This window comes from Pseudoalteromonas sp. CST2 (assembly GCF_028599385.1).
GTDB lineage: Bacteria > Pseudomonadota > Gammaproteobacteria > Enterobacterales > Alteromonadaceae > Pseudoalteromonas > Pseudoalteromonas atlantica.
Map to the genome: position 1 here is coordinate 1 of NZ_JAQREO010000018.1, position 57,671 is coordinate 57,671.

Here is a 57,671-nt window from a genome sequence, read left to right on the forward strand (position 1 = left end):
ACAAGGCACCGCAGCTGCATCTCATTTATGGTTAATTTAATGGCTGGATTAATTGCCTATACTTTTCAGACTAAAAAGCCGAGTATAAAAGTGACTCGACTTTAATTCTTATGCAGATCTGAGGTTAGATAATAAAAAGTATTCATTAAAAGTTACAAAAATGCCGCTAAATTTAGCGGCATTTTTATTTGCTTATACTAATTTATGTACGAGGAATAAACCCTAGTGCATCGTAAACCGATTTAAGTGTTTTTTCTGCACGTACACTGGCTTTTTCTGCGCCTGATTTCATGATGCTATCAAGTAAGTTTTGATCTTCTCTGATCTCTTTAAAACGGGCTTGGATTGGCTCAATCATGCTAACAACTGCATCGGCTGTGTCTTTTTTCAGGTGACCATACATTTTATCTTCATACTCTGGCACTAAGTCTTCAATTGAGCGCTTAGTGGCTACGCTTAATAAAGTAAGTAAATTAGAAACGCCTGGCTTTTCAGTACGGTCAAAGTAAATACGCGCTTGCTCGTCTGAATCGGTTACTGCTTTTTTAAGCTTTTTCTCAATCTTTTTAGGCTCATCTAATAGCATGATGTAGCCATTAGGGTTTTCATCAGACTTAGACATTTTTTTGAGCGGATCTTGAAGGCTCATTACGCGTGCGCCAAATTCAGGAATATATGGCTCTGGTAACTTAAATACGTCACCGTATAAATTATTAAAGCGTGTCGCTATATCACGCGTTAACTCTAAGTGCTGCTTTTGGTCATCCCCTACCGGTACTTGGTCTGCTTGGTATAATAAAATATCCGCTGCTTGCAATACTGGGTACGAAAATAAACCGACGTTTACATTGTTAGCATGCTTAGATGACTTGTCTTTAAACTGAGTCATGCGGTTAAGCTCGCCCATTTGTGCGTAACAATTTAGCACCCATGCTAACTGCGCGTGTTCTGGCACTTGCGACTGTACAAATAAGGCCGATTTTTCAGGGTCTATGCCACATGCCGCGTATAACGCTATACCATCTAATACACGAGAGCGAAGAAGTTCAGGCTCTTGGCGCACGGTAATCGCGTGTAAATCAACAAGCATAAAGAAACTTTCGTGGTCTTCCTGTAGCTTTAGCCACTGGTTAATAGCGCCAACATAGTTGCCTATTGTCATACCACCGGTTGGCTGAATGCCACTTAAAACTACTGGTTTACTCATGATTTTCCTTTAGTGTTTAGTTAATTAAAAATTTTAACGCTGTGTTAGTGTTGGTATTATATCTAAGAAGTTATCGCATAGGTACTGTGGATTATAATCCTCAAGATTTTCGCCTTGGTTATAACCATAATCCACCGCTATTACATCAATTTTAGCGGCATGTGCTGCCAATATATCGCTTTTTGAATCGCCAATCATAATAGCCTTACTCGGCTCAACATTCAGCTTGTTACATGCATACAATAAAGGCGCTGGTGAAGGCTTTTTAGCCATATCGTCTCCACACACTATCACTTCAAAGTGACTGGTAAGGGAAAGCTTATCAAGTAGTAGCTCGGTAAATAGGCGCGCCTTATTAGTAACAAGTGCTTTTGGCATGCCCCGCAAAGCACTGAGCCCTGTTTCTACATGCTGATACAACACACTATACTTGCCCACTAGCTGCTCATAATGTTGGTAAAATAAGGCAATGGCTTTTGCACTAAGCGCTTCATCTAAATGTTCGCTAATTTGCATATCACCGCTGAGTGCACGCTTGACTAGGGTTTCAATACCGTTGCCTATCCAGCTTTCAACCAAGCTTTGGCTAACAATAGGAAACGCTAAATCACTCAGTGTTAAGTTTACTGCTAGGTATAAATCGTAAACGCTATCAACAAGTGTGCCGTCAAGGTCGAACAAAGCTACATCATATTTCATTACTTTACGTTTCCTAACTGCTCACGCATTTGATCAATAACAACCTTGTAATCAGGCTCATTAAAAATAGCAGACCCTGCTACAAACATATCGGCACCTGCTTGCGCCGCTGCGGCTATGTTATCAACCTTAATACCACCATCTACTTCTAGGCGAATATCACGACCCGACGCAACTATACGCTGCTTAGCTTGAGCTAGTTTTTCAAGGGTGTGGGGAATAAAGCTTTGGCCGCCAAAGCCTGGATTTACCGACATTAATAAAATAGTATCTAGCTTATCAATAACGTGATCGAGGTAGCTAAGGCTAGTGGCAGGGTTGAATACTAAGCCCGCTTTACAACCATGGTCTTTAATGAGCTGTATGGTGCGGTCTATATGCTCGCTGGCCTCAGGGTGAAAAGTAATTATTGATGCGCCGGCCTCTGCAAACAAAGGGATTATACTATCGACTGGTTTTACCATTAGGTGCACATCTATAGGTGCTGTTACACCGTAATCTCTAAGCGCTTTACACACCATGGGCCCAATAGTGAGATTAGGCACATAGTGATTGTCCATGACATCAAAATGTACTACATCAGCGCCTGCAGCGAGTACTTTATCCACATCTTCGCCTAATTTTGCAAAATCGGCTGACAAAATAGAAGGCGCAATTAAGTATTTTTGTTCAGGGTTTAACATAGTAATCCGTCAATCAGTAAAATATGCCTTAATGTACCGTAAATGCTGAGGTTTCCCAAGTAATACACTGTAAATTAGGCATAACTAAAAATATCGATTTAAATATATAAGTATTTATTTATGAAAAGCTTTAGTGGTTGAGTTTTGGGCAGCATGTTTAATTTTTGGTAAGGCCGTGAGTAGACGCACAAGCTTTGCTTACATGATGTAAGCTATTAGATTAACGTAAGAGCAGTTATTGTGCCCACTCGATTACAAACTTCGGGGCGCGATTTAAAAACTCTTAGCTTGAGAACACACTTTAACTCGCAAGTTTCAACAGGCCTTAGCTATTACAGGTAAATATTAGTTTGTTATTTATACAGCTTTTGTTATTATTAAAGGAGTAACTTAATTTTAGGCTAATATTATGCGTGCATTTAAAACAGGGATCTTAATTGCGTCGGCATTGTTATTTATTGGGGCATTTAGTTTTGCGCCAAGTTCTGAGCAAGATTTAAGCTTAGTTAGCAATTGTCAGCATCAGGCAAGTAGTAAAAACGCTTCAAACACCTTAACGTGTGCGAAAGTAGAAGAAGACTCATCGTGGTTTTCGTGGCTAACAGGCGATAGCCGCAGTGCGCAGTTTCATTATTTAGATTTATTAGAGCTATTAACTAGCTCAGAAGACGCTAAGAATACGCCTTCAATAAAACCTCTATTTTAAATAATGCTGCACTTTATTAGCGCGTTGCAAAGTGTGCTAGCAGCATTTTTTGGTGTGCAATCAGAGCACAAACGCCAAGCCGACTTCCAACAACACTCCCCTCTTTTTATTATTGCTTTAGCTGTGCTGTTTTTTGTTATTTTTGTAGTGACAATTTACGCAGTGGTTGCTTGGGTGCTAAATACATAGCCATTAACTCGTCGACCTTATTGCGTGACCCACCTTTAGGGCTGATAGTACGTTTTACCTGAATTTTACCAAGTGTAGCTTGGCTATAAATTTTTCGCGTCCATACGGTATCGTGGTTAGATATAAGCACTGGGGTATTGTTTTCAAACGCGGCTTGCTCGGCTAAGTTTGCCAAGTTTGCTTGATCGTCTAAATTAAACCCGCCTTTAGCATAAGAGGTAAACGACGCAGTTTTACTTAGCGGCACATAAGGCGGATCGCAATAAATAACCGCATTGTTTGGCACAAGCTTAAACACATCATCATAGCTTAGGCAGGTAAATGTGGCTTTTTGTGCTTTTTCGGCAAAAAAGTACATTTCTTTTTCAGGAAAATAAGGCTTTTTATATTTACCAAATGGCACGTTAAAAATGCCTTTGAGGTTATACCTACACAGCCCATTGTAACCATGCCGATTCATGTATAAAAAGAGCATTGCGCGCTCATACACATCACTACTTTTATTAAACTGTACACGGTATTCGTAGTAAGCGTCTGGGTGGTTATTTAAATCAACAAATAGTTTTTTAGAGTCACTTATAAACTCATCAGGCGAGCGCTTGAGCTCTTTGTATAAGTTAATTAAATCAGCATTGATGTCGTTGAGTAAATAGTGCTTAAAATTACTATTTAAAAATACCGAGCCTGCACCTACAAAAGGTTCTACCAAGGTTTCAGCGTGTTTGCTGGCTTGAGATAAACGTGCATTAATATCTTCAACTAGGCTGTATTTACCGCCAGCCCATTTAAGGAAGGCTCTACTCTTTTGTTGCATTGGTTCTTAACTTCAATCTGCTGTAGCGCGATTTTACACTAAAGTGAGTCAGTTTACTGATCAAGTCGTGCAATTTCTTGTTTTATTTTGCTGATTTTTTTATAAAAAGGCTTGTTCTTTCTAAGCGCACTCGACAAGGCAGACAACGCACTTTTAGCATCAGCGAGTGATGCATAACTGCCAATAGTAACCACCCACCACACTTTATTATTTCGCTTAGTTTGGTAAACCTTAGCGCGCTGGCTTAAATTATGTTGAATAATAAACTCACGGGTGATTTTTTCCTGTGTAACAGCTAGCAGCTGCACAGTTGTATTATTATCTGGCTGAGCTAAATACCAAGCGTTATCTGATACGTTATTTGAGGTTTTAGGCTGCGGGCTTTCTTTATCGTCACTTTCAATTGGCTCAATAGTCTCAGGAGTGTTTAAGCTTTGTGGTAACGCCTCGCTTTGTACACGTTGCTCACTCTGAGCGCTTTGTTGAGCTTGGTGCGTTAGGCTTTGCATTATCGCCGGCACATCGTTTTTATGAGGCGCTATATTAGCTTGTGATTTATCGCTGACCGACTTTAAAGGCAAATCCGCTTTTGATATATCAGAATTATCATTACTGACTTCTTTATCCGCGCTTGGAATAGCGGTAATTTGAGAAGCAGGAATAGCGGTATCTATGACTTGGCTTTGTTGATTTTGATAGTACGTTTGCCACCATTGGGTCATATCATTTTTATACAGCAAACCAATGATAAGTAGCATAATTATAATTAACAACGAGATTAAGTGTACTCGCCACGACACTTTATCTTTTTTTACAATATCAGCCACATGCTCGGTTGCTTGCCATGCTAATAATAAGCTGGGGTTGCCATTCGCTTCATTTAAAAATGCGCTAAATACGGGGTCTTCATCGTACGGTAAATTAGGAAAATACCAGCTCATTAGCTGTTTAGATTCATGTGCAGATAAAGGCTCTAAGTAAATTTCAACGGCATTATTAATTGCCAGCTTTGATTGCGAAGCTAGCATGATATAAAGCGTTACAGGGCTTTTTTTGGCAAGTAACTCTAACTCCTGTAATAGCTCTTCAGATAAGTGCCTTGCATTATCGAGCACCCACAAACAAGCCTCACACGGCTGCTGCTGCAACAATTGGTAAAAGTTTTCACTTAACGATAAATCGTGATCAATCAGCGGAGAGTTAAAGCTTTGCTCTAATATATCACTCATCAGTGATACATCATTTACACTGGCACTTACTTGTACAAATGCTTTATTAAAACTGTTGTATTTGTCGGTGATGAAGGTTTCGAGCATATAACTTTTGCCTAGGCCAGAGGTGCCTAGTAATACAATTAAGTTTTGCCCGTATTCAAATTGCAGAGCGATTCTATCCACCAACGCCGCACGGCTTGGTAAAATTTGCGCCTGCATTATTGCTCGATTAACGCTCTAACTTGGTCGTCTGATACGTCATCTACCAATGCGCATTGACCAAATTGAGTAGGTAAAATAAAGCGGATAGTGCCTTTTTTATTTTTTTTGTCTTTACGCATATGCATTAAAAACTGCTCAGCAGTCATTTCACTTGGGATCTCTGTCGGTAAATTATAAAGCTTGAGTAGCGTTACAATTCTATCTACCTCAGTTTGCGATAAATCACCGCGTGTATGCGCTAATTTAGCAGCAAGTACCATTCCGGTAGCAACAGCCTCGCCATGTAGCCATACACCGTATCCCATTTGCGCTTCAATTGCATGCGCAAAGGTATGCCCTAAGTTGAGTAATGCACGAAGGCCATTTTCTTTTTCATCTTGCGCCACGATAAGCGCTTTAATTTCACAACATCTATAAATAATATGCTGCAAACTTGCTTCATCTAGTTGCTGTAGCTTTTCTACATTTTGCTCAATAAAAGCAAATAGCTCGGTATCGTAAATCAGACCATACTTAATAACTTCGGCCATACCCGCTGCAAATTCGCGCGCCGGTAAAGTGTGAAGTGAATTAGTATCAATAAAAACTGCTTGTGGCTGATAAAACGCCCCAATCATGTTTTTACCCAGTGGGTGATTTACCGCTGTTTTGCCCCCTACAGAGGAGTCAACTTGTGATAGTACCGTGGTCGGAATTTGAATAAACGGTACACCGCGCTGATAACATGCAGCAACAAAGCCTGTTAAATCGCCAATAACGCCGCCACCTAGTGCAATTAAGCATGTGTCTCGGCCGCAATTATTTTGCAATAAAAAAGCAGATATTTTCTCAAACCATTCAAGTGACTTGTATTGCTCACCATCGGGAATGACAAAAGAAAGAGGGTTTAGATCAGCTAACGAATCAAGCAGTCCTTGTAAATATAAAGGCGCAACTGTGTCGTTAGTGATAATGATAGGCCGACAATCACCAATGTGGTGAACAAGGCGGCCATTATCTTGAAGTGCAGATTGACCAATAAAAATAGGATAACTTCGCTCGTCCAAATTAACAGTTAATTCAAGCATGCTTTGTTATTTCCTTTATTATTGGTTTTTAAAAATCTAATTTCTCGATGATTTGGTTAGCAACAACTTTAGCGCTTTGCTCATCGGTGCGTACAACAAAATCGGCAACTTCTTTGTATAGTGGCTCGCGTTCTTCTGCTAAGCGCTCTAGTACATTACGAGGTGCTTCTTCAGTTTGCAGTAATGGGCGACGCTTGTCGCGTTGCGTGCGTGCAACTTGCTTTTCTATAGGTGTCTCTAGGTATACAACGATACCACGAGCCGAAAGCTTGTTTCGAACTTCTTTACTCATTACTGAACCACCACCGGTTGCAAGTACAATACCTTGCATTTCGGTTAAGTCGCCAATAACAGATTCTTCACGAAGTCTAAAGCCTTCTTCACCCTCAAGATCAAACACCCAGGCAATATCTGCACCGGTACGGCGTTCGATTTCTTGATCAGAATCGACAAATTCAAGGTGTAATTGGTCAGCGATGTGACGACCAATCGTGCTTTTGCCAGCCCCCATGGGGCCAACTAGAAATATATTACGTTTCTCAGCCATATCTTTTAGTACAAACGAACTCTAAAATTTGAAATAAAACCCCGCCTAACGACCTGGCCCCAAAATTAAGGAGGGGATTATCTCAGTAATTGGCCGGGTATTTCAAGTCTATTACAATAAAAAGCCATATAACGAGCAATTATTATCAATAAACACTCGTTGACGAACATAAAACCACTAAATTTTAGTCTATTTGTATTTTCGGTGTCACGAAAATAAGTAATTCACGTTTCTCATTAAACTCGCTGGTGCTCTTAAATAAGCGTCCAACATATGGAATATCACCAAGTACAGGTACTTTATTTGTGGTATTAATTATTTGCTGCTGAAAAATACCACCCAGCACAACGGTTTGGCCGTTATCAACCAGCACTTGTGTTTCAATTTGTTGAGTGTCTATCGAAACCGCTTCACCTGTTCCGGTTTGAACCGTTTCGCCACGAGTATCTTGTGTAATAACTAAGTCTAAAATAACTTTGTTATCAGGCGTTATATGCGGGGTAACCTCAAGGCTCAATACCGCTTTTTTAAAGCTTACAGTAGTAGCACCACTTGAGGCTGATTCGGTATAGGGGATTTCAGTACCTTGCTCAATACGTGCTTTTTGCTGATTAGCTGCAGTAATGCGCGGGCTCGCAATAATCTCACCTTTATTTTCTTCTTCTAAAGCACTTAGCTCTAAATCAATTAAAGTGCCATTAGCCAACTTAGCTATGTGTAAACCAATACTTGCCGCAGGGTTAGTAATAGGTAGGTTTACATTAAGACGGTCTGATAAATCAGGAATAGTGCCATTTGAGATAGACTCAGCTCCTTCAAGCGAGCCAGATATACCATCACTATCTTGTTGATCACTAAATCCCCAACGCACGCCTAAATCTTCTGTGACGTTATCGCGCACTGTTACCATACGTGATTCAATAACAACCTGTTGCACTGGAATATCGAGTGTTTCAATCATTCGACGAATACTCTCAATGCTCTTCGCTGTATCTTTAATAAGTAATGTATTGGTACGCTGGTCAACCGATACACTGCCTCGGGCAGAAATGATGCTGTTAGTATCGGTTTTCAGTAAATCCGCAAAATCTTCAGCCTTAGCGTAGTTTAAACGAATATACTCACTGTAAAGCGGCTCTAAATCCTCGACCTTTTGTTTTGCTAGTAAATCTTTAGCTTCACGTGCTGCGAGCTCTTCAGCTGGCGCAACCATCAATATAGAGCCATCCATACGCTTATCAAGGCCTTTAATACGCAGTACAACATCTAAAGCCTGATCCCATGGAACGCCATCTAAACGAAGTGTAATATTGCCAGTTACTGAGTCACTCGTTACTAAGTTAAACTCGTTATAACCCGCTATGATTTGCAGTACAGCTCTAACCGAAATATCTTGGAAGTTTAAGGTCATTGGACGACCTTGATATTCCTTGCCGCCATCTAAATAGGCATTTTGCGTTTCATCTTTTTCAATGGTTAACGTTAAAATGTTATCTATTTGCTGGTAGGTAAAGGTAAAAGCAGCATTAGGCTCAATAACTACACGGCTTAAGCTATCTTCTTTAAAGGTCTCAATGGTACTTACTACAGTACCAAAATCTAGCACATCTAATTCATACAGTAAGTCGTCTAAAATATCTGTGTGATGAAACTCTGCAATTATTTTTCCACCACTTTCATGTACTTCTATTGCAGCTTGCGTGTCTTGTAAAAATACTAAAACTTTTGCTTCACCTTTTTCACCACGGCGAAAATCAATAGATTGAATCCGATTAATATAAGCGCTTGAGGCATCATAACCATTGCTGCTTTCATCAGAAGCTTGTTCAGTCAGCGGGTTATCAGATACGCGCAACGACACTAAGTTATTATTAACTTGTGTTTCGTATATTTTTAAACGCTCTAAATTTACCGTAACTTTTAAGCCTTGCTCTGTCAGTACGCTGCTGACACTGTTAATACCTGCGTGATCGACCGGCACATTTTCAAGACCCTGTTCTAGTTCTGCACCGTCAAATAACATTTCTATGCGCGCTGGTGTGTTGTGTACTTGAATTTTAGGTTGTTGTGTTAGCTCTTCGTCAAATACAAGTTGTAACTCTGTCTCGCCTTTTAGCAAGGGGTTATAACGTACATCATAAAGTAGCGGCGCTGCACTGGCTGTTTTTGCAACAAAAAGAGCCAATATGACAAATAACACCGTTTGAAAACGATGATGCCAAAGTACATCCTTATGCATGTGTGTTTTACCTTTTTTATTATTAATTTGCGCCATTATTTGCCGCCTCTAACATTTCCAATTTAGTCAGCCGCTCTTTCCAACAACCCGACCCATCAGGGATTAATTCAACTAGTTCTACATAATCACTACTTACAGACTTAACTTTACCGTCATACGTCCCTAAGTAATTATTTACCGTTACCCTATGCAGCGTTTCATCCGCTGCGGTGATCAGTGCCCACATTTGCCCGTTAGAGCCTAATGTACCTTTCATTGATAGGTTATCAAGCGGGTACTTTTCTAGTGGCTCTCTCACTCTATCAGGGTCAGGGTGTAAACAATTTTTAATTTGCGTTAGCTTATTTTGAATAATTTCAGGCTGCGGAGCCACAAAAGGACTACGTAACTGCGATGCATTATATTCAAAATGTTCAAACTGCGTTAATTCAGGTATTTCCTCAACTTTAGGTGTGGTGCTGGCCTTAACTTGGTCAATAAATTCTTTTTGCTCAGACGTATCGTCGTTACAACCTGCCAACAATAAAACAGACAATGATAATAAAGGGACTAATCTCACTTTTTAACCCCCTCTTCATAACGATATGTTTTTGCTACCACACTGAATGTTAGTTGCTTTTCACCAGATGATACAATCGAAAAGTCATGTAAACTTACAATTCGTGGTAATTGGGCTACTTTTCCTACAAATTCACCAAATTCATGGTAAGTGCCTATTACTTCAATTTTAATTGGCAGCTCAGTATAAAACTCTTTTTCGATTTCAGGTAACCAGCCAATTTTCAAAAATGTTAAACCGCTAGTAGTACCTACATAAGATAAATCGTCTAACAGGCCTGGGGTTTCATTTGAGGTAGGTAATCGCTTTAGTAGTTGTGAAAACTTATCTTCCATTTCAACCATTTGCTGGCGGTATATATCAAGCTTACTGGCTACGGCATACTTTGTTCTGTAGGTACTGCGCAGCTCTACTTCTTTAGCTACCGCGCTGTGATAGCTGTCTATTTCATCAGATACCAATAGGCTGTAACTAAAAAACAACACTAAACCGGCTATAAATAAGCAACAAATAGCTTTTACCGCAACGGGCCACTCGCCAATATTGTCGAGCTCAATTTCATTCCAATCTATTTCATTTAAGGCTTTTAAATCAAGGTTCATCACTTACCTCACCAATTTCATCAAATGGTTTTACGTAAAACTCCATATTAAAATCACTGAGTAACCGTGATGTTTGATCGCCTGCCACAATGCCTTGCATGGTAGGTCTTTCTAATAAATATGAGCCTTGCACCTGACGCAGCATAGTAGATAAACGATTGTTTGATTCACTGCGTCCTAGCACATGTATTTGACTGCCGCGGCGCTCAAGCTTAGTTAAATACACGCCTTGAGGAACAATTTTAGCTACTTCATCCATAATTTGAGTACCTAAATTACGGCTGCTTTGTAGCTCTTCAATTAATCGCATACGTTGTTGTAAATTTTCTTTTCGCTTATCAAGATTTCTAATTTCACTGATTTTTTTATCAAGCATGCTTATTTCTGAGCTTAAATAATTATTTTTTAAATTCTGCCCATCTTTTAAACCCGCGTAAAAAGAGCTAAGTAAGTACATACTTGCAAAACAGCCAATAACAACCGCAACTAAAATTGTTATAAATTTCTTTTTTGATTCTTCACGCTGTAGCTCTCGCCACGGCAATAGATTTATATGTGGCATGATGAAAAGCTCCTTAATGCCAAACCAGTAGCAATTGCAAACTGCGTTCTATTTCGCTGCATTACATTTCTGTCTACTTTTGGCGAAACTTCCATATTTGCAAATGGTTCAGCAACCACAGCATGAATACCTAGCTCTTCAATTAACAACCTATCTAAACCGTCAATCATCGATGTACCGCCGGTTAGCACAATATAATCTACTTGATCTTTACCTGTGGTTGTTAAAAACATTTGTACCGCACGGCGCACTTGTTGTAATAATGATGTTTGAAACGGTGCCAGCACTTCAAAGGTATAATTAGGGGGTAAGTCACCCGTTGTTTTGCCTATTTCAGCCTCATCAAAGCCTTTGTTATAGTAAGACACAATGCTGTTAGTGTATTGGTCGCCACCAAACACTTGGTCACGGGTATAAATTGTTTCACCTGCTTGAACAACACTGACCAGCATTAAAACAGCGCCAATATCTACCACCGCAACACACTTATTAAAGGCGTCACTTGGTAATTGCTGATAATACACATCCATTGCTCTACTTAACGCATAGCTTTCAACATCAACCACTTTAGCGGTTAAGTTTGCCGCCTCAAGTGCGCCCACACGGGCTTCAACACTTTCTGTACGTGCAGCAGATAACAACACATTCATTTTACTCGGGTCGGCTTCGTTGGTAGAGAGCTTTTCAAAATCTAAGCTCACTTCATCAAGGGGGTAAGGTATTAAGCTGTCAGCTTCTATTTCAATTTGCGACTCTAATTCAGCGTCACTTAATGAAACATCCATAAAAATAACTTTAGTGATAACGGTTTGCCCTGATACAGCCGCTGCCGCTGATTTTAAAGATTTTGGTAGTTTTCTTTTTAATTTTGTAATTATGTTACCAATTGCTTCAATATCCTGAATAGAGCGCTCACTCATTGCGCCTTTTGGCATAGGTTCAATTGCAAGTGCTTCTAGTCGAAATCCCGTTTCAATTTCACTTAAAAGCACTGCTTTGATAGAGTGCGATCCGATATCGATTCCGACCATCGCAGTGGATGGCTTTTGAAATAGTTGACTTAGCATGTTTGCAACTTGACCTTTGTTTTAATAATAAACAAGTTATAATTTTTTTAGTAAAAAATATTATTCATTTTTTAATCAATATATACTAGCAGTCTAAACTCGCAATTGGGAGTCCATTTAGGGAAATATAAGTGATTTTATTAAAACGAACATTACAATTTTTTATCATTTGCACGTTATTTGGTCTGATCACTTTAATCAGCCTTTATTATTACGTTAAACCTGATATCCCCAGTGTGCAAGTTTTAAAAGACGTGCAATTACAAACCCCTATGCAAGTCTTTACAAAAGATGGACTCTTAATTAATCAATTTGGTGAAAAACGCCGCATCCCCGTCACTATAGACGAAATCCCCCAGCCTTTAATTGATGCTTTTTTAGCAACAGAAGACAACCGTTTTTATGACCATATTGGTATAGACCCTATTGGTATTGTCCGCTCTGCTATTGTGTTAATTTCAACAGGTGAGAAAAAACAGGGCGCGAGTACCATTACTATGCAGCTTGCTCGTAACTTCTTTTTAACACGAGAAAAAGCGTATATTCGTAAAGTTAAAGAGATTTTTATAGCTCTACATATTGAAAGTGTATTAACAAAAGACGAAATTCTTGAGCTGTATCTTAATAAAATAGAACTAGGTAATCGTGCATTTGGTATTGGGGCTGCTGCTCAAGTTTACTATGGCAAAGAGCTAAAAGACCTCACTCTTGCACAAATGGCAATGATTGCCGGTTTACCTAAAGCCCCTTCGGCGCTTAACCCAATTCGTAACCCAATTAGAGCTAAAGCACGTCGTAATGTAGTGCTTGGTCGCTTACTTACAGAAAACTATATTACGCAACAGCAATACAACGATGCGGCTAACCAGCCTATCACTGCTTATTTTCACGGTGCTGAGATAGACCTTTACGCCCCTTATATCTCTGAGATGGTTCGTGCTGAGATGGTTGAGCGCTACGGTGTAGAAAAAGCATATAACTCTGGCTTTAAAATATTTACCTCTGTGGAGTCTAAAGTTCAAAAGGCTGCGCAAACAGCTTTAGTTAATAATTTACATAACTATGATATGCGTCATGGCTTTCGTGGGCCTGTAGACGTGTTGTGGGATCCAGAAACACAGCCTGCCTTAAGTGAGCAGCAAATTATAGAAAAGCTAAAACCTGTTAAAGAAATAGCTGATTTGCATGCTGGCGTGGTGTTAAATGTGGCAGATAAAACCGCTGACGTTATTTTAAAAAATGGCCAGCGCACCACACTTGATTGGGATAATTTAAAATGGGCGCGCAAATACATTACTCGCTACCGCCAAAGTTTTGCCCCTAAAGCTGCTACTGACATTCTTACCCCTGGCATGCAAATATGGCTGCGTAAAAATAACGACGAAACTTACCTACTAAGCCAAATACCAGAAGCTGCCAGTGCACTTGTTTCACTCGACCCACAAGATGGTCGTATTAAAGCTATAGTAGGCGGTTACAGTTTTGAGCAAAGCCAATACAACCGAGCGGTACAAGCTAAACGCCAAGTTGGCTCTAATATTAAACCCTTTATTTATTCTGCTGCGCTCGAAAATGGCTATACATTAGCCTCTATTTTAAACGACGCGCCAATAAACCAGTGGGATAAAAGTTTAGGTGTAGCGTGGCGACCAAAAAACAGCCCAGCAGTTTATAATGGCCCTATACGTATTCGCCGTGCACTTGCACAATCTAAAAACGTTATTTCTGTACGCTTACTTCGTGGTGTAGGGTTACAACGCACCGCCGATCACTTGCTTAAGTTTGGTTTTAAAGATGCTGATATTAACCGCAGTGAATCGTTAGCATTAGGGAGTGCATCAATCACGCCATTAGAGCTTGCTCGCGGCATGAGCGCATTTGCTAATGGCGGTCACTTAATTGAACCTTACTTTATATCTGAAATTCAAGATGCTTATGGCAATGTACTATTTAAAGCAAACCCAGCTCTTGCTTGCGATGAAGACGAGCTATTACCCGTCTCTAAAGCAGTGGATAGCTTTGCCAACAATAACCTAGATACCGACATAACAGATGATACAGCCACGCAACCACGTTGTGCACCACGTGTTATTTCAAAGCAAAATGCTTTTTTAATTGCTGAAGCAATGCACAGCGCAGTATGGGGTGGCGGTAGCTGGACCCATAAAACAGGCTGGAGCGGGACAGGTTGGCGTGCGCAAGCATTAGATAGACGCGATCTATCGGGTAAAACAGGCACAACCAATGACTCTGTTGATACTTGGTTTAGCGGCTTTAACCGCAATGTAGTAACGTCTGTATGGGTTGGTTTTGACAACCCAGGTAACTCGTTAGGGCGCTCCACCTATAATAACAACCTAGATAGCAGCCAAATCTCTGGCGCTGAATCGGGCGCCAAAACGGCACAACCTGCTTGGGTTGATTTTATGAAAGTGGCGCTTGAGGGCACACCAGAGGCGCCAATAGAGCCTCCTGAAGGGCTAGTTTCAATTCGTATCGATTTAAAAACAGGTTTGTTAAGTCATAAAAACGACTACACCAGTCGCTTTGAATATTTTGAAAAAGGCACTGCGCCTACAAAATATGTGCTGTCTCAGCCAACTGATATTTTTGAAGAAGATACAAAAACAGAAGAAGAATTATTCTAAAAACAAAAACGGCAGCTTACACAAGCTGCCGTTTTACTATTAATATTTGCTGCGCTATTTTAGGTTTTTAACTAACCAATATAAATCAGAGTGCACGCCCGCGGCGGTCACTTCTCTGCCTGCCCCTGGGCCTTGTATTACTAAGGCATTTTCACTGTACCACTGGCTATTAATAACAAAGATATTATCGCCAGGTGTTAAGTTAGCTAAGGCGTCCCCTTTAGGCGCGTAAGTTATACCTACCTTCGCCGATACTTTACCCTGCTCTAATGCCAATAAACCGGTATACCTAAGTACAGCATCTTGAGCATTTGCCGCATCGGCATGGTGTTTAATAAAGGCATTTAGCTTATCTTTATTCGCTAAAAAGTTATCCCATGAACCTTGGACTAACTCATCAGGCATTAATGCTTGTAAGCTTATATCATTTAAATCTAATTCAATGCCAAGCTCGCGTGCAAGTATCAGCAATTTACGTTGCATATCGCGGCCCGATAAATCCTCGCGAGGATCAGGCTCTGTAAAGCCCATTTTTTGCGCTTCTAGAACAAGGTCAGAAAATGCCACACTGCCATCGTACCTACTGCATAGCCACGAGAGTGTGCCCGAGAAAACACCTTCAATACGCGTAATTTTATCGCCACTATTTTGTAAATCGGCCAACGCAAAGTTAATCGGCAACCCTGCCCCAACACTGGTGTTGTAGCGCCAATGCAAGTTACGCTCGCTAATACTTTGGCGCAGCGCGTTATACCAATTTGATGCAGCAGTGCCTGCGTACTTGTTAGCACTTATTAAATGGCAGTCTCGCTCAACAAAGTCGGTGTATAATTGGCTAAATTGCTCGCTTGCCGTTATATCAACAACAACTTTGTGCTCGTAATCAAGTTCGTTTAATGCACTTAATAAATCCGCCTGCTCATAAGCAACGGCATTATGCTGCCATTGTTTTTTCCACTGTCCGAGTGTAATACCCGAGGCATTAAATAGCATATGTTGCGAGCGAATTAAGCCAACTAGCTTAATACTATAATCGCCCGACAAACGCTTAAATTGAGCATCTAGCTGGCTTAAAAATTCATCGCCTACATTACCTAAGCCAGCCACAACCAGAGCAACTTCTTGGCCTTTATTAATTAATTTTTCGTGCAATAAACTAAGTACATCGCTTTCTATTAACTGATCCGTTAACAGCAATGTATAGCCTGTATCTTGATGAATAAAACGAGGGTGAATACTTTGCTGATTTAAAACCTCAGCCGCTAATGTACTTAATGTGTAAACATCTTGCGTAGGCGCAACCACCGCGCAGCCATTTAAATTAGACTCGCTGATATTTGCTCGCCCAGCAAAATAACTCACTACTTGATGCGTTGCACCCGCGGGCACAACTAAGTATGTATCGCCGTTGTGTATAAAATGATGAAGGCTGTGCTGAATAAGCTGGCTAACATGCGCCACTTCACCCGCGTTAAGGCCTTCAACGAGCAGTAAATCAACGTTTTGTAATGTAGTAATAAAACGTTTTTGCTTAGCTTTGCCTTGTTTTACAATATCGGTAGGGGCAGTTTGCACATCAAAACTACTACGTACAGCCAGTTTAATATTACTGTTTTTTAAAGGCGAAAGCGTTTTAGCATGTAAAACAGGGTTACCCAATCGAGCTAATAAGTTAGCTTGTTCACGGCACACCTTGTTGTACTTAATCGCCTTTTCAACTTTACGTGGGTCGGCACTAAATACCCCTGGCGTATCAGTCCAAATACATACATTTTGTGCGTCGCAATAATTGGCTAATAAGGTGGCGCTGTAATCACTGCCATTGCGCCCAAGCGTAACTGTTTTACCATCAGCACTTGCTGCGATAAACCCTGTTACTACGTTAATTTTATTTGCATCAATAACTTGGCTGCATTGCTGTTTGTTTTGCGCATGCAAAAGCTCCCCGCTTGTTACACTAAACAGCGCTCTAGCATCATGAGCACACGCTTGAATGTTTAATTGCGTTAAATAGGCTGCCAATAATCGCGCAGACCACAGCTCACCATGCGCCAGTAAGGCCGCCTCTTGCAACTGCTGCTTACTGACTTGCTCCGCTACATCACTTAGCTCTTGCGCTAACACAGCTAAAGCCGTGTGTTTAGCATCGGCTTTTAATAACTCTTCAATTAATGCTGTTTGGTGATTACTCAATTGCAGCAAAATATCAGCCACAGCTTGCTTATCTTGTTGTTGATAACTTTGCCACAGCGAAACCAATGTATCGGTAGTTTTACCTGCAGCAGATACAACCACGCAATCGCCAGGCTGTGTGTGGCCAATAATTATTTTTGCCACACTTTGATAGCGCTCGCCCGAGCTTAAGCTCGAGCCGCCAAATTTATGTACACTTTTTACCATACTCAATCACCACAAAGCTGGATGAGCAGCCTGCTGCTTTACATCACCATTGGCATTGCCTGCAGCTTTGCCAACACGCCCTACATTTTTATTTTGCCCAGGTTTAACTAAGTTAAATACACGCTCAAAATCAGCCAGTAGGTCTTCTATATCTTCAATACCGACCGAAATACGAATTAGCGTATCGCCCACACCCGCCTCTAAACGTGCTTGAGCTTCCATACCTGCGTGAGTCATAGTCGCAGGATGACAAATTAAACTCTCAACTCCACCTAGCGATTCTGCTAAGCTAAATTCTTTAAGGCTTGTTAAAAACGCCGCGGCATCATTCACATCGCCTTTAATATCAAAACTAACCATACCACCAAACCCAAGCTGTTGGGCTTTAGCAAGCGCATGTTGAGGATGCGATTCAAGGCCTGGGTAGTAAACTTGGCTAACATACTCAGAGCTTTCTAGGTATTTAGCAATTGCCAGGGCATTTTCTTGGTGCTGTTTTAAACGCACATTTAAAGTACGTAAACCACGTAACGTTAAATAGCTATCAAATGGTGCGCCGGTAATACCAATGTTATTGGCCCACCAAGCAAGCTCATCACCAAGCTCTTGTGTTGCAGCAACAACTGCACCGCCTACAACATCAGAATGGCCGTTTATATATTTAGTGGTTGAGTGCACAACAATATCTACGCCAAACTTAATTGGGTTTTGTAATGCCGGTGATAAAAAGGTGTTATCGGCGGCCACTAATGCACCGCACTGTTTTGCTATATCCGTCACGGCTTTAATATCCGTTAGGCGCAGCACAGGGTTACTTGGTGTTTCTATCCAAATTAATTTAGGTTTGATGGTTGAAATTTGTTCTAGGCTTTCTGGTTTAGTTAAATCAAGTACTTTAAGTTTAAGCAAGCCGCGCTTTTCTAACGACGTAAATAAACGGTAGCTGCCGCCATAACAATCGTGAGGAATAACCAATGTATCATCGTTATTTAATAACTGTGTGGCTAAGTGCACTGCTGCCATGCCCGTAGCAGTAATAATTCCGCGTGCGCCACCTTCAAGCTCTGCTAGAGTGTCAGCTAAAATATCGCGATTAGGATTACCACTGCGTCCATAGTCGTATGCGCGCTTAGTATCAAAATCGGCAAACGAATAAGTCGTCGATAAATAAATTGGCGGTACAACGGCGCCATGATGTTTATCGGCATCAACCCCATTTCGTACAGCAATGGTTGCTTTGTTTTTTTCGCTCATATTCGTCACCTGATTAGTTTGGATGTTTAGACGTCTAAAAGAGTAAGTTATCCATTATAATAAGTCAAAGCTTTTAAAGCTCTAGATGGCTAAAAATAACAGACGCGTAAAACTTCAAGAAAGCTGTATTTACTATTACAGCCAGCTTATTAAGATAGATTGCTATCTATTATTTGACTATCTTTTTTAAAACGATAGAATTTCACGCATATTTACACGCTTTTTACGCCGTGTGAGAAATTAATAATCTGAGGCAACGATACATCTTATGGCTAAATGGAATGGTGAGTATATTCACCCATACGCAGAACACGGGAAAAAATCAGAGCAAGTTAAAAAGATCACCGTTTCGATCCCGCTAAATGTATTAAAAGTATTAACTGATGAGCGTACACGTCGTCAAATAAACAACCTGCGTCATGCAACAAACAGCGAGTTACTATGCGAAGCGTTTTTGCATGCTTTTACAGGCCAGCCATTACCTAATGATGATGACCTACGTAAAGATAACGCAGAAAAAGTACCTGAAGAAGTTAAAAAAATAATGCAAGAAATGGGTTTAGAAGTGCCTATTTTAGACGAAGAATAAAACGTCTTTTTAAACAAAAAAACCTCAGCATGCTGAGGTTTTTTTGTTTCAGCGCTATATATTACGCCATATAATTTTCCGGTAAGTCAATTTGTGCCACGCCCGACTCAACAGCAGCAATAGCAACCGCCTTGGCTATACGTGGTAATAAACGCGGGTCCATCGGTTTAGGAATAATGTAGTCTGCACCAAATTCGAGCTTTTCTACACCCGCTGCTTTTAATACTTGCTCAGGCACTGGCTCTTTAGCAATACTACGAATAGCTTCGACAGCGGCTATTTTCATTTCATCGTTAATTGCGCTTGCACGTACATCAAGTGCACCACGGAAAATAAACGGGAAACATAAAACATTATTAACTTGGTTAGGGAAATCAGAACGCCCCGTTGCCATAATTAAGTCTTTACGTGCACTGTGCGCAAGCTCAGGTGCAATTTCAGGATCTGGATTTGAACATGCAAACACCACTGGCTTATCAGCCATAAGTTTTAGATCTTCAGGTGCAAGTAAGTTAGGACCCGATACACCTACAAACACATCAGCATCAGCAATTACATCTTGTAGAGTACGCTTATCGGTATTGTTAGCAAAAAGCTGTTTGTATTCGTTTAAGTCATCGCGGCGAGTATGAATAACCCCTTTGCGGTCTAGCATATAAATATGTTCGCGCAGTGCACCACACTTAATTAACAGCTCCATACAAGCAACCGCTGCAGCGCCTGCACCTAAACATACAATAATGGCATCTTCTATTGATTTGCCCTGCACTTCTAAGGCGTTAAGCATACCTGCCGCAGTTACAATAGCGGTACCGTGTTGGTCATCATGAAAAACCGGAATACTGCAACGCTCAATAAGTGCTTTTTCAATTTCAAAACACTCTGGCGCTTTAATATCTTCTAAGTTAATACCACCAAACGTGTCGGCAATATTAGCCACTGTATTTATAAAGTCTTCGGTGGTGCGATGCTTAACTTCAATATCAATAGAATCTAAGCCAGCAAAACGTTTAAATAAAAGCGACTTACCTTCCATAACAGGTTTAGAGGCTAACGGCCCCAAATTACCCAAACCTAAAATTGCCGTACCATTACTGATCACCGCAACCATATTACCTTTACCGGTATATTTATATGCATTGGCTGGGTCTGCTGCAATTTCGCGCACAGGCTCTGCAACACCGGGGCTGTATGCTAATGCTAAATCTTGCACCGTTTCGGCTGGTTTTGTTAGCTCAATGCTGATTTTGCCTGGAACGGGGTGAGAGTGGTAGTGTAATGCTTGTTCACGAAAATCTGACATAACGCGATGGTATCCTGCAATTTAAGTTAAGTGAGAGGGAGTATGGGGCTAAGATACTCTTATTATTTTTAAATTCCAAGCAATATCAGGTCTATCCTGTTATATGCTATATCCGTTAATTTTAAGTGATTTATCAGCAACTTCGCTAAAAGTTATCAATATTAAACAAATAAAAATTCATTCAAAAAGTGCTTTTTGAGGTTCATTTTGCCCTGCCAATATCTTTGTAAAATAGCAGAATAGTAAAATAGTAAAATGCACCAATATGGCGCGTTTATCCCCGTTAAAAACAAATATCGCCACGATAAGCACTTTTAGCAGCTTGGTTAAAAATTAACGTATAAAAAATATAGAGAAGAATTGTGAGTTTGTCTGCAAAGGTTTATGCATATTCAGAATAAGAACAGGAAATAGTTATGCACACGTAGTACGGCAACAATCGGTGATTTTTTAGTAAAAATGATGATTTTTAGGCACAAAAAAAGCACCCGAAGGTGCTTTTTTTACTAAACAGCAATAATTACTTTTTGCTGCTAAGTGCACCGAAGCGCTTGTTGAAGCGATCAACACGGCCGCCAGTGTCTAAAATCTTTTGCTTACCAGTGTAAAACGGGTGACACGCAGAACATACGTCTAGGTGAATGTCTTTACAAAGAGTAGAACGAGTTTCGAATTTGTTTCCGCATGAACATGTTGCAGAAATTGCTTCGTACTTAGGGTGAATACCTTCTTTCATAGGAACCTCTAGTTAAGGCCGCATCGCTCTCCAAACCCGAAGTCTGGCACCATACGTCGTTAAAACAAATTTATAGGCCGCGGATTTTATCCAACTAGCTTGCCCCGCACAAGCTTTAATTACGCTTTTTGCCAAAAAAGTAACCAACCAGCGCTACCGCATCCATTTGTATGTAGGTTTTTAGCCTTATTTTTAGTACATTAAGCTATTACCCTTTATCACATGAGTTGTTATGCGTTTTGTTGAAGTTGCTATTAAAGTTCCGTTACCACGCACCTTTGATTATAAAATAGATGAACAACTCATCTCGCCCTCGGCGCCTATTATGCCAGGGATGCGTGTTTTAGTGCCTTTTGGCAATCAAAAGAAAGTAGCGGTTGTTCTTGCACTTAAAACGCATACCGACGTGCCAGAGAACAAAATTAAAGCGGTTACTGAGGTTATTGACCAAACCCCTATTTTATCATCACAGCATTTAGAACTGCTTAGCTTTACTGCACGCTATTATTGCTATCCGCTCGGCGAAACTATACACATTGCGCTGCCAGGTGCGCTTCGCCAAGGTGAAAACCCAGATAAAACCAGCATTAATATGATTAGCCTTACCGAAAAAGGCGCAAAGGTTCCATCATTAAAAGCGAAAACTCAGCTAAATTTATTAAAGCAACTCGCACAATCGGGTAAGTCGTCGATAACCGAGCTAAAAGCGCTCGGCTTTAGTAAAAAAACAATAGATGCCTTAATAGATAAAGAGCTTATAACCCAAAGCATTGAGCATGATAATCAATGGCAAAGCGTTGCGCCCACAGTCGGCACCAAGCCAGTACTTAATAAAGAGCAAGCCGTAGCGTGCACTACAATAAATCAAAGTGTTGGCTTTAAGAGCTTTTTATTAGAAGGTGTGACAGGCAGTGGTAAAACCGAAGTGTATTTACAATGCCTAGAAGAAGTCCTTAAACGTGGCGAGCAAGCCTTAGTATTGGTGCCTGAAATAGGCTTGACGCCACAAACTGTTAACCGATTTCGTCGTCGCTTTCCCGATACCCCAATTATGCTATGGCACTCTGCCCTAACCGATAACGAACGCTTGCAAACATGGCGTTTTTGCGAAAAAGGCAGCTGCGCAATTGTAATAGGCACCCGTTCGAGTATTTTTCTACCTTTTTTAAAGTTAGGAATGATAGTGGTTGATGAAGAGCATGACTCATCATTTAAACAGCAAGATACCTTACGCTACCACGCACGCGATTTAGCCGCTTATCGAGCATTTCAGCACAAAATACCGCTTATTTTAGGCAGTGCCACCCCTGCGCTCGAAACACTGCACAAAGCTATAAACAACAAATACCAACTTTTAAGCCTTACAGAGCGCGCACAAACTGCGACCGATAATCAGTTTATATTGCTCGATATGAAAGGCCAGCCCGACCAAGCGGGTATTGCACACGCAAGCCTTGCCACTATGCGCCAACATTTAAACCGTGGTAAGCAAGTTATGGTGTTTTTAAATCGTCGTGGCTTTTCTCCTACGCTAATTTGTCACGAATGCGGTTGGCTGAGTGAGTGCAATCGCTGCAGCACCAGCGCAACCTTTCATAAAGCCATTGGCCAAATGATTTGCCACCACTGTGGTGAGCAACACCCAGTACCTCACCAGTGTCCTGATTGCGGTAGCACACAAATTTTTCCTAACGGTAAAGGCACCGAACAAATTGAAGAATTTTTATCGAGTGAATTCCCCGATACACCCGTAACCCGCATCGACCGCGATTCAACCCGCCGTAAAGGGAGCTTAGAAAAAGCCTTAGAGGAGATAAACCAAGGCGGGGCGCGTATTTTAGTGGGCACACAAATGTTGGCTAAAGGTCATCATTTTGCCGATGTTAGCTTAGTGCTTATATTAGATGTAGATAGCGGCTTGTACTCGTGCGATTTTAGAGCCACAGAGCATTTAGCCCAGCTGGTAACTCAAGTTGCTGGGCGCGCGGGTCGCTCTGGTGAGCCAGGCCAAGTATTACTGCAAACCCACTTTCCTGAACACCCTTTATTGCAAGACTTAGTAAATAATGGCTACCAAGATTTTGCCCGCTTTGCTTTAAGTGAGCGTGATGATGCCGACCTTCCACCCATTACTAATATGGCTATAGTTAGAGCACAAGGGCACAGTATTAAGCTCGTTGTCGATTTTTTGACGGATTTGGTTCCTGTTAACGGTGTATCTGGTATACAATTGCTCGGTCCAATTCCTGCCCCACTAGAAAGAGTGGCGGGTATGTACCGGTTTCAATTGCATATTCAAGCGCAAGACCGCAAAGTATTGCATCAGTATCTTGCGCAAATGGTCGACTATATAAGCACCAGCAAACTTGCACAAAAAGTGCGCTGGAGCCTTGATGTTGACCCTATAGACATGATTTAGGTTAAAGCCAAATGGCACAGCACGATTATATTAATAAAAAACCAGCGGGTAGAAAAAACACCAAGCAAGCCCCTGCTAAAAAACCATTTCCTATACTTTTAGTTGTTATTACTGTTTTGCTTGTAGGCGGCTTTGCTTACGGCTTATGGTTTATTAAAAATAACGCCGACCCTGAGCTTGTTGAGCAGCAGGCGCACCCTAAAACAGCTGAAAAAGTAGAAATAGCTAAACCTCGCGCCCCTAAGTTCATTGAAGAAATTAAAGAGCACGAGATCCAAGTTGAAGTAAGAGAAATTGAGCAAAAAGGCCCCTATGTTATGCAGTGTGGGTCGTTTAGAACACACGCACAAGCCGAAACCCTCAAAGCTAAAATTGCCTTTGCGGGCTTAATTTCTGAAATTAAAAAGACCACAGGTACTAATGGTGTTTGGTATAAAGTGCGTTTAGGCCCTTATAAAACAAAGCGCCAAGCCGAAAGCGACAAAAACAAACTCAAGCGAGTGCATGTTGTTAGCTGCGGAATTTGGGGCTGGACTTGAAATTAGTCCATTCACCCATATAACCTCATCATAATCGTTTTTTACAAGCTGCCCCCGCAGCTTGATGATGAGGAATAACATGACCACTATCGTAAGTGTACGCCGCGACAATAAAGTAGTAATTGGTGGCGACGGCCAAGTTTCACTTGGTAATACCGTAATGAAGGGCAACGCCCGTAAAGTTCGACGCCTTTATAATGGCAAAGTAATTGCTGGTTTTGCCGGCGGTACTGCTGATGCCTTTACCCTTTTCGAACGCTTTGAAAGCAAACTAGAAATGCACCAAGGTAACCTCACTAAAGCCGCTGTAGAAATGGCCAAAGACTGGCGTAGCGACAGAGCTTTACGCAAGCTTGAGGCACTCCTTGCGGTTGCAGATGAAACTGCTTCACTAATTATCACCGGCAATGGTGATGTAGTGCAGCCAGAAAACGATTTAATTGCCATTGGTAGCGGTGGTAACTTTGCTCAATCAGCAGCCACTGCCCTATTAGAAAACACCGATTTAAGCGCTCGCGATATCGTAGAAAAAAGCCTGACCATTGCTGGCAACATCTGTGTATTTACCAACAACTTCCAAACAATCGAAGAATTATAATAGGACCCATTATGTCTGCTATGACCCCAAGAGAAATTGTACACGAGTTAGATCAGCATATTATTGGTCAAGCTAATGCTAAAAAAGCCGTGGCTATTGCCCTGCGTAATCGCTGGCGCCGTATGCAACTAAACGATGACTTACGCAGCGAAGTAACCCCTAAAAACATTTTAATGATTGGCCCAACCGGTGTCGGTAAAACTGAAATTGCCCGCCGTTTAGCTAAGCTCGCTAATGCGCCTTTTATTAAAGTAGAGGCGACTAAATTTACTGAAGTGGGTTATGTTGGTAAAGAAGTAGAGACTATCATTCGCGATTTAGTTGATGTATCAATTAAAATGACCCGCGAACAACAAACTAAAAAGTTTAAACACCGCGCAGAAGAAGCAGCAGAAGAGCGTATTTTAGATGCACTTTTACCACCGGCTAAAGATCAATACGGTGAAACACAGCGCGATGACAACTCATCTACTCGTCAAACATTCCGTAAAAAATTACGCGAAGGTCAGCTTGATGATAAAGAAATAGAAATAGATTTAGCGCAAGCACAGCCGAATGTAGAGATTATGGCGCCTCCTGGTATGGAAGATATGACCAACCAGCTGCAAAGCATGTTCCAAAACATGGGTGGCGACAAACGTACTAAGCGTAAGTTAAAAATTAAAGAAGCCTTTAAGTTATTAACTGAAGAAGAAGCCGCTAAATTAGTTAACCCTGAAGAGCTAAAAGAGCAGGCTATTTTTGCAGTAGAGCAAAACGGCATTGTGTTTATTGATGAAATAGACAAAATTTGTAAGCGTGGCGATTCGTCAGGCCCAGATGTTAGCCGTGAAGGTGTACAACGCGACCTACTTCCACTAATTGAAGGCTCAACCGTTAATACTAAGCACGGTATGGTGAAAACCGACCACATGCTATTTGTTGCATCAGGTGCGTTCCAAATGGCTAAACCATCAGACATGATCCCTGAGCTACAAGGTCGTTTACCTATTCGTGTAGAGCTTGAAGCACTAAGTGCTAATGACTTTAAACGAATTCTTACTGAGCCGCATGCTTCACTTACTGAGCAGCAACGTGAATTGCTTAAAACTGAGCAAGTAAATGTTGAGTTTAACGATGATGCAATAGAGCGCATTGCTAAAGCCGCTTGGCAAGTAAACGAGAAAACCGAAAACATTGGTGCTCGTCGCTTACATACAGTAATGGAAAAGCTAATGGAAGAAATTTCATACGATGCATCTGAACAAGCAGGCTCTACCCTTACTATTGATGCCGCTTATGTAGAAAAACATTTAGGCGCATTAGTTGAAGATGAAGATTTAAGCCGCTTTATTTTATAAGGTAGGCAAAAATACTATACTAAAAGCCTCCATATTGGGGGCTTTTTAATGGGACATATAAAATGAAACACGTAACAAAAGTGCATTATCATAGCGTGAGTAAAAACCTAGATGTTTACTTTGATGATGACAGTATGACTGTATTTAGCTGCGAGTTTTTACGCGTTCACTCTCCCTCGGCCGCAGTGCAAGGGCATGGTGCAGAGCCAATGAAGTTGGTACTTAATAAACAACATGTTGGTATAAAAAAGATTGTACCGGTGGGGCATTACGCACTTAGATTAGACTTTGATGATGGTCATAACAGCGGGCTATTTAGCTGGAGCTACTTTGAAACACTACAAGCGCAGCACGAAACCTTGTGGGATAAATACCAAGCGCGTCTTGCCGAGCACGAACAAAACAAAGACAGCGTACCAATAAAGTTTGTTCCCTAAACCTTATTGGCTTTTTAAACGCTACACTGTATTACACTTTAAACTTATCAATAGCCGCAAATAATACGCGCGCTTGTTCAGAGACTTCTTCACTGGTTTGCGCATTATTAACTGCATGCTCAGAGGCATCTTGGGCAATGTCTCTAATGCGTACTACATTTTTGTTCACCTCTGATGCCACCTGACTTTGCTCATCAATAGCAACGGCAATTTGAGTGCTCATTTCCATTATGGTTTGCACATCTTCGGTAATAGCGCCGAGTAAATCACCCGCTTTAATAGCTTGTGAAGCACTTTCATCACCTTGCGAGCGACATTGATGCATAATACTTACTACCTCTTGCGTGCGTTGCTGAAGCGTATTAATAATGCCTTCAATTTCACTGGTAGACTCTTGTGTACGTTGCGCAAGCGAGCGTACTTCATCCGCCACAACAGCAAAGCCTCGCCCTTGCTCACCAGCACGAGCGGCTTCTATCGCGGCATTCAATGCAAGTAAATTGGTTTGCTCTGCAATGCCTCTGATTACATCGAGCACAGAACCTATGGTTTCACCGTCTTTTTCAAGTTGCGATACCACACTTGATGCGTTACCTAACGACGAAGATAAATCGCGTATGTGCTTAACCGTAGAGTCTACTTCATTTCGCCCTTGCTGCGCGCTTAGATTGGTTGACTCTGCTTTTTTAGCAGCAGCTTCGGTATTATGAGAAATATCTTGAATCGTTGCCTGCATTTGCGTAGCCGCAGTGGCAACCATATCCGCTTCGTGTAACTGCTCTTGCATGCCTGAACTTGTTGCAGAGGTACTTTCAGATAAGTGCTCTGTTGCCACATTTAACGTATTAAGCGCGGTATTCACTTCGTTTATGAGGTTTTTAAAATCGCCTATTAAACTATTAAAGTCCGAGGTCATAATGGTAACTTCATCATTACCTGTTTGCTCTATCATTACGCTTAAGTCGTTATTACGGCGTATGTCGTTTATGGTGTGATATACCCGCTCAATAGGCACAATAATCGAGTGGCTAGTAAAGTACACCAGCGCCAACACTATAATCCCCGAAATAACAAATACAACGATGGCAATAAACTGCGCTTGGTCAACGCTTTTCTCAACTTCCAGCTTGGTTGACTCAACAATTTGACCAACAACCTGATCGCTTTTTTCTACGTTAATACGCATAACGCCTAGTGCACTAGAGTCTAAATCTAGCCCTAACTGCGTTTGTGCCTTTACAAGATTTTGAAAAGCACTTTGATACGTATCTATTAAAGGGCTTATTTGCGACTTATAACTACTTTGCAAATCAGCTTGGGTAATTTTTTGTTTAAACGTACTAATAAGTTCGTTAAAGCGAGTTAAGTATTTTGCATCAAAGCGCAGCATAAAATCTTTCTCAGCGCGTCGCAGCTGTAGCATTGCCGATAAAAGCTCAAAGTTATCTTGCTCTTTTAATAGCACCTCAACTTCGTGCACTGCAGTTCTGAGCTTGCCATACAACCCATCTTTAGGGTTTAAACCTATCTGCTGCTGTAACCTAACAACCTCTGAAAAATTGTTGTTGTAGTTAGTAATAAGCGTATGAAAATGCTCAATTTGCGCTGTGGTAATGCCCTGCTGTTGCATTACCTCCTGCAGCTTTTTGATTTTAGTGCTTAGCTGTTTAAAATCCTTATCAAATGATGTAAGTGCTTCCTGCTGCTTGTAAAAAAGAAAGTTTTTTTCATGCTTTCTAAGCTCTAGTGCATGTACGTTGAGCTCTTCTGCAAGCTGAATTGTTTTATTCAGATTGAGTGTTACGCGCGACTCATAAATTATCACACACAACAAAATGACCATTGCCAGACCGACTACCACTGCATTAAGTTGCAAACGCCTTTTAATGGTTAAGTTTTGTAAAAAATTCATTGAAAACACCTATATTTAATATGCACTAATAGTGTAGTACGTTCTGGCGCTTTACATTAAGTTTTTTATTAACTTTTTATACATATAACTCATGCTTTTAGATTAACACTCCCCCATAAATCTTTATGCAATGAGTGAGTGTCATGCCACTGTTTATTAAGTAGCCATTTAACCAAAGGGGCAGGATCACTGGGAAAATTAATTTGTTTGTTTTGCGGGGCACTATTCCAATCATCCAGCGCTTGCGGGTTTAAATAATTCATTACATGGGCCATTTTCATCGCCCGCAATGTTTGTGCATTTGCATCTTGTTCAAACTGACCATCAAGAGGTTTAAGTAATAATTTTTTCCCAAGCTTTAAGGCCTCACTTGCCAGCTCAAAGCCTGCATTACCAATTACGCCACTGGTATTTGCTAAGTCGTTTAAAAACCCCGCTCGTGAAGGAGTGCGCAAATGAATATGCCCGAGGGATTTATCCTGCGCATGCGGGTGGTAACAGTAAAACTCTTTTTCTGGGAAGTCCTTTAAATAATCAATAATGTTGTCGAGGTTCTCAAAGGGCAAATACACCAGCACTTTATTCATAACGGCGACAGGATTGCCATGGTCATGGTTTGCAATAAAGGGCGGTATAATATTATCTGCAAAGGGCTGCCAATGTACGCCTAAATAGGTGCTTGCTGGCGCGTAGTGCTTAATAAGAGATTTTCTAAATAAACCGCGGCCAAACATAGGCACGCTATTAGATAAAAAAGCCGCCTGGTGACTAATACCAACTACAGGCACGCCTGCGCGCTTTGCAGCCCAAGCTGAAATAGGCTCAAAGTCATTTAAGACGAAATCGTATTTTTTTACATTAAATGATTTTATATCGTTAACTAACTTACACACTCGGGCATTTTTTAATGTTTGATAGCTTTTTACTTGGCCGTTTTTAGTGCTAAACGATAACCCCCGAAACGTTTTGTAATCAGCAAAGTCCTGCATATCAAAGTAGTCTTTTTCAGGGCGTCCTGAAAAAACGTAATCTACATCTATACCTAACTCTTTAAAACAACTTGCCATAACACGGGCGCGCGTAATGTGGCCATTACCTGTGCCTTGTATGCCGTATAATATCTTCATACAGGCACCACCAAAGCTAGCGCAAATAAACCGCATGAACTGCCAATAACGGCGCCTATTATTATATCTGCCGGAAAATGTACGCCTAATACTACGCGAGAAACCGCCACCCCCGATGCCCAACTAAACCAAAGCCACGCATACTCTGCAAAAAAGTGACTCAATATTACCGCAACTAAAAATGCTGCTGCACTGTGCCCAGAAGGCAAACTAAATTTGTCACTAGGCACAATATACGCATTACTGACTAAGCAATCACAGGGGCGGATTCGGCCGAAGCTACGTTTTGCTAAAAAGTAAATAGGCCTTTCAATTGCAAACCCCAGTAACACCGATATTGGCAATAACTGATGCTGATCATTGGCACTTAACCACCAAATGGCGCCACACATAAGTAAATATAAACCACCATTACCACTTTTAGATAAACCAAGCGCAGCCGTCTTCAGCCATTTGGGTGAATTATAATTAAACAGAGTTAAAAAGAGTTGTTCATCCATTTGAGCCATTTTTTTAAGCACGTTATTGTCGTTCATTATTTACCCTTAGCTGCACGATATCTAACCATAGTTAAAGCTTAGTGGCAGAAAATAACAATTGAGTGACGCTTTTAAGACACTATTGTTGCCATTTCTAATTTCGGCATTTTTTGAATAAATTTACTGCTATTAAGTCGTTGTTATTGCATATAAGGAGGGTATACTGAGGGTAACTTATGTACCCTTTGAGGATAAAATAATGGATTACAGCACTTCTGACTTATGTGACTTTTTTGCCGATGTGGTTGACGTGCTTGAACCGATGTTCATCAACTTTGGTGGTCGACACACGTTTGGCGGCCGAATTAAAACGGTTAAATGTTTTGAAAATAATGAACTGATCCGTGAAATACTCTCACAAGACGGTACTGATCAAGTACTACTTATCGATGGTGGTGGCTCAACACGACGCGCCCTTATCGACATTGAACTTGCAGAGCTTGCGCTTGATAACAACTGGAACGGCATTATTGTATTTGGTGCTGTGCGTCATGTAGATGAGTTAGAAGAAATTGATTTAGGTATTCAAGCGATTGCATCAATTCCTGTGGCCGCCGACAGCGAAGGCGCTGGTGAAGATGGCATTGGCGTTAACTTTGCTGGTGTGTCGTTTTTTGATGACGATTTTATCTATGCAGATAGTACTGGCATTGTATTATCAGCAGAAGAACTTGAACTAGAAGTTATCGAAGAATAAAGTAACAAGCAGTGCTCAACAGAGCACTGCTTACGCCACCACGAATAATTTTTGCTGCTCAATACGGATTCAACACAGTGCACCCTACCTTAAAAGTGTATGATGAAAACGCCGTTAAACCCTATTGCTCCACACGCGTTAACGAAACAAAAACCTGGCAGTCTGCTGCCCTATTAGACACCCATGTAAATGTACAACAAGCCCTTAACGATGCAGCGCAATTTGGTATTCACTACGTATTAATTGGTATATGTGAAGATATAGGCCCTCGCGCTAACTTAGGCAATGGCGGCTCACACCAAGCTTGGCCCGCTTTTTTACAATACTTTTTGAACCAACCAGTTAACCAGTTTAACGCGACCCAGCAGGTATTGCTGTTAGGCGAAATTGACGTTGATGATGTAATGGCGCAAGCGCAAGGCTTAAATAACCAGCATGCTGAAGAGCTTGCTCAACTACGCAAACTATGCGCAACAATAGATGAGCGTGTAGAGGCGGTATTAACGCTTATATTTAATGCGGGCCTTGAGCCTATTATTATCGGCGGTGGGCACAATAATAGCTTTGGCATACTCAATGGTTTAAGCAAACATAGTGGGGCTTCAGTTAACGCTATAAATTTTGATCCCCATGCAGATTTACGGCCTTGCGAAGGTCGCCACAGCGGCAATGGTTTTAGCTATGCTTTGAGGAACAATGCATTGCAGCAATATCATATTATTGGCCTGCATGAGCAAAAAAATAACCAAGCCATTTTTGACTTAATCGCGCAAAATCAATGTAGTTTTCACAGCTATCAAGCTATTAATATACGCCGAGAAATATCACTAACCGATGCCGTACAGCACGCCTTAGCAGCGTTTAATAATGCGCCACTTGGTATTGAACTCGACTTAGACAGTATTTCATTTTTACCGGCCAGCGCGTATACATGCTGCGGATTTAGCGTTAGTGATGCTGAGCATTATGTGTATTTAACAGCAAAACACAGCACTGCCCGCTACCTACATTTGTGTGAGGCTGCACCGCTAAATCACCCAGCTGGGTTAACAGCAGGTATGCAAAGCTGTGGGCAAATTATTAGTGCATTAGTTAATGCCTACTTACATGCAAAAACGCGTTACTTGTAATTAGCTTAATTAATCGCTGCATTTTTTAAGGCCGCCAAATTGCCTTACTAGCTTAGCTAAAAATGGTGAGTTAATTGAGCTTACTATTGGCAGGTGTATAACTCACTTTTGCACGCTATACGCTCATAAGTGAGTAATTCTATCGCAGCTAATTGCAGAATTTTCCTTACAAAATAATTATTGCAGCTTGGCAAAACTTATTGAGTTTGGTGAGCCTGCCACTGCTTTAGCCAACTCATTAAGCCAATGCTGCTTAACGGGTGGCCAAAATAATAACCTTGTGCTGCGTGCGCTTTTAAACTTTTTACAAACTTTAATTGGTCTAAGGTTTCAACGCCCTCAAAAATAACCTTGGTATTTTGTTGGTTATGCATTTCAACCATACCGCCTACTAGGCTGCGAATATTATTTTGATTGCTAAAATCTGCAGTAAGCGATGGCGCCACCTTAATGTATTCAACAGCTAGATTTGGCAGCTTAGAAAGAACAATGGGGTTATCGCCTAGCCCATCAACGCATATTTTTAAACCTATATTATTTAATCGGGCAATCATCGCACGGCCCTTATTATCTAAATCTGTGAATATATGCAGCGGGCATTCAACAATTAAATCTCCGTGTTGTAAGTTGTGCTCACTTACCACGCTATCTACAAACTCAACAAACTCTTCGTTAAGCATTTCGGGGCCAAATAAGTTAATGCTCAGCGGTATAGCAATCCCCTCTATGCGAAGTGCCATGGCAAGCTCTGCGGCCCGCTCTATAACAAACTTAGCCAGTGGGTAAGCTAAACCCGCAATATGAATATCATCAATAAACCGGTGGGCAGATAAAATACCTTGTTGAGGGTGCTGCCAACGCAACAGAAGCTCTAAAAACTCAATTTGGCCGTCGTCATTGCGAATAATAGGCTGAAAATAAAGTTCAAGCTCGCTTACAAAATCAATATTAGCCAGCTCTTTTAAACGGGCTTGCTGCTCAAGTTGCTCAACCATCATTTGTTGATGGTACACAACCACAGCTTTTTTAGGCTGACTATCAAGGGCTAAGTATGCACACGATACTAAGTTATCAAAGTTAGCGTCTTGCTCATCGCAATTAACGTAACTCGCCCTTGCTTTTACCTCTACGGTACAGTTAGCGACGTTAAACGGTTTAAGTGTTGCGCCAATAATTTGCTCAATGATGTGTTCATGGCTATGTTTGTGCACAGCTAAGCTGCAAATAAAGGCAAAGTTAAGACCCCCTAAATGCGCCAATTTTTCTTGGCCACCTAAATCAATCACATTGTCGTGATTTAGTAAGCCTTTTATTCTGTTGGCCGATTGTGCCAACAACAAATCACCAAAATCTCTGCCTATGTGCTGATTAACTTGCTCAAACCCTTCTAGACGAACAATCACCAGTGCTGCTTCTAGCTGTTTTTCTTTACACCAGCTGTAATAGCCCTGGCGTAACTGCTGTTTATCTGCAAATGCAGCAAGAGGAGAGTCATCTTGGTACGGCTCAGGCTCATTAATATTATGCGAATCTTCAACTTTGGGCTCTTCTTCCTCGCTCATTAGCCCTACAACAGCTAGCAGAATAATAGCCACCACCACCCAAAATAGGGGCACGTCCATGAGTAAATGCGCTGAAAACAACACCACAAATAGCAACCCTGAAACGGCGCTTGTGATAATCATGCTCCAACTATTACGCTCAAACGCTTGCCATAAATGAAAGCAAAAACCAAAAGCGAGCAATATTGCTAACCAAGCAGCCCCGCTACTTAAAATGGCTAAACCGACAACGCCTGTACATAAGTAACTAAATTTAATACTGGTATTTTTAACCGCAAATAACGTAGCGACCATCGCCATTAACAGCGCGCCGCTAAAAAATATTGGAAAGTTACTGTCAGTCAAAATACTCAAGCTTACGCCACTCCATTAGCTATAAAATTTAATAAAAGCATGTTAAATATGGACAAAAATAATACAAACTAATTAATTCTACCCAAAATCCATAGATTTAACAGTTTATTTACGCCAAATTGGTAACTTAATTGTGCAGGGTGACCTATTTGCCAATGCGCAATATCAGCCCTTGCCCCAACCTTTAGCACGCCTCTGTCTTTTAAACCTAGTGCCTGCGCTGCATTGCGGGTTACTCCCGCAAGGGCCTGCTCAGGGGTGAGCCTAAATAAAGTACATGCCATGTTCATCATTAATTGCACAGAACATAAAGGCGAGGTGCCTGGATTAAAGTCACTGGCAATAGCAATAGGCACATTGTATTTTTGCAGCAAATCGATGGGAGGAAGCTGTGTTTCTCGTAAAAAATAAAAAGCCCCAGGTAATAAAACAGCCATAGTGCCAGCCTCTGCCATGGCTTTTACGCTGTTTTCATCAAGGTACTCAATATGATCAGCTGAAAGACCTTTATACTCAGCCACCAGCTTTGCGCCCTGCTGATTAGAAAGCTGCTCAGCATGGCATTTTACCGGCAAGTTATGTTTTGTAGCTGCATCAAACACTTGTTTTGTTTGTGCAAGACTAAAGCCTACATTTTCACAAAATACATCCACAGCATCGGCAAGGTTATTAGCCACTACGTGCTCAAGCATCTGCGTACATACTAAATCAATGTATTCATCTGCACGGCCTTTGTATTCAGGGGGTAGCGCATGTGCACCTAAAAACGTGGTTTTAATATCAATAGGATGATGCTCATTAAGCAAACGCGCCACTTCTAAAATTTTTATTTCGTTTTCAACATCAAGCCCGTATCCCGACTTTATCTCAGCAGTCGTTACGCCCTCGGCAAGTAAAGTGTTTAAGCGATCTTTTGCATCAACAAATAACTGCTCATGATCTGCCGCGCGAGTGGCCTTAACGGTACTGGCTATACCGCCACCTTGTGCAGCTATTTGTTCATAGCTTACACCTTGTAAGCGCTGCTCAAATTCCTCAGCTCGGGAGCCTGCAAATATTAAATGTGTATGGCAATCAATAAGCCCAGGTGTTAACCATTGCCCTTTAATACTTAATGTAGGGGTAGCAAAGGCATCAAAACTGGGTAAGTTTGATTGCTCACCTAACCATACAATTTCGCCGTTTTTAATCGCCAGTGCCGCATTTTCTATAGCCCCATAAGGTTTATCAATTGTGCTATCCATGGTTGCTATGTTGGCATCAGTCAATAATAAGTCGAGATCTTCTAAGGCGTAACCCGTTGTTTTATTTTGCATACTTAGCTCCCTAATGCGCTTAAAATACAGTCTAACAATACACCTTGTATATACAAGACAATTATGCCATCTTTATTAAATAGTTTATTTTAAGTACAGCTAATAATAGTAATGCCCACACCTAAATTTGCACAAATTAAACAATTTATTGTCGATAAAATAAAAAATGGCGCATGGCAAGAAAACCAACGTGTCCCCTCAGAAAACGAGCTTAGCAGCCAATTTTCTGTAAGCCGTATGACCGCACGACGTGCACTGAGCGAATTAACAGATTCCGGTATTTTAACGCGCAGCCAAGGGTTAGGTACGTTTGTAGCCAGTTTTAAATCGCAGTCGTCACTACTTGAAATTAAAAACATAGCCGATGAAGTAAAAGAACGTAACGGGCAATACAGCTGTAGTGTGCAGGTGCTTGAATCAATCAATGCGGTAGCACCCATAGCCATTGCGCTTGGCGTTGAAGTAGATAGCCTGGTGTATCGCAGTGTGCTTGTACACAATGAGAACGACAAACCACTGCAAGTTGAAGAGCGATTTGTAAACCCAGCTTTAGCCGCGGGTTATTTACAACAAGACTTTAGCGCCCTCACCCCGCATGAATACTTATCGAGCGTAGCGCCGCTCACACAAGCGCGCCACACAGTGGAAGCGGTTATGCCCAACTCGCAAATGTGCCAATGGCTTAACCTGTATAACGAAGAGCCCTGCTTACAGGTTATTCGTCGTACTTGGTCTACAAAAGGCATAGTAAGCTTTGCTCGCTTAGTATCACCGGGCAGTAAATACCGTTTGGGCGGGCACTTAACATTTAAAAAATAATAACAACGTAACGCTCAAGGGCGTTTTTTTGTAGCTGACCATCTTGTATATACAACAGGAGAGATTCATGAACAACCGGCTCGACACACACCGAGAAATCCGCGCGCCTCATGGCGATAAAATTAGCGCTAAAAGTTGGCAAACAGAAGCCGCTAAACGCATGTTAATGAACAATTTAGACCCTGATGTGGCAGAGCACCCTCACGCGTTAGTGGTATATGGCGGTATTGGCCGTGCAGCAAGAGACTGGCCAAGCTTTGATAAAATAATTGAAACCCTTGATAGGCTCGAAAACGACGAAACGCTGCTTGTGCAATCGGGTAAGCCCGTGGGCGTATTTAAAACCCACGAAAACGCGCCGCGCGTTCTCATTGCTAATTCTAACCTGGTGCCACATTGGGCAAATTGGGGGCACTTCAATGAGCTCGATAAAAAAGGCTTAATGATGTATGGGCAAATGACCGCGGGCTCTTGGATTTATATTGGCTCACAAGGCATAGTGCAAGGCACTTACGAAACCTTTGTAGCAATGGCAAAGCAACACTTTGGCGGTAATGCAAAAGGTAAATGGGTTTTAACAGCAGGCCTTGGCGGTATGGGAGGTGCCCAACCACTCGCCGCGACGATGGCAGGCTTTAGCGCATTAGTTGTGGAATGCGACGAAACCCGTATCGATTTTCGAATTAAAACCGGCTACGTTGATGTAAAAGCCACGACACTTGAGCACGCGCTTGAGCTAGTTACCGATGCTTGCATTAAAAGCAAGGCATTATCGGTAGGCTTATTAGGTAATGCTGCCGATATTTTTACTGCACTGGCAAACAGCAATATTACCCCTGATATAGTGACCGACCAAACCTCAGCGCACGACCCACTCAACGGCTACCTACCGCAAGGTTGGAACATGCAACACGCAGCAAAAATGCGTGAACAAAACCCACAGGCAGTGGTTAAAGCCGCTAAGCAATCTATGGCAGTGCAAGTAAACGCCATGCTAGCACTTCAAAAAGCCGGTGCTGCCACTACCGACTATGGCAATAACATTCGCCAAATGGCATTTGAAGAAGGCGTTACTAACGCGTTTGATTTTCCGGGCTTTGTGCCTGCTTATATCCGTCCGTTATTTTGTGAAGGAATTGGCCCATTTAGATGGGTTGCGCTTTCAGGCGACCCCGAAGACATTTATAAAACCGATGCAAAAGTGAAAGAGCTTATCCCAGAAGATACCCACTTACATAACTGGCTTGATATGGCACGTGAGCGCATTCAATTTCAGGGGTTGCCAGCGCGCATATGCTGGGTTGGTTTAAAAAACCGAGCCCCCCTTGCACTGGCCTTTAACGACATGGTTAAAAATGGCGAGCTTAAAGCGCCGGTTGTAATTGGTCGCGATCATCTCGACTCTGGCTCTGTAGCAAGCCCCAACCGTGAAACCGAAAGTATGCAAGATGGTTCAGACGCCGTTTCTGATTGGCCGTTACTTAATGCTTTGCTTAATACTGCGGGTGGCGCAACGTGGGTGTCGCTGCACCATGGCGGCGGAGTGGGCATGGGCTTTAGCCAGCACGCAGGCGTGGTTATTGTTGCAGATGGTAGTGAACAAGCTGCGCAACGCATAGCTCGTGTGCTTTGGAACGACCCTGCTACCGGCGTTATGCGCCATGCTGATGCAGGCTACGACATTGCAAAAAATTGTGCGCAAGAGCACCACCTAGATCTCCCTATGCTAAACAAGGAATAGTCATGATTTCACACACTCTCACACCAGGGCAGTTAGATTTAAGCACCCTAAGAAAAATTAATGACTCAGCTGTCACACTTAACTTAGTCGATGGCGCCAGTACACAAATAGCGGCCAGTGCACAAACTGTTCAAAACGTAATAAACAAACGCCAAACGGTGTACGGTATTAACACCGGCTTTGGCTTATTAGCCAATACAAAAATAGCAGATGACGAGCTTGAGCTACTGCAGCGCAGTATTGTGCTTTCGCATGCTGCCGGTATTGGGGAGCTCATGGACGACAGCACTGTAAGACTAATGATGACCTTAAAAGTAAACTCTTTGTCTCGGGGCTACTCAGGGATACGCCTAGAGGTGATCGCATTTTTTATGCAACTACTGTGCAGTGAAGTGTACCCGTGCGTACCACAAAAAGGGTCTGTGGGTGCTTCGGGCGATTTAGCGCCTCTTGCTCATATGTGCCTTCCACTATTAGGTGAAGGCAAAATGCGCCACAAAGGTGAAATTATAAGTGCTGCTCAAGGGCTGAAAATTGCCAATCTTTCACCTCTTACATTAGGCGCAAAAGAAGGACTAGCACTGTTAAATGGTACACAAGCCTCTACCGCGTTTGCGTTACAAGGGCTTTTCAAAGCAGAAGATTTATATGCACAAAGCTGTGTTATAGGCTCTATTAGCATAGAAGCCGCAATGGGTAGCCGTGCGCCCTTTGATGCACGCATTCACGAAATACGGGGGCAACGCGGCCAAATTGATACGGCCAGTGTATTTAGAGAGCTACTTAGTACTGAATCACAAATTAGCCAATCTCACGTAAACTGCGAAAAAGTGCAAGACCCTTACTGCCTTCGCTGCCAACCTCAGGTACTCGGCGCGTGTTTAACACAAATACGCCACGCCGCAGAGGTGTTGTTATGTGAATCAAACGGCGTTACCGATAACCCGCTGGTATTTGCCGATGTGGGCGATATTATATCCGGTGGTAACTTTCATGCAGAGCCCGTTGCCATGGCAGCTGATAACTTAGCCATTGCGATTGCCGAAATAGGCGCGCTGGCAGAGCGAAGAATCGCGCTACTTATTGATTCAAACCTCTCTACATTGCCACCTTTTTTAGTTGAAAACGGCGGAGTTAACTCAGGTTTTATGATTGCCCAAGTAACCGCGGCTGCGCTTGCCTCCGAGAACAAATCGCTTGCGCACCCCGCCTCGGTAGACAGCCTGCCAACATCAGCAAATCAAGAAGATCATGTCTCTATGGCAACCTTTGCAGCAAGGCGCTTAAAGGAAATGGCCAATAACACCCGCGGGGTATTAGCAATTGAATGGCTTGGAGCTGCTCAAGGGCTTGAGTTTAGAGCCCCACTAAAACCTTCACCGCAAGTAGAAAAAGCAAAAGCTCTGCTGCGCGAGCATGTAAGTTACTACGATAAAGACCGCTACTTTGCCCCCGATATAGAGGCAACCAATACGCTTTTAGCACAAGGGGCATTGTGCGACTTTATTCACCACAACCCACTACCATCGCATTTTAAATTCCATGCTGATAGCTAAAGCCTAACGCTTCAATTGCTGAGCCAAGTACTTTGCGCTCAGCACTTTCATTACTGGTAAAGGTTGGCATTTCGCCGCCATGCTCTGCACACTTTTGTGCATAATAATTCGCTTTAGTTGGGTGCGATGGATTTACCACGTTGTAAATATTTTGCCCCGAGTTATAGTTTTCTATTACCGCAAAAATGGCGTTTATCACATCTTGTTGATGCACCATATTAACCACCTGCTGGCTCGATGAATTTAATTCTTTCCCAGCAACAAAGCGCCCCGGCTCGCGGTTAGGTCCTAATAACCCTGCTAAACGCAGAACTTTACCATCTTGCTCAAGCACCTTTTCTTCGCCATCGTATAGTTTTATTTGTCGCTCATTGGTACAACTTATTTCACTGCTTTCAGTGTAAACACCCGGCTCTTGGTCGTACACACCGGTAGATGAGCACAAAATAAAGCCCTTTGCATTTAATTGTTTAGAAAGTGAAAGTGCAGCGCTTAGTGTTTCTGGGTAGTTACTTTCACTGTGTCTGCTTCGTGGGGGGATTGCACACACCCAGTAAGCATCGTGTAAATCTATTTGGTGTATTAGTTGCCCATCAATCAGTACAAATTGACGCTGAAAATCGTCTGTGTGCTCATCACTTCTATGCGTACCTTGTACCTGCCAACCCGCCTGTTTAGCTTGTAGGCACAAAGTATGACCCAACCAGCCTGCGCCTAATACTACTAATTTATTAGCTTTTGTTTCCATTTTTGCATAACCCTTCATTTTAAACGCATAATTAGTGCTTTTTATCTAACTTCATAGAGATTTAAAGTAAGATATGATTAGATACAACCTACTAAAAAACAATAATACGTGCACTTATGCTAAATAATTTATCATTACGGAAGAAAATATTATTATTGATTGGTGGCACCATCACCATTTTGCTAATTATTGCTTCAACATTTTTTGTAAATCACATCGCTAACCTTTCCAGAGTAAACATTGAGCGCGAAGCTCAAAGCTACCTACAAAGCGAACAACTTTCAATGCAAAGCTACTTTGCAAAGTATGGCAAGCTGGTTTCTACGTTTGTTAATAACCCGCATTTAGTTAATTTTTTTGAAAATTGGGATACTCGCGACCAGCCGATTAAAAATGCCCCCGGCTACAACGAAGTTAATCAAGACTTTGTACGCATTAGCTCAAATGACGAAAATGTACTGTCGGCGTTTTTCGCATCAGCAACCACCGGTGAATACTTTAAAGAAAACGAGCGTACCAGCCATTACAATGGCCAACCTTACTACGCCTATAAACGTGGTTGGTGGCAAGAAGCCCTGCAAATTAATAAACTTTACGTAGGCCCTATATCGGTCGATTTAACCACTGGGGTTGCCTCAGCAGTTGTACAACAGCCGGTATACAACGCACAGCGTAAACTTATTGGTATGGGCGGCGTTGATTTACAGCTTAATAAAATCAACGATATGGTTGAAGGTATTCGCTTTAACGGCCAAGGTTATGGCTTTTTACTCGATGGCAATCAAAAGGTTGTACACTTTTCAAATGCTACCGGCCATAAGCTGTCTAACACCGACGAAGGCCCTAAAGGTAAAGAAGGGCTAGATGGCCTTGAAAGCCAGTTTAATAATACTTCAGGCTTTACAGAGCTTAACGCACAAATGCGTAATAACCTCGAAGGCAGCCAATTGGTGACCTTAAAAGGAGAAGAGTATTATGTGGTGTACCATCGCTTACAACTAGAGCAACCTTATCTAGATTGGTATGTAGGTATACTGATCCCAACCAGCATGATTGAAGCCCCCGTTAATGAGGCGGTTACCACCACAACCACCGCAGTGGTGATTATTTTAGTGATCATTTTAGCGATGATATTATGGGCAACCCACATGATCTCGCAGCCTATTACCACTTTAACTAATATAATGCGTGATATTGCATCGGGCGAAGGCGATTTAACCCAAAAGATTAATATTACCAGCCAGGATGAGGTCGGCCAGCTTGCCAATCACATGAATACATTCATTGATAAGCTGCGCGCCATGATGCTAGAAACAGCCGCACAAGCTGAGCAGTTAACTAATGCCGCAGCGCAACTTAAAAACGTGTCTGCTCAAACCAACACCGAAATACAGCAAGAAAAACAACAAGTAGACAGCGTAAGTGCCGCCGTGACCGAAATGGCCAGCACTGTACTTGAAATATCGCGTAACGCACAGCATACCAACAGCGCCGCCGAAGAAGTACAAGCTATTACTGCCGAAGGGGCTGACCGCTCAACTCAAGCACAACGTGTGATGACCGAACTTGCGCTACACATAGGTGAAGCGTCTAAAGTGGTAGCAGGGCTTGAGCAAGAAAGCAATAACATTGGTGCATTGGTGGATGTAATTAACTCCATTGCCGATCAAACTAACTTACTTGCTCTAAATGCCGCCATTGAAGCTGCGCGTGCAGGTGAGCATGGCCGTGGTTTTGCGGTAGTTGCTGATGAAGTACGTTCACTGGCAAGCCGTACGCAAGAATCAACAGACGATATTCGTAATATGATTTCTCGCTTACAGCAAATTGCCCAACAAGCGTCGGTAATGATGCTACAAGGGCAAGAGCAAACTGAAGGCTCAGTATCGCAAACAAAAGAAGTGCTAAGTTCATTACAAAACATTGCTCAGTCGGTAACTAAAGTGCAAGACCAAAGCCACCAAATTGCCACTTCAACTGAGCAACAAACCGTTGTCGCAGAGGATATTAATACCAGCCTTGCAGCAATTAATGGCTTAGTAAACAGCACCGCTGATCACGCACACATTTTAGCAGATGAAGCGCGCGATTTAAGCGACCTTGCTGTTGCCTTAAACAAAACGGTTAATCAGTTTAAGCTTTAAATACATAGCGTAATAAGGTGGGTAACTAAGTATAAAATTAACCCACCTAGGGCGTGTTGAGCATTGTGGATTGAATGAATTTCAATCACCCAAGGCCCGCATGCCCTAGCACTCTTGTTTTTAAATTTTTTAACACCATATCTTCACAACTTGCTGCTATTTTTTAGCGTAATTAAATCAGTTAAAGTGGTTTTTACGCATCAGATCAAATTTTTCTGTTTTTAATACACATCTTTTAGTTGAGATAGTTTGTTGTTTGGCAGAGTCTGGTATAGTAGCACACGTATTAAACAGTGCTTTGAGGCTCTTTAATACAAAATTGCTAATTAATATGTTCTACAGGTTATGTAAAAGTACATATTAATTACCAATTGTAAAAAATGGGTTAGCCGACACTCGGTTAACAAAGAATACATTGTAACGGTTTTATCATGATATCTAATTTATTTACCAAGATTTTTGGTAGTCGCAATGACCGCACTATTAAAAACCTAAGAAAGACGGTCGCGCTAATTAATGCGCTAGAAACGCAATTAGAAGCGCTTTCTGATGAAGATTTAAGAGCTAAGACAGCTGAGTTTAGAGAACGTTACGATAACGGACAAAACCTTGACGACATTCTACCAGAAGCATTTGCTGTGGTACGCGAAGCGTCAAAGCGTGTAAATGGCATGCGTCACTTTGACGTACAGCTATTAGGCGGCATGGTTTTACATCAAGGTCGTATTGCAGAAATGCGCACCGGTGAAGGTAAAACCCTCACAGCCACACTTCCAGCCTACTTAAATGGCTTAACAGGCAAAGGCGTGCACGTAATTACCGTGAACGACTACCTTGCTAAACGTGATGCTGAAACAAACCGCGAGTTATTTGAGTTCTTAGGCCTTACTGTGGGCTGTAACGTACCAGGCATGATGCCACAACAGAAAAAACAAGCTTACAGTGCCGATATTACTTACGGTACTAATAACGAGTTTGGTTTTGACTACCTACGTGACAACATGGCATTTAGCATTGATGAACGCGTACAGCGTCCATTGTTTTATGCGGTAGTGGATGAAGTGGATTCAATCTTAATTGATGAAGCGCGTACGCCACTTATTATCTCAGGCCCAGCTGAAGATAGCTCTGAGCTATACATCGAGATCAATAAAATTGTGCCGCTTTTAGAACTTCAAGAAAAAGAAGACGAAGAAGGCATTGAAGGTGATGGCGATTACACAATCGACGAAAAGTCTAAGCAAGTTCATTTAACTGAGCGCGGTCAAATTAAAGTAGAAGACCTACTTACTGAGCGTGGCTTAATTGAAGAAGGCGACTCGCTTTACTCAGCCGGTAGCATTACCTTACTGAGCCATGTGTATGCCGCACTTCGTGCCCACAAGCTTTATCAAAAAGATGTTGATTACGTTGTTAAAGAAAACGAAGTCATTATTATCGATGAGCACACAGGGCGCTCAATGGAAGGTCGTCGTTGGTCTGAAGGTTTACACCAAGCTGTTGAAGCTAAAGAAGGTGTAAAAATTCAAAACGAAAACCAAACACTGGCTTCAATCACGTTCCAAAACTACTTCCGTTTATACGAAACTTTAGCCGGTATGACAGGTACAGCCGATACTGAGGCATTTGAGTTTCAATCTATTTACGGCCTAGACACGGTTGTTATGCCAACTAATAAGCCGATGATCCGTGATGATCGCGCCGATTTAGTTTACCTAACACAAGAAGAAAAATACGAAGCTATTTTAGCCGATATTAAAGATTGCCAAGAGCGCGGACAGCCTGTGCTTGTAGGTACTATTTCGATTGAAAGCTCTGAGTATTTATCGCAGTTTTTACGCAAAGAAAAAATTAAGCACAACGTACTTAATGCTAAATTCCACGCGCAAGAAGCTGACATCGTATCGGATGCTGGTTTACCAGGTACTGTAACAATTGCAACCAACATGGCCGGTCGTGGTACCGATATTGTGCTTGGTGGTAACTGGAACAGCGAAGTTGAAAAACTAGAAAACCCAACAGATGAGCAAATTGCTGAAATTAAAGCGGCGTGGAAGATTCGCCACGATGCAGTAATTGACGCTGGCGGTTTACACATTATTGGTACTGAGCGTCATGAATCGCGCCGTATAGATAACCAATTACGTGGCCGTGCTGGTCGTCAGGGTGATGCCGGCTCTAGCCGTTTTTACTTATCGATGGATGATGCGCTAATGCGTATATTTGCCGGCGAGCGCATGACTAACATGATGCGTAAACTAGGCATGCAACGCGGCGAAGCCATTGAGCACCCTTGGGTTAACCGTGCAATTGAAAACGCTCAGCGTAAAGTAGAAGCACGTAACTTTGATGTACGTAAACAATTACTTGAGTACGATGATGTAGCAAACGATCAACGTCGTGTTGTTTACTCTCAACGTAACGAACTGCTTGAAGAAGGCGATATTTCAGAAACCATTACAGCAATCCGTGGTGATGTACTTGCCGGTGTTATTGATCAATACATTGCACCACAAAGTCTTGCTGAAATGTGGGATATCCCAGGCCTTGAAGAGCGCTTAAAACAAGACTTCCTGATTGAGCTACCTATCACGCAGTGGTTAGCTGATGACAATAAACTATACGAAGAAAAACTTCGAGAGCGTATTGAGCAAGCGGTTGAGCAAGCTTACAAGCAAAAAGAAGAGCAAGTTGGCGACTCTGTACTACGCCAGTTTGAAAAAGCGATTATGCTTCAAAGTCTTGATCAGCACTGGAAAGATCACCTTGCTGCAATGGATCATTTACGCCAAGGTATTCACTTACGTGGCTATGCACAAAAGAATCCTAAGCAAGAATACAAGCGCGAGTCGTTTGAGCTATTCACCGAAATGCTTGAAAACTTAAAAGTTGATGTAGTGGGCATTTTAAGTAAAGTACAAGTTCGTGCCGAAGAAGATGTTGAAAAAGTAGAAGAGCAACACCGTAAAAGTGAAAATGCCCCTCGCGAGTACCAACACGAAGAAGCTGAACATGTAGGCGGTGAAGCACCTCAAAGCGCAACTGTAATGGCAAGAACAGCGCCTAAAGTTGGCCGTAACGATCCGTGTCCGTGTGGCTCAGGACAAAAGTTTAAGCAATGTTGTGGTAAATTAAAGTAACGACGCATTGTATGTAATTAAAAAGCGACGCTAGCGTCGCTTTTTTTATGGAGAAAAAAACATGACAACAAAAATTGTAAATGTAGCGGTAGGCGTAATAAAAAAAAATAACGCCATCTTTATCTGCAAGCGTGCTGATGAGCAACATCAAGGTGGCTTATGGGAATTTCCAGGCGGGAAAGTAGAAGCTGGCGAGAGCGTATTTGCTGCACTTAAGCGTGAGCTAAGTGAAGAAGTTGGCATTACCATTCATAGCTCTAGCCAACTTATGGTGATTGAACATGACTATGGCGATAAATGTGTAAAACTTGATATTCACGTTGTGAGTAACTTTAGCGGTGAAGCACATGGCGCCGAAGGGCAACCAAGTGAATGGGTCACTATTAATGAGCTTAGTAACTATGAGTTCCCTGCTGCTAACGCCGAGATTATCGAAAAAATACAAGCGCGATACGCCTAAAGCACATGAATACAGCAATACAAAATAAATTAAGTGAGCTATTAGCGCTAAACCCTGAGCTTACTCAGGTGAGCTCTTTAGGCAGCGGACATATAAACACCACGTGGCTGTTAACTAATGCTGCGCAGCAATTTGTTGTTCAAAAGCTCAATACCCATGTATTTAAAAAACCAGCACAACTGGTTAATAACGCACAGTTAATTGAGCAGCACCTAAGCGCTAAACAACAAGCAAATACTTACCCGCTCGACATTGTTAAGCATATAAGTACTTGCCAAGGTGAATACCTTATTACAATTAACAACGCGTACTATCGCGTGCTTAATTTTATTAGCCAAAGTATTAGCGAAGATGTGGTTACAGAGCCCCATCACGCACAGCAAGCCGCATTTGCATTTGGCACCTTTACACGTGCCTTGCTCGATTTTGACGCATCAAGTCTCTACCCTGTTATTACTGACTTCCATAACTTAGCTATGCGCTTTGAGCAGCTTAATACAGCTATTAGCAACGCCACTAAAGAGCGGCTGCAGCAGTGTAAAAACGACATTGACTACTGCATTGCACAACAGTATTTAGTAAAAGAACTCGCTGACGTAACAGCCGATTTGCCCACCCGGGTGTGCCACAACGACACTAAAATAAATAATATGCTGTATTGCAGCAATACATATAAAGCTAAAGCAGTTATCGATTTAGATACATGTATGGCAGGCTTTTTATTGTATGACTTTGGAGACATGGTGCGCACATTTTGCTGCGCTGAGCCAGAAGATTCGATTAACCTTGATAAAGTGGTTATTCGCAAAGAGGTATTTACAGCCCTTGTTAAAGGCTACCTTGCCCCCCTTAAATCGGCTATTAGCAACAAAGAGCAAGCAAGTTTGCTACTTGGCGCTAAAGTTATGCCGCTAATGCTCAGTGTGCGGTTTTTAACTGATTACTTAAATAACGACGTGTACTTTAAAACCACCCATGCAGAACATAATTTAGAACGTGCGCAAAACCAGCTGGCTTTGTATAAAAATATTTTAAGCAATCAAAGCTGGATGCATAAAACACTCATGCAGTAGCCCTAAATTAAGTATCATTGCGCATTGGTATTAGTACTCAGTATTTAAATATAAAAAAGCCAGCAAGCTAAACACTTACTGGCTTTTATTTACTAACCTAAAAGCTGGGTAATTTATCTCTTAACCAGATTCAAGTTAACTAACAGGCTATCAATTACCAAATTTTTACGCGGTCTTCTGGTTTGATATACATTTTGTCGCCTTCTTTTACGTCAAACGCTTGGTAAAACTCAGGCATGTTCGACAAGATACCGATAACACGGTAGTGACTTGGTGAATGCGGGTCTGTCATTAAGCGGTTACGTAGCTCTTCATCGCGGTACTTACGACGCCAAATTTGTGACCAACCCATAAAGAAGCGCTGATCGCCGGTGTAGCCATCAATAACAGGCGCTTTGTTCTCACCTAACGATAATTGATACGCCTTATAAGCCACCGTTAAACCACCTAGGTCGCCAATGTTTTCGCCAAGGGTAAGCTCGCCGTTAACACCCGCATCTTCAAACGGTTTATATTCGTTGTATTGCGCTACTAACGCACCGGTACGCTCTTCAAACTGTTTAAGGTCAGACTCACTCCACCAGTTACGTAAGTTACCGTCACCATCGTATTTAGCACCTTGGTCGTCAAAACCGTGACCTAACTCGTGGCCAATTACTGCGCCAATTGCACCGTAGTTTACAGCGTCATCGGCTTCTAAATTAAAGAACGGTGGCTGTAAAATAGCAGCTGGGAATACAATTTCGTTATTTACTGGATTGTAGTAAGCATTCACTGTTTGTGGCGTCATGTGCCACTCAGAGCGGTCCACTGGCTTGCCTAATTTAGCAATCATGTCGCTATAAGCCCACTGGCTGTAACGTATGTAGTTACCCACTAATTCATCAGGGTTAATGCTCAGCTGTGAGTAGTCTTTCCACTTATCTGGGTAGCCAATTTTTGGGGTAAATTTGTTTAGCTTTTCTTGGGCTGCAAGCTTGGTTTCAGGGCTCATCCACTCCAGGTTTTCAATAGCAACGCCGTAACCTTTAATAACGTTATCTACCAGCTCTTCCATACGTGCTTTTGCTTCAGGCGGGAAGTTATCTTTTACGTATACTTTACCTAAAATTTCGCCAAGTACGCTGTTAGATGCATCAACCGCTTTTTTCCAAAGTGGCGCTTGCTCTTTTACGCCGCGTAATGTGGTGCTGTAAAAATCAAATTTAAGATCAACTAAGTCAGTGCTCAGTAACTGCGCGTAACCACTTACAAAATGAAACTTTAAGTAGTTTTTCCACGTTGCTAAATCTGTTTCTTTGTACACATCAGCAAACCCTTCTAAGTAGCTTGGCTGACGTACAATAATGTCTGAGGTATCTACCCCTGCACTTTTGAAAAATGCAGCTAAATCAAAGTCGCCTGTTAGCTTATTTGCCTCAGCTACGGTCATTTTATTGTATGACTTAGTTGCATCACGGCTTTGTACTCTACTCCATTGCGCCTCAGCTAAAGCGCTTTCAAATGCGATAACGTTTTTCGCGGCATCAGCGGCATTTTCAACGCCTGATTTAGCTAAAATATCGGTTATGTATTGCTCGTAAGATGCGCGAATTTTAGTAAATTTTTCATCATCTTTTAAGTAATAGTCACGATCAGGTAAGCCAAGTCCAGATTGCGATAAGTACAGCGCGTATTCACTTGAATTTTTAGCGTCGTTATTTACAAACCAGCCAAATGGTAAGCTAGCGCCTTGCTGCTGAATCTTAGCCATTAAAGGAGCAAGATCAGCTTTTGAATCTAGGCTATCAATGGTATTAAGTGAAGGTTGTAAAGCGGTAATACCTAACTCATCACGTGTATCTTTATCCATGTAGCTTTTGTAAAAAGCACCAATTTTGTACTCATCGCTGCCTTTTTTAGCACTGCTATTATTAGCGGCACTTTCAAGCGCTGTTTTCATCGCTTTTTGCGACTCGTCGTATAATTGTGTGAACGAGCCGTAGTTCGACTTATCGCCAGGGATCTCTGTTTTAGCAAGCCACTGTCCATTTACATGGTAATAAAAGTCATCTTGTGCGCGAACCGACTCATCCATATTGGCAAGGTTTACACCTAGCTCAAGCGTTTTTTCTGCCGGTGCTGTAACGGCAGCGGTGTCGGCCACTTGCGTTTCTTGTTGTTTTTCACCGCAACCTACTAGGCCCAGTGCAAGTGCGATACTTGCAGCGGTAATAGTTACTTTTTTCATAATTATTCCGTTTGTTAGTAAAGAATAAAATATCTATTTCATTAAACTATTGCATGCCAGAGAAAAAATAAAAGCGCCCTGCGATGCTTTCACTTAATGAAATTAATATTTAGGCGGTTAAAACAACACGCCGAATTTGTATGATAAACCCCATTAAAGAAACAATAAAATAGAATATGTAACAAAGTATTTTCTATGAGACGAGGTAACAAAATAGCCCTACCAACAACCATAATCGCGCTTTTGGGAGTTATTTTTTACCATGGCGAGCAAGGCGCTCTAGCTTTTCTTTCAGCGAAGGTGGCGCTGATGCGGCAATGGCATTAAGGTAATCTGAAGTTTGCTGGCTCATTTTTCTTGAATTGCCAGGTGCTTTACCTGCGGGGCCGGGTTTATCTGCAGTTGGGCTTAAGCGCGCTGTTGCTTGAGGGTTTGCAACAATTTTAATTTGTCCGAGCTCTGCCATGCCTGCCGCTCTAAAATGCGACTGCATATCCATTTTTAAATAATTAAGTTTAAGGGCAATTGCCGCCGATACAGCTTCAATCATCAACGTGCCATCGCGGTAATTACTCACACGGCATTTTTCAGCAAGCTTTGGGCCTAAAAACTCTTTAAGCAACACCTGTTGCTTATCAAGCGCTTGGCTTTTACCTGCATAGGCCGATAAGCGATTATTAAGGCCTGCCATAATGTCAGTCAGGGGTTTTGGTGCGTACCTATCTTTAGCCATTCAACACCTCAAAAATTTAAATAAAGCACGTTTAAGCCAAGCGTTTAAATGCTCGGCTTAAATATGTGCTTTTATATTATACCAATTCGCTTAATTACGTATTATTGCAAATTGCTATTAAGCGCCTGCTACTTGCATTTGCTCTATAAGTACTGAGCCGGTTTGAATGCCGCCTCTGCGCTCAATATCGCCCCCTATGGCCGAAATACCTTTAAACATGTCTTTTAAATTTCCGGCAATGGTAATTTCACTAACAGGGTACTGAATTTCACCGTTTTCTATCCAAAAACCAGCTGCTCCACGCGAGTAGTCACCCGTAACGGTGTTTACGCCTTGCCCCATCAGCTCGGTAACTAATAAGCCTGTTCCCATGGTTTTTAATAAAGCCGATAAATCGTTGTGCGTTTGCTCAACTAACCAGTTATGAATACCGCCTGCATGGCCTGTTGGAGCCATATTTAATTTACGCGCTGCATAACTTGCTAATAAGTAGGTTTGCAGCTCACCGCCTTGAATAATTTCACGGTCAATCGTTTTTACCCCTTCGCTATCAAAAGGCGACGACGCTAATCCTTTTAATATATGAGGACGCTCAGCAATATTAACGTTCTTACTAAATACTTGGGTGCCTAGGCTGTCGAGTAAAAAGCTCGATTTACGATAAAGCGCCCCGCCGCCAATTGCCGACACTAAATGGCCAAACAATGAATTGGCAATATCGGCTCTAAAAATAACAGGGACTTTCATAGTACCCAGCTTTTGGCTATTTAGTTTAGCCAGAGTTTCGGTGGCGGCTTCTAGGCCTACCGCAGCAGCGTCGTTAAGTCCGCCCTGATCGCGAGCAACAGTATAAGCAGAGTCGCGCTGCATGTGCTCGCCTTCTTTGCCTATTACCATAGTGCTAATGCTGTGGCGCGTACGTGGAAAACCAGCAATTAAACCATGGCTATTGCCATACACACGTAAGCCTTGGTGCGATGAAAAACTTGCACCATCTGAATTAACAATACGCTCATCAGCATTTAAAGCGGCTTGCTCTGCAGCATGACATAGCTCAATACCTTGCTCAGGGCTTACATCCCACGGGTGATATAAATCAAGGTCCTTAGGGGCAAACTCGAGTAATTCTTTATCGGCAATACCATTAAAAGGGTCGTCTGAGGTAAATTTGGCAATATCAATGGCTTTTTCTACTACCGTGCGCAGTGTTTTTGGGTTTAGATCAGCAGTAGACGCCGAGCCTTTATTATTCCCTACATAAACACTGATACCTAAACCACCATCTTGGTTAAACTCTATGGTTTCTACTTCACCCATGCGTGTGCTTACCGATAAACCCGATGTACTAGACATAGCAGCTTCTGCGGCAGTGGCACCCAATTTTTTAGCATGCTCGAGCACTTCAGCTACGGCATCTTTTACTTGAGAGATTTGAGAATAAATTGGATCGTGTTGTTGGCTTTTCATAAATTAAGTCCTGAGCCTTAAGGCAATATTGCACGCATTTCTTATCTTTAAATGCTAACACACTCACTGCACCACATCAGCTAATATTAATCACTAAAAGAATCGCGTATAATGGCAAAAGTTATTTTTACTTAAGAGCACCCCATGGCGAAGAAAAAAGGCAAGCCTGCTGAAATTGAAGAAGAAATTATTTACGTATCAAAAAGTGAACTAAAGCGCGACGCGCAAGAGTTTCATCAGTTAGGTTCTGAAATTGCTAAAATGGGGAAAAAGCAACGCGAACGCTTACCACTCAATGACGATTTGAAAGCAGCCATGGTAGTTGCTGATAAAATCAGTAATAAAAGCGATGCGTACCGCCGCCACTTAAATTACATTGCTAAAACGCTACGCACAGTAGAAAACGTTGAAGAAATTAAAGCCATTATTGATGTAATGCTTAATAAAAATAACCAAGCTGAGGTTTTAATTAAAAAAATTGAGCAATTACGTACCGACTTAATTGAGCAAGGCGATGATTTAATTAACGAAACTATTGAGCAATACCCGACCCTAGAGCGCCAAAAAATGCGCCAATTGGTACGCAACGCCGCTAAAGAAGTTAAAGCTGAAAAGCCAGGCAAGGGCTATAAAGAATTGTTTCAATACTTAAAAGATGCCCACAACATAACGTATTAGCAAAAAATACTATTTTAAAAAGGTGCTTAGGCACCTTTTTTGTTGTAGATCAAAACCCCTCCCTTAAAAGCTTTTTATACTCAACACCTCATTAATACATAAGGTGCGCGTGATGATAAAGCTTCCAAAATGGGATCAAACTCTTATAAATAAGTATAACGTGTCAGGGCCGCGCTATACCTCCTACCCTACCGCTTTATCTTTAAGCGAGGGGTATCAGCAACAAGACCTTGTTAGCGCTATAAAATCATCATCTAGTCGCTCACTTTCTTTGTATATTCATATCCCATTTTGCAGTGAGCTTTGCTACTACTGCGGATGTAACAAGGTGATCACACGCCATCAGTCTAAAGCCGATGTATATTTAGATTATTTAACAAAAGAAATAGCAGCGCATGCACCTTTATTTAAACACTACACAGTGGAGCAATTGCATTTAGGGGGTGGTACGCCAACCTTTTTAACTGTAAAGCAAATGACGCGCTTAATTAACTTATTAGAGCAGCACTTTCACTTTACCCGCAACACTGAGCGAGGCATTGAAATAGACCCACGCTCCCTTGCTAAAGATATGCTTATACACTTACGGGTTTTAGGCTTTAACCGCGTATCCTTTGGTATTCAAGATTTTAACGATGAGGTACAACAAGCGGTTAACCGCACACAGCAAGTAGATACCGTTAAAACACTGATAACCCAAGCCCGCGAGCTTGGCTTTAAGTCTATAAATGCAGATATGATTTATGGCCTGCCTAAACAAACACCCCAAAGCTTTGAAAAAACAATAGCGCAATTAATTGCCTTAAGCCCAGACAGAGTCTCTGTATTTAATTACGCGCATCTACCAGAGCGCTTTGCAGCGCAACGTAAAATAAAAGAGGCTGACTTACCCAGTGCCCACGACAAGCTAACCATGTTTAAAAACACCTTGGCGCAAATGACCTTTGCAGGCTATCAGTTTATTGGTATGGATCATTTTGCAAAAGCCGACAACGAACTTGCAGTCGCGCAAAATAAAGGGCAGTTACATCGCAACTTTCAGGGCTATACTACTCACGGTAATTGCGACTTATTAGGTTTAGGGGTCTCGTCTATTTCGCAAATTGGCACGGCCATTTTACAAAACCAAAAAGTGCTTAAGCATTATTATCACGAAATAGAAACGCAAGCCGGCAGTGCTATACATAAAGGAATGCATTTAACGCACGATGATGTAATACGCGCGGAGGCTATTAAATCACTTATTTGCCAGTTTGAATTAGACACACACGCATTTTCGAAAAAGCATTCTATACATTTTAATGAGTATTTTGCGGATGCGCTGTTAGCGCTAAAGCCTTTAATAGACGATGACATGGTGCATATAAACGATAAGGTAATACGCGTCACGCCTCGCGGAAATCTATTTATTCGTATTATATGTATGTGCTTTGATGCTCACTTACAAAAGCAAATAAGTAAAACCCGTTTCTCACGTGTGATTTAATTAGTGCTATACCAATTTGCTTATCACGTTTGAGGTGGTAAAAACGTGTCGATAAGCAGGCATAAAAAAAGCAGACCGGAGTCTGCTTTTTGTATTTTCTATAGGGTTTAATTAAACACGATGTTTTCGCTGCCCGGCGCAGCTTTAAACTCAACAATGATTTTGTCGCAATCGGCTTTAATCTCATCACTAAAGTTTTCTTCAGCTCGCCAACGTGCTGTATCTTGCTTAAAAATCTCTTTTTTAGAGTATTTTTTGCGTGCATCGTGGGTCGGCATTTCTTTCACAACGTTATACATTTTATAAATGCCTGGGTACGCTAGCGTTAAATCTCGCTCATCTTCAAAAGCGTACTGAGACATTAAAACCCAAATCCGTAAACAGCCTTCAGAGTACTCACATTGCTCTTCAGCCATTGCACGAGCAATTAGATGAATGCTATCTGCAAGTTTAGCGTTACGCTTTAAGCGCGACTGCTTAAGCTTTTGCTGTTGCTCTGCTTGCTTTTGCGCAATTAACTTTTTTTGCGCGTTAAGCTTATAGAGCAACTGACCTGCATAAAATGCTAAGCCAGCAATAATAACAGCACCTACAAACAAGGCTACAATCACTGCGGTACTCATTAAGCGCCCTTACTATTTGTCGTCATCATCATCTAGCCACTCATTGGCTAAATCATCTGAAAGGTACTTATCGAAATCTGAGTTACCGTCGCTTTCGAAATTATCTTCAAAATCATCTTCAAACTCGTCTTCGTCTTCATCTTCGATACCTAGTAACTTACAAAGCACTTGGTGGCGAGCAATACGGCTATTAAAGTACTTCGCATCTTTACCCGTCAGCATTTCACCTTGCTCATGGCGCTCAACGAGCTTAAGTAAACGCTCATCGTTTTCAAGCGCTTCTAGCTCTTGCTCAGGCGTAAGCTCTGGCTCTGTAACCTTTTTAAGCTCAACTGTTGGCTTTAAGTTACGCTTCATTTCTACTTGCGGCTGTGGTGCACTAGCCACTAAAGGCACGGCTTTTTTACTGCCGACGCGCTTATCTTTTGGCGCTGAGTTTGCTTTTTTAGTATCGCTATCTAATAGCTCAGGTGCATTACGAGAACCAGGCTTAGCACCCTTTGGTTTTTTAACTCGTTGCTCTTTTAACGCACGCATTTCTTTAAGCTTATCTTGGCTTAAACGAACAGGGCCGTTTGAAGGAATTTTGCGTGATTTTTTCTTTCTACTCATATCTTGATCATCTCACTTAAGAGGTTTTGAGCGAGGCACATAACATGAGCATCGCAGTGCTGGCCTAGCCAGAAGAATTCGATTTGCGCATTAAAGCTTGGGTTGCTCGTTGAATTAGCGCATTAGCTTATTGCTAAACGGTGGGTATTGTAACAGGACAAATAAAAAGGCGGTAGAGAAAACATCTCTACCGCCTACTAATCTGAGCGCCATTATCTGGACACTTCTCCCTTCGACTTTTTTTAGTCTTTATTATTTTTATTATTATCAGTCCGTATTGTTATTATTTTAACCTTCCTTGTTACATTCCATTTTGTTTTTATTATTAAACTTCCTTGAGATTTTATTATTTACGGTCATCCTGACGCTTTCTTGTTATTTCCTTTTGTAGCACCATCAATGTGCTATTCAGTCGTGTCGCGCCATTTTCCTTTAGCATAATCCATATTGTTATTGTTGTTTTGCGACAGTGGTTAATTTACCCGTTAATATTTTTGTTACAACTGGTTTATATAATTTTTCTTACATAGAGCATATATAAAAAACAAAAAATTTATAATAAACATAAATTTAACTGTAAAAATATTTTTAAAATAAGTTATTTCTTACAAAAGAGCATGGCAAATGTCTCACAAACTAAAGGGTGATATCGTTAAAATGTGGACACAAAAAAAGCAGCGCAAGCTGCTTTTTAATCATATTACATAGTATTACACTAGCTAATACTAAATAAATACGACTTTAGTGTAAGCCACCTAAGTATTGAGATAGTACTTCAATATCTTTATCAGTTAGCTTTTTCGCTATATCTTGCATCATACCGTTATGGTCGTTTTTACGGGTTCCATCACGAAACTTCTCTAGCTGAGCTTTAATGTACTCTGGGTGCTGAAAAGAAATTTTAGGAAACTTAGCAAGAGACGAACCATTGCCTCGCGGACCATGACACGCCGCACAAGCCGGAATACCACGTTCAGCATCGCCTGCTTTGTAAAGCATTTGACCAACTTCAACCACGTCTTTTGGGGTGGCGCCTTCAGTCATGTTCAATGAAGAAAAATAAGCAGATAGGTCTTTCATGTCTTGTTCGCTAAGTGGCATAGCCATCGCGCTCATTACAGGATCCATACGGCCTTCTTTACCGCCTGAAGTCATACCTAATTTTAAATCCTTAAGTTGTTTAAGGATGTAATCTGGGTGCTGGCCTGCAAGTTTAGGGTAAATATTAACCGGTGCATTACCGTCTGGGCCGTGACAAGCCGCACACGTTGCTGATTTTTCTTTACCTGCGTTTACATCGCCATCAAATGCTGTTGCGTTGCTTGCTGACAACGCACCAAGCAATATTGTTAAAGATAGTGCTATTTTTTTCATGGTGAATTCTCTGTTTCCGACCCTGTATCATCTACAATATGGATGTTGTAATTCATGTATTCTACACGATAAAAAATTCTCTGGCACGTTTTCTACTCATATTAAGCTTATAATTTATAGGGTTTTGACCTAGATTAACCTTTAAGCAGCTTTAATAGTGCCATTTATAGAGTTTTTAGGTGTTTAAATACGCTTTTTAATACATCCTTTATAGTATAAAATACGCGCCCTGAGTGAATTTAGCTCAATAAGATTAACTTTTACGTTTTTAGGAGAGCCTGTGCTCAAATCTCGTATCAAATATAATACTGCGTCTTTTGTAACAAGCGCGCCAGACATCACTAAATTACCTGCTGATACGGGAATTGAAGTCGCGTTTGCAGGTCGCTCTAATGCAGGTAAGTCAAGTGCTCTTAATGCACTGACAGATCAAAAACTTGCACGTACCAGTAAAACGCCAGGTCGTACGCAGTTAATCAACACCTTTGAATTAGGTGAAGTAGATGATATGCGCTTAATAGACTTACCCGGTTATGGTTTTGCTAAAGTACCTATTGAAATGAAAAAGAAGTGGCAAAAGTCACTGGGTGAGTACCTACAAAAACGTCAAAGTTTAAAAGGTATTGTTATATTAATGGATATTCGCCACCCATTAAAAGATTTAGACAAAGATCTAATTAACTGGGCTATTGGCAGCGAAATCCCAGTACTGGCGCTTTTAACTAAAGCCGATAAGCTCAAGCAAGGTGCGCGTAAAGCACAAGTACTGCAAGTACGCCGTGAATTAAGTGAACTAGACGGTGATATTACTGTACACGCTTTTTCATCACTTAAGGGAACAGGTTTACCGGAAGTCGCTAAAAAGCTAGATGAGTGGTATTTAGGGCCAATTGTGGCTGTTGCACCACCGCAAAGTGATGAAGACAGCTCAGACGCTTAAAAATAAGCACCTACGAAAGATAAAACTTTCCCCCTGCTGATTTTATAAAATAGCCGCGCTCATCAGCGTCGGCTATTTCAGCCCACTGATAAAACACACTTCGTGATACCCGCGCGCTACACCCATAAGGTAATTGCAAATAAGGCACCGCTGCATTTTTATAGTTTTTTATATAAAGAGGCTGCTCAGCACTGATTAACCATTGCCGTGCTAAATTATCTATACAACACATAACCTGCCCTTGCGCTGTGCTTTCAATATGCCAGCTTACGATAACGAAAGGCGCATCTTGCACCTCTATCGCTATTTTTTCGATGGGTGTTTTTAAATAAAACTGCTTACCTTCTTTGCATAAAACACTGGCAAACAGTTTTACCATCGCAGGACGAGTAATTTCGCTGCCATCGTAAAACCACTGCCCATGCTCGTTAATCATAATCGGCAGCTCACCACACTCGGTAGGCTGCCAACTATCAAACGGTTTGCTAGGCTCGCTTAATTGCTTACTAAGCGCCGTTAACGAGATCACTGTTTTTTAAGTGTTAGCGCAAAAGTAACTGGTACGGCTGT

At 41.7% G+C, this 57,671-nt stretch carries 51 protein-coding genes and 1 pseudogene (1 of these 52 running past the window's edge); 22 read left to right on the forward strand and 30 right to left on the reverse strand.

Annotated elements, in window-relative coordinates:
- Window positions 1–105 (forward strand): annotated as a pseudogene (locus tag PSH41_RS20140) (IS982 family transposase); the annotation flags it as partial.
- 97 nt (window positions 106–202) lie between these two features.
- Here PSH41_RS20140 and trpS read toward each other — a convergent pair.
- The 3 genes from trpS to rpe are packed head-to-tail and all read right to left on the reverse strand — an operon-like array spanning window position 203 to window position 2,589.
- Window positions 203–1,207 (reverse strand): tryptophan--tRNA ligase, encoded by a 1,005-nt coding sequence (gene trpS / locus PSH41_RS17960; RefSeq protein WP_029771853.1) that lies wholly within the window; start codon window positions 1,205–1,207, stop codon window positions 203–205.
- Between the two features lie 33 nt (window positions 1,208–1,240).
- Window positions 1,241–1,906, reverse strand: a complete 666-nt coding sequence (locus PSH41_RS17965; RefSeq protein ID WP_055254629.1) for a phosphoglycolate phosphatase — start codon at window positions 1,904–1,906, stop codon at window positions 1,241–1,243.
- A complete protein-coding gene (rpe, locus tag PSH41_RS17970; RefSeq protein WP_029771856.1) occupies window positions 1,906–2,589 on the reverse strand; it encodes a ribulose-phosphate 3-epimerase in 684 nt (227 codons plus the stop codon). Before rpe ends, PSH41_RS17965 begins: the two co-directional genes overlap by 1 nt.
- 409 nt (window positions 2,590–2,998) lie before the next feature.
- Between rpe and PSH41_RS17975 the strand changes: the two genes are divergently transcribed.
- Both PSH41_RS17975 and PSH41_RS17980 read left to right on the forward strand, forming a co-directional pair.
- Complete coding sequence (locus PSH41_RS17975; protein ID WP_029771857.1) at window positions 2,999–3,295, forward strand: hypothetical protein; 297 nt, start codon at window positions 2,999–3,001, stop codon at window positions 3,293–3,295.
- Window positions 3,296–3,298: 3 nt separating this feature from the next.
- Window positions 3,299–3,484, forward strand: coding sequence for a DUF2970 domain-containing protein (locus tag PSH41_RS17980; RefSeq protein ID WP_024032525.1), 186 nt, complete (start codon window positions 3,299–3,301; stop codon window positions 3,482–3,484).
- On the opposite strand, the gene PSH41_RS17985 is transcribed toward PSH41_RS17980, so the two are convergent.
- From PSH41_RS17985 to PSH41_RS18025, 9 genes are all read right to left on the reverse strand, one after another.
- A complete protein-coding gene (locus tag PSH41_RS17985; RefSeq protein WP_024032526.1) occupies window positions 3,432–4,298 on the reverse strand; it encodes a Dam family site-specific DNA-(adenine-N6)-methyltransferase in 867 nt (288 codons plus the stop codon). The genes PSH41_RS17980 and PSH41_RS17985 overlap by 53 nt on opposite strands.
- Before the next feature lie 53 nt (window positions 4,299–4,351).
- The gene (locus PSH41_RS17990; protein ID WP_273589812.1) at window positions 4,352–5,731 is read right to left on the reverse strand and encodes an AAA family ATPase; all 1,380 of its coding nucleotides are present in this window, start codon (window positions 5,729–5,731) and stop codon (window positions 4,352–4,354) included.
- On the reverse strand, window positions 5,731–6,801 hold the full coding sequence (aroB, locus tag PSH41_RS17995) for a 3-dehydroquinate synthase (protein ID WP_256846165.1): 1,071 nt from the start codon (window positions 6,799–6,801) through the stop codon (window positions 5,731–5,733). Before aroB ends, PSH41_RS17990 begins: the two co-directional genes overlap by 1 nt.
- Before the next feature lie 28 nt (window positions 6,802–6,829).
- Window positions 6,830–7,348, reverse strand: coding sequence for a shikimate kinase AroK (gene aroK / locus PSH41_RS18000; protein ID WP_004589350.1), 519 nt, complete (start codon window positions 7,346–7,348; stop codon window positions 6,830–6,832).
- Window positions 7,349–7,532: 184 nt separating this feature from the next.
- On the reverse strand, window positions 7,533–9,623 hold the full coding sequence (locus PSH41_RS18005; RefSeq protein WP_273589809.1) for a type IV pilus secretin PilQ: 2,091 nt from the start codon (window positions 9,621–9,623) through the stop codon (window positions 7,533–7,535).
- On the reverse strand, window positions 9,610–10,146 hold the full coding sequence (locus PSH41_RS18010; protein WP_024032530.1) for a pilus assembly protein PilP: 537 nt from the start codon (window positions 10,144–10,146) through the stop codon (window positions 9,610–9,612). The genes PSH41_RS18005 and PSH41_RS18010 overlap by 14 nt, the downstream gene beginning before the upstream one ends.
- On the reverse strand, window positions 10,143–10,748 hold the full coding sequence (locus tag PSH41_RS18015; protein WP_273589821.1) for a type 4a pilus biogenesis protein PilO: 606 nt from the start codon (window positions 10,746–10,748) through the stop codon (window positions 10,143–10,145). The genes PSH41_RS18010 and PSH41_RS18015 overlap by 4 nt, the downstream gene beginning before the upstream one ends.
- Window positions 10,738–11,310 (reverse strand): PilN domain-containing protein, encoded by a 573-nt coding sequence (locus tag PSH41_RS18020; protein ID WP_024032531.1) that lies wholly within the window; start codon window positions 11,308–11,310, stop codon window positions 10,738–10,740. Before PSH41_RS18020 ends, PSH41_RS18015 begins: the two co-directional genes overlap by 11 nt.
- Window positions 11,298–12,377, reverse strand: coding sequence for a pilus assembly protein PilM (locus tag PSH41_RS18025; RefSeq protein ID WP_273589806.1), 1,080 nt, complete (start codon window positions 12,375–12,377; stop codon window positions 11,298–11,300). Before PSH41_RS18025 ends, PSH41_RS18020 begins: the two co-directional genes overlap by 13 nt.
- A gap of 131 nt (window positions 12,378–12,508) precedes the next feature.
- On the opposite strand from PSH41_RS18025, the gene PSH41_RS18030 reads away from it, so the two are divergent.
- Window positions 12,509–15,025, forward strand: coding sequence for a penicillin-binding protein 1A (locus PSH41_RS18030; RefSeq protein WP_273589805.1), 2,517 nt, complete (start codon window positions 12,509–12,511; stop codon window positions 15,023–15,025).
- A gap of 54 nt (window positions 15,026–15,079) precedes the next feature.
- Here the strand turns inward: PSH41_RS18030 and metL are convergent, their stop codons facing one another.
- Entirely contained in the window at window positions 15,080–17,425 is a 2,346-nt protein-coding gene (gene metL, locus PSH41_RS18035) for a bifunctional aspartate kinase/homoserine dehydrogenase II (RefSeq protein ID WP_273589804.1), read from the reverse strand.
- Between the two features lie 6 nt (window positions 17,426–17,431).
- Complete coding sequence (gene metB, locus PSH41_RS18040) at window positions 17,432–18,679, reverse strand: cystathionine gamma-synthase (protein WP_273589803.1); 1,248 nt, start codon at window positions 18,677–18,679, stop codon at window positions 17,432–17,434.
- Window positions 18,680–18,947: 268 nt separating this feature from the next.
- Between metB and metJ the strand changes: the two genes are divergently transcribed.
- Entirely contained in the window at window positions 18,948–19,268 is a 321-nt protein-coding gene (gene metJ / locus PSH41_RS18045) for a met regulon transcriptional regulator MetJ (RefSeq protein ID WP_004589341.1), read from the forward strand.
- Between the two features lie 61 nt (window positions 19,269–19,329).
- Here the strand turns inward: metJ and PSH41_RS18050 are convergent, their stop codons facing one another.
- Together PSH41_RS18050 and rpmE are read right to left on the reverse strand one after the other, a co-directional pair.
- The gene (locus tag PSH41_RS18050; RefSeq protein ID WP_024032535.1) at window positions 19,330–20,571 is read right to left on the reverse strand and encodes a malic enzyme-like NAD(P)-binding protein; all 1,242 of its coding nucleotides are present in this window, start codon (window positions 20,569–20,571) and stop codon (window positions 19,330–19,332) included.
- Window positions 20,572–21,091: 520 nt separating this feature from the next.
- A complete protein-coding gene (gene rpmE / locus PSH41_RS18055; protein ID WP_004589339.1) occupies window positions 21,092–21,307 on the reverse strand; it encodes a 50S ribosomal protein L31 in 216 nt (71 codons plus the stop codon).
- A gap of 232 nt (window positions 21,308–21,539) precedes the next feature.
- Between rpmE and priA the strand changes: the two genes are divergently transcribed.
- The 5 genes from priA (at window position 21,540) to PSH41_RS18080 (ending at window position 26,640) form a co-directional block, all read left to right on the forward strand.
- Window positions 21,540–23,726, forward strand: a complete 2,187-nt coding sequence (gene priA, locus PSH41_RS18060) for a primosomal protein N' (protein ID WP_273589801.1) — start codon at window positions 21,540–21,542, stop codon at window positions 23,724–23,726.
- A gap of 11 nt (window positions 23,727–23,737) precedes the next feature.
- The gene (locus PSH41_RS18065) at window positions 23,738–24,265 is read left to right on the forward strand and encodes an SPOR domain-containing protein (RefSeq protein WP_004589337.1); all 528 of its coding nucleotides are present in this window, start codon (window positions 23,738–23,740) and stop codon (window positions 24,263–24,265) included.
- Window positions 24,266–24,344: 79 nt separating this feature from the next.
- Window positions 24,345–24,863 carry an ATP-dependent protease subunit HslV gene (hslV, locus tag PSH41_RS18070; RefSeq protein ID WP_004589336.1) on the forward strand — a complete coding sequence of 173 codons (519 nt, stop codon included), beginning with the start codon at window positions 24,345–24,347 and terminating at the stop codon, window positions 24,861–24,863.
- 11 nt (window positions 24,864–24,874) lie between these two features.
- Window positions 24,875–26,203 carry an HslU--HslV peptidase ATPase subunit gene (gene hslU, locus PSH41_RS18075; protein ID WP_273589800.1) on the forward strand — a complete coding sequence of 443 codons (1,329 nt, stop codon included), beginning with the start codon at window positions 24,875–24,877 and terminating at the stop codon, window positions 26,201–26,203.
- A gap of 62 nt (window positions 26,204–26,265) precedes the next feature.
- Window positions 26,266–26,640, forward strand: a complete 375-nt coding sequence (locus tag PSH41_RS18080; protein ID WP_273589799.1) for a gamma-butyrobetaine hydroxylase-like domain-containing protein — start codon at window positions 26,266–26,268, stop codon at window positions 26,638–26,640.
- A gap of 31 nt (window positions 26,641–26,671) precedes the next feature.
- Here the strand turns inward: PSH41_RS18080 and PSH41_RS18085 are convergent, their stop codons facing one another.
- The 3 genes from PSH41_RS18085 to PSH41_RS18095 all read right to left on the reverse strand — a co-directional run bounded on the left by PSH41_RS18085 (window position 26,672) and on the right by PSH41_RS18095 (window position 30,215).
- Entirely contained in the window at window positions 26,672–28,552 is a 1,881-nt protein-coding gene (locus PSH41_RS18085; protein WP_273589798.1) for a methyl-accepting chemotaxis protein, read from the reverse strand.
- Window positions 28,553–28,641: 89 nt separating this feature from the next.
- Window positions 28,642–29,679: an MJ1255/VC2487 family glycosyltransferase gene (locus PSH41_RS18090; protein ID WP_024031313.1), complete on the reverse strand. Its 1,038-nt coding sequence runs from the start codon at window positions 29,677–29,679 to the stop codon at window positions 28,642–28,644.
- Window positions 29,676–30,215, reverse strand: a complete 540-nt coding sequence (locus tag PSH41_RS18095) for a phosphatase PAP2 family protein (RefSeq protein WP_064386266.1) — start codon at window positions 30,213–30,215, stop codon at window positions 29,676–29,678. Before PSH41_RS18095 ends, PSH41_RS18090 begins: the two co-directional genes overlap by 4 nt.
- Window positions 30,216–30,417: 202 nt before the next feature.
- Between PSH41_RS18095 and rraA the strand changes: the two genes are divergently transcribed.
- Window positions 30,418–30,915 carry a ribonuclease E activity regulator RraA gene (rraA, locus tag PSH41_RS18100; protein ID WP_004589330.1) on the forward strand — a complete coding sequence of 166 codons (498 nt, stop codon included), beginning with the start codon at window positions 30,418–30,420 and terminating at the stop codon, window positions 30,913–30,915.
- A gap of 77 nt (window positions 30,916–30,992) precedes the next feature.
- A complete protein-coding gene (locus PSH41_RS18105) occupies window positions 30,993–32,045 on the forward strand; it encodes a formimidoylglutamase (RefSeq protein WP_273589819.1) in 1,053 nt (350 codons plus the stop codon).
- A 197-nt stretch (window positions 32,046–32,242) separates the two neighbouring features.
- Here the strand turns inward: PSH41_RS18105 and PSH41_RS18110 are convergent, their stop codons facing one another.
- Window positions 32,243–33,907: a GGDEF domain-containing phosphodiesterase gene (locus PSH41_RS18110; protein WP_273589817.1), complete on the reverse strand. Its 1,665-nt coding sequence runs from the start codon at window positions 33,905–33,907 to the stop codon at window positions 32,243–32,245.
- 122 nt (window positions 33,908–34,029) lie between these two features.
- Window positions 34,030–35,277 (reverse strand): imidazolonepropionase, encoded by a 1,248-nt coding sequence (gene hutI / locus PSH41_RS18115; RefSeq protein WP_273589797.1) that lies wholly within the window; start codon window positions 35,275–35,277, stop codon window positions 34,030–34,032.
- Between the two features lie 111 nt (window positions 35,278–35,388).
- Here hutI and hutC point away from each other — a divergent pair, with 111 nt between their 5' ends.
- The 3 genes from hutC to hutH all read left to right on the forward strand — a co-directional run bounded on the left by hutC (window position 35,389) and on the right by hutH (window position 39,393).
- Complete coding sequence (hutC, locus tag PSH41_RS18120; RefSeq protein ID WP_273589796.1) at window positions 35,389–36,096, forward strand: histidine utilization repressor; 708 nt, start codon at window positions 35,389–35,391, stop codon at window positions 36,094–36,096.
- Window positions 36,097–36,163: 67 nt separating this feature from the next.
- A complete protein-coding gene (gene hutU, locus PSH41_RS18125; protein WP_273589795.1) occupies window positions 36,164–37,837 on the forward strand; it encodes a urocanate hydratase in 1,674 nt (557 codons plus the stop codon).
- Window positions 37,838–37,839: 2 nt separating this feature from the next.
- On the forward strand, window positions 37,840–39,393 hold the full coding sequence (gene hutH / locus PSH41_RS18130; RefSeq protein WP_273589794.1) for a histidine ammonia-lyase: 1,554 nt from the start codon (window positions 37,840–37,842) through the stop codon (window positions 39,391–39,393).
- On the opposite strand, the gene PSH41_RS18135 is transcribed toward hutH, so the two are convergent.
- Entirely contained in the window at window positions 39,371–40,141 is a 771-nt protein-coding gene (locus PSH41_RS18135; protein ID WP_004589323.1) for a hypothetical protein, read from the reverse strand. The two genes, hutH and PSH41_RS18135, sit on opposite strands and share 23 nt — an antisense overlap.
- A gap of 116 nt (window positions 40,142–40,257) precedes the next feature.
- Here PSH41_RS18135 and PSH41_RS18140 point away from each other — a divergent pair, with 116 nt between their 5' ends.
- The 4 genes from PSH41_RS18140 (at window position 40,258) to PSH41_RS18155 (ending at window position 46,958) form a co-directional block, all read left to right on the forward strand.
- Window positions 40,258–42,285 (forward strand): methyl-accepting chemotaxis protein, encoded by a 2,028-nt coding sequence (locus PSH41_RS18140; protein WP_029773386.1) that lies wholly within the window; start codon window positions 40,258–40,260, stop codon window positions 42,283–42,285.
- Window positions 42,286–42,716: 431 nt separating this feature from the next.
- Window positions 42,717–45,425, forward strand: a complete 2,709-nt coding sequence (secA, locus tag PSH41_RS18145) for a preprotein translocase subunit SecA (RefSeq protein ID WP_273589793.1) — start codon at window positions 42,717–42,719, stop codon at window positions 45,423–45,425.
- Window positions 45,426–45,486: 61 nt separating this feature from the next.
- The gene (gene mutT, locus PSH41_RS18150) at window positions 45,487–45,885 is read left to right on the forward strand and encodes an 8-oxo-dGTP diphosphatase MutT (RefSeq protein ID WP_273589792.1); all 399 of its coding nucleotides are present in this window, start codon (window positions 45,487–45,489) and stop codon (window positions 45,883–45,885) included.
- 5 nt (window positions 45,886–45,890) lie between these two features.
- Window positions 45,891–46,958, forward strand: a complete 1,068-nt coding sequence (locus tag PSH41_RS18155; protein WP_273589791.1) for a phosphotransferase enzyme family protein — start codon at window positions 45,891–45,893, stop codon at window positions 46,956–46,958.
- Window positions 46,959–47,112: 154 nt separating this feature from the next.
- Here PSH41_RS18155 and PSH41_RS18160 read toward each other — a convergent pair whose 3' ends face one another.
- The 3 genes from PSH41_RS18160 to pmbA form a co-directional block, all read right to left on the reverse strand.
- Window positions 47,113–49,188, reverse strand: a complete 2,076-nt coding sequence (locus tag PSH41_RS18160) for a M13 family metallopeptidase (protein ID WP_273589790.1) — start codon at window positions 49,186–49,188, stop codon at window positions 47,113–47,115.
- 250 nt (window positions 49,189–49,438) lie between these two features.
- Window positions 49,439–49,921 (reverse strand): DUF721 domain-containing protein, encoded by a 483-nt coding sequence (locus PSH41_RS18165; RefSeq protein ID WP_004589317.1) that lies wholly within the window; start codon window positions 49,919–49,921, stop codon window positions 49,439–49,441.
- 117 nt (window positions 49,922–50,038) lie between these two features.
- Window positions 50,039–51,388, reverse strand: a complete 1,350-nt coding sequence (pmbA, locus tag PSH41_RS18170) for a metalloprotease PmbA (RefSeq protein WP_273589789.1) — start codon at window positions 51,386–51,388, stop codon at window positions 50,039–50,041.
- Window positions 51,389–51,532: 144 nt separating this feature from the next.
- Between pmbA and yjgA the strand changes: the two genes are divergently transcribed.
- Complete coding sequence (yjgA, locus tag PSH41_RS18175) at window positions 51,533–52,066, forward strand: ribosome biogenesis factor YjgA (RefSeq protein WP_004589315.1); 534 nt, start codon at window positions 51,533–51,535, stop codon at window positions 52,064–52,066.
- Between the two features lie 112 nt (window positions 52,067–52,178).
- A complete protein-coding gene (hemN, locus tag PSH41_RS18180) occupies window positions 52,179–53,552 on the forward strand; it encodes an oxygen-independent coproporphyrinogen III oxidase (RefSeq protein ID WP_273589788.1) in 1,374 nt (457 codons plus the stop codon).
- Window positions 53,553–53,659: 107 nt separating this feature from the next.
- Here the strand turns inward: hemN and PSH41_RS18185 are convergent, their stop codons facing one another.
- The 3 genes from PSH41_RS18185 to PSH41_RS18195 all read right to left on the reverse strand — a co-directional run bounded on the left by PSH41_RS18185 (window position 53,660) and on the right by PSH41_RS18195 (window position 56,161).
- The gene (locus PSH41_RS18185; RefSeq protein ID WP_004589313.1) at window positions 53,660–54,175 is read right to left on the reverse strand and encodes a DUF2489 domain-containing protein; all 516 of its coding nucleotides are present in this window, start codon (window positions 54,173–54,175) and stop codon (window positions 53,660–53,662) included.
- Between the two features lie 12 nt (window positions 54,176–54,187).
- Window positions 54,188–54,787, reverse strand: coding sequence for a Der GTPase-activating protein YihI (gene yihI, locus PSH41_RS18190; RefSeq protein WP_004589312.1), 600 nt, complete (start codon window positions 54,785–54,787; stop codon window positions 54,188–54,190).
- Window positions 54,788–55,528: 741 nt separating this feature from the next.
- Window positions 55,529–56,161: a c-type cytochrome gene (locus tag PSH41_RS18195; protein ID WP_004589311.1), complete on the reverse strand. Its 633-nt coding sequence runs from the start codon at window positions 56,159–56,161 to the stop codon at window positions 55,529–55,531.
- Between the two features lie 280 nt (window positions 56,162–56,441).
- Between PSH41_RS18195 and yihA the strand changes: the two genes are divergently transcribed.
- Complete coding sequence (yihA, locus tag PSH41_RS18200) at window positions 56,442–57,101, forward strand: ribosome biogenesis GTP-binding protein YihA/YsxC (protein ID WP_004589310.1); 660 nt, start codon at window positions 56,442–56,444, stop codon at window positions 57,099–57,101.
- 10 nt (window positions 57,102–57,111) lie between these two features.
- On the opposite strand, the gene PSH41_RS18205 is transcribed toward yihA, so the two are convergent.
- Together PSH41_RS18205 and PSH41_RS18210 are read right to left on the reverse strand one after the other, a co-directional pair.
- The gene (locus PSH41_RS18205) at window positions 57,112–57,630 is read right to left on the reverse strand and encodes a DUF1285 domain-containing protein (protein WP_273589787.1); all 519 of its coding nucleotides are present in this window, start codon (window positions 57,628–57,630) and stop codon (window positions 57,112–57,114) included.
- Window positions 57,627–57,671 carry the 3' end of a YceI family protein gene (locus tag PSH41_RS18210; protein WP_064386286.1) on the reverse strand. Its footprint extends 543 nt past the window's final position, so the window shows 45 of its 588 coding nt (coding positions 544–588); the start codon falls outside the window, past its right edge — the gene reads right to left on this strand; it ends in the stop codon at window positions 57,627–57,629. Before PSH41_RS18210 ends, PSH41_RS18205 begins: the two co-directional genes overlap by 4 nt.

What these genes read in the sequence shown, in the direction of transcription:
- trpS (WP_029771853.1), bottom strand. Translation starts at nt 1,207, where the DNA reads ATGAGTAAACCAGTAGTTTTAAGTGGCATTCAGCCAACCGGTGGTATG.
- PSH41_RS17965 (WP_055254629.1), bottom strand. Translation starts at nt 1,906, where the DNA reads ATGAAATATGATGTAGCTTTGTTCGACCTTGACGGCACACTTGTTGAT.
- rpe (WP_029771856.1), bottom strand. Translation starts at nt 2,589, where the DNA reads ATGTTAAACCCTGAACAAAAATACTTAATTGCGCCTTCTATTTTGTCA.
- PSH41_RS17975 (WP_029771857.1), top strand. Translation starts at nt 2,999, where the DNA reads ATGCGTGCATTTAAAACAGGGATCTTAATTGCGTCGGCATTGTTATTT.
- PSH41_RS17980 (WP_024032525.1), top strand. Translation starts at nt 3,299, where the DNA reads ATGCTGCACTTTATTAGCGCGTTGCAAAGTGTGCTAGCAGCATTTTTT.
- PSH41_RS17985 (WP_024032526.1), bottom strand. Translation starts at nt 4,298, where the DNA reads ATGCAACAAAAGAGTAGAGCCTTCCTTAAATGGGCTGGCGGTAAATAC.
- PSH41_RS17990 (WP_273589812.1), bottom strand. Translation starts at nt 5,731, where the DNA reads ATGCAGGCGCAAATTTTACCAAGCCGTGCGGCGTTGGTGGATAGAATC.
- aroB (WP_256846165.1), bottom strand. Translation starts at nt 6,801, where the DNA reads ATGCTTGAATTAACTGTTAATTTGGACGAGCGAAGTTATCCTATTTTT.
- aroK (WP_004589350.1), bottom strand. Translation starts at nt 7,348, where the DNA reads ATGGCTGAGAAACGTAATATATTTCTAGTTGGCCCCATGGGGGCTGGC.
- PSH41_RS18005 (WP_273589809.1), bottom strand. Translation starts at nt 9,623, where the DNA reads ATGGCGCAAATTAATAATAAAAAAGGTAAAACACACATGCATAAGGAT.
- PSH41_RS18015 (WP_273589821.1), bottom strand. Translation starts at nt 10,748, where the DNA reads ATGAACCTTGATTTAAAAGCCTTAAATGAAATAGATTGGAATGAAATT.
- PSH41_RS18020 (WP_024032531.1), bottom strand. Translation starts at nt 11,310, where the DNA reads ATGCCACATATAAATCTATTGCCGTGGCGAGAGCTACAGCGTGAAGAA.
- PSH41_RS18025 (WP_273589806.1), bottom strand. Translation starts at nt 12,377, where the DNA reads ATGCTAAGTCAACTATTTCAAAAGCCATCCACTGCGATGGTCGGAATC.
- metL (WP_273589804.1), bottom strand. Translation starts at nt 17,425, where the DNA reads ATGGTAAAAAGTGTACATAAATTTGGCGGCTCGAGCTTAAGCTCGGGC.
- metB (WP_273589803.1), bottom strand. Translation starts at nt 18,679, where the DNA reads ATGAGCGAAAAAAACAAAGCAACCATTGCTGTACGAAATGGGGTTGAT.
- metJ (WP_004589341.1), top strand. Translation starts at nt 18,948, where the DNA reads ATGGCTAAATGGAATGGTGAGTATATTCACCCATACGCAGAACACGGG.
- PSH41_RS18050 (WP_024032535.1), bottom strand. Translation starts at nt 20,571, where the DNA reads ATGTCAGATTTTCGTGAACAAGCATTACACTACCACTCTCACCCCGTT.
- rpmE (WP_004589339.1), bottom strand. Translation starts at nt 21,307, where the DNA reads ATGAAAGAAGGTATTCACCCTAAGTACGAAGCAATTTCTGCAACATGT.
- priA (WP_273589801.1), top strand. Translation starts at nt 21,540, where the DNA reads ATGCGTTTTGTTGAAGTTGCTATTAAAGTTCCGTTACCACGCACCTTT.
- PSH41_RS18065 (WP_004589337.1), top strand. Translation starts at nt 23,738, where the DNA reads ATGGCACAGCACGATTATATTAATAAAAAACCAGCGGGTAGAAAAAAC.
- hslV (WP_004589336.1), top strand. Translation starts at nt 24,345, where the DNA reads ATGACCACTATCGTAAGTGTACGCCGCGACAATAAAGTAGTAATTGGT.
- hslU (WP_273589800.1), top strand. Translation starts at nt 24,875, where the DNA reads ATGTCTGCTATGACCCCAAGAGAAATTGTACACGAGTTAGATCAGCAT.
- PSH41_RS18080 (WP_273589799.1), top strand. Translation starts at nt 26,266, where the DNA reads ATGAAACACGTAACAAAAGTGCATTATCATAGCGTGAGTAAAAACCTA.
- PSH41_RS18085 (WP_273589798.1), bottom strand. Translation starts at nt 28,552, where the DNA reads ATGAATTTTTTACAAAACTTAACCATTAAAAGGCGTTTGCAACTTAAT.
- PSH41_RS18090 (WP_024031313.1), bottom strand. Translation starts at nt 29,679, where the DNA reads ATGAAGATATTATACGGCATACAAGGCACAGGTAATGGCCACATTACG.
- PSH41_RS18095 (WP_064386266.1), bottom strand. Translation starts at nt 30,215, where the DNA reads ATGAACGACAATAACGTGCTTAAAAAAATGGCTCAAATGGATGAACAA.
- rraA (WP_004589330.1), top strand. Translation starts at nt 30,418, where the DNA reads ATGGATTACAGCACTTCTGACTTATGTGACTTTTTTGCCGATGTGGTT.
- PSH41_RS18110 (WP_273589817.1), bottom strand. Translation starts at nt 33,907, where the DNA reads ATGGCGATGGTCGCTACGTTATTTGCGGTTAAAAATACCAGTATTAAA.
- hutI (WP_273589797.1), bottom strand. Translation starts at nt 35,277, where the DNA reads ATGCAAAATAAAACAACGGGTTACGCCTTAGAAGATCTCGACTTATTA.
- hutC (WP_273589796.1), top strand. Translation starts at nt 35,389, where the DNA reads ATGCCCACACCTAAATTTGCACAAATTAAACAATTTATTGTCGATAAA.
- hutU (WP_273589795.1), top strand. Translation starts at nt 36,164, where the DNA reads ATGAACAACCGGCTCGACACACACCGAGAAATCCGCGCGCCTCATGGC.
- hutH (WP_273589794.1), top strand. Translation starts at nt 37,840, where the DNA reads ATGATTTCACACACTCTCACACCAGGGCAGTTAGATTTAAGCACCCTA.
- PSH41_RS18135 (WP_004589323.1), bottom strand. Translation starts at nt 40,141, where the DNA reads ATGGAAACAAAAGCTAATAAATTAGTAGTATTAGGCGCAGGCTGGTTG.
- PSH41_RS18140 (WP_029773386.1), top strand. Translation starts at nt 40,258, where the DNA reads ATGCTAAATAATTTATCATTACGGAAGAAAATATTATTATTGATTGGT.
- secA (WP_273589793.1), top strand. Translation starts at nt 42,717, where the DNA reads ATGATATCTAATTTATTTACCAAGATTTTTGGTAGTCGCAATGACCGC.
- mutT (WP_273589792.1), top strand. Translation starts at nt 45,487, where the DNA reads ATGACAACAAAAATTGTAAATGTAGCGGTAGGCGTAATAAAAAAAAAT.
- PSH41_RS18155 (WP_273589791.1), top strand. Translation starts at nt 45,891, where the DNA reads ATGAATACAGCAATACAAAATAAATTAAGTGAGCTATTAGCGCTAAAC.
- PSH41_RS18160 (WP_273589790.1), bottom strand. Translation starts at nt 49,188, where the DNA reads ATGAAAAAAGTAACTATTACCGCTGCAAGTATCGCACTTGCACTGGGC.
- PSH41_RS18165 (WP_004589317.1), bottom strand. Translation starts at nt 49,921, where the DNA reads ATGGCTAAAGATAGGTACGCACCAAAACCCCTGACTGACATTATGGCA.
- pmbA (WP_273589789.1), bottom strand. Translation starts at nt 51,388, where the DNA reads ATGAAAAGCCAACAACACGATCCAATTTATTCTCAAATCTCTCAAGTA.
- yjgA (WP_004589315.1), top strand. Translation starts at nt 51,533, where the DNA reads ATGGCGAAGAAAAAAGGCAAGCCTGCTGAAATTGAAGAAGAAATTATT.
- hemN (WP_273589788.1), top strand. Translation starts at nt 52,179, where the DNA reads ATGATAAAGCTTCCAAAATGGGATCAAACTCTTATAAATAAGTATAAC.
- PSH41_RS18185 (WP_004589313.1), bottom strand. Translation starts at nt 54,175, where the DNA reads ATGAGTACCGCAGTGATTGTAGCCTTGTTTGTAGGTGCTGTTATTATT.
- yihI (WP_004589312.1), bottom strand. Translation starts at nt 54,787, where the DNA reads ATGAGTAGAAAGAAAAAATCACGCAAAATTCCTTCAAACGGCCCTGTT.
- PSH41_RS18195 (WP_004589311.1), bottom strand. Translation starts at nt 56,161, where the DNA reads ATGAAAAAAATAGCACTATCTTTAACAATATTGCTTGGTGCGTTGTCA.